The following is a 56,341-nucleotide window of genomic DNA, read 5'->3' as shown; positions in this document are numbered from 1 at the left end:
CTGACGCTGAGTCAACTAGCCTTGTCCGCGTGGTTCTTCTCTCGGGGAACCCGGGGCGGTCCGAGCCACCAGGGGGGAGGCTCGGACCGCCCCGATGCGCGCGGCCGGTCAGGCTCCGGAGGCCGCGGTGTCGAGGGCCCGGAGCACGTCGGCGACCAGGTCCTCGGTGTCCTCGGCCCCGGCGGAGAAGCGGATGAACCCCTCCGGCACGTCGTCGCCGCCCCAGCGGCCGCGCCGCTCCGCGGTGGAGCGGACTCCGCCGAAGCTGGTGGCGTCCTCGACCAGGTGCAGAGCGGCCATGAAGCGTTCCGCGTGCGCACGGTCCGGCAGGGTGAAGGAGACCACCGATCCGAAGCCGCTCATCTGCCGGACGGCGGTCTTGTGGGAGGGGTCGGCGGGGAGTCCCGGGTAGCGCACCCCGGTGACCTCGGGCCGGTCGGCCAGCGCCTCGGCCACCGCCAGGGCGTTGCCCCACTGGCGGCCGGTCCGCAACTGGAGGGTGGCCAGGGAGCGGTGGGCCAGCCAGGCCTCCATGGGCCCCGGGATCGCCCCGACGATCTTGCGCCAGCGGCGGACGGACGCGGCCAGGTCCGGGTCGCGGCAGACGACGTAGCCGAGCAGCAGGTCCCCGTGGCCGGTGAGCCCCTTGGTGCCGCTGGCGACGGAGAAGTCCGCGCCCAGTTCCAGGGGACGTTGTCCGAGCGGGGTGGCGAGGGTGTTGTCGACGGCGACGAGGGCTCCCGCCGCGTGCGCGGCCGCCACGAGGCGGCGGACGTCGCAGACGTCGAGGCCCGGGTTGGACGGGGTCTCGATCCACAGCAGCCGGGCCCCCTCGAGTGCGGCGAGCTGGGCGTCCCCGCCGGTCGGCGCGGTGCGCACGTGCACTCCGTACGCCTCGAGCTGCTCGCGGACCAACGGCAGTGCCTGGTAGCCGTCGGAGGGCAGCACGACGGTGTCGCCGGCGCGGGCCTGGGAGAGCAGGACGGCGGAGACGGCGGCCATGCCGGAGGCGAAGACGACGGTCTCCGCCCCCTCCGCACCGGGTGCTTCCAGTTCCCCGACGGCCCGTTCCAGCAGGGTCCAGGTGGGGTTGGTGTCGCGGCCGTAGGTGTACGGGCCCGAGACCTCGCCGGGGAGGTGGAAGTGGGCGGCGAAGACCGGACCGGGCAGCGGTGGTTCGTTCTTGGCGGGCTCGGGCAGCCCGGCGCGCACGGCCCGGGTGCCGTCGCCGTACCGGTCTGCCGTGGCCGGGGTCCCGGCAGGCCCGCCGGGGGTGTGCTCGTTCACGGGGTGTCCTCCTTCACGGCGGTGCGTACGGCCTCCAGCAGGCCGGTGCTCGCGGCCTCGACCAGGGCCAGGCACTCCTCGAATCCGTCGAACGGGCCGTAGTACGGATCGGGCACGTCCGCCCCGCCCGCTACGCCGGCCCGTGCGGCCGGGGCCACCGGGTCGTACGAGCGCAGCAGCCGGACCTTGGCGGCGGCCTCCGGGGTGGGCGCGAGCGCGCGCAGGTCCCGCAGGTGGCCGGCGTCCAGGGCGATGACGAGGTCGAGGCGGTCGAACCACGCGGCCCGGAACTGCCGGGCCCGGTGGTCCTGCTCGTACCCGGCGGCCTCCAGGACGGCCACGGTGCGCGGATCGGCGCCGTCGCCCTCGTGCCAGCCGCCGGTGCCGGCGCTGTCCACTTCGACCAGCGCGTCGAGCCCGGCCTCGACGACGCGGGCGCGGAAGACCGACTCGGCCATGGGGGAGCGGCATATGTTGCCGGTGCAGACGAAGCACACGCGGTACATGGGCGGTCCGCTCAGTTCTTGTCGGGCAGGGCCAGGTTCACGGCCCAGGAGACGATGGAGATGATCAGGCCGCCGAGGACCGCGGTCCAGAAGCCGTCCACATGGAAGCTGAGGTCGAACTTCCCGGCGAGCCAGGAGGTCAGCATCAGCATCAGGGCGTTCACGACGAGGGTGAACAGGCCCAGGGTGAGGACGAAGAGCGGGAACGAGAGCAGCTTCACCACGGGCTTGACGATGAGGTTGACCAGTCCGAAGACCAGTGCGACCAGGATCAGGGTCAGCGCGCGGCTTCCCGTGCTGCTGCCGTCGTCGAGCGTGATGCCGGAGACCAGCCAGACGGCGACGGCCAGGGCCGCCGCGTTGGCGAGCGTCTTGACTACGAAATTCGTCATGTGTCTGATCGTGGCAGAGAAGATCCGGGCCGGGCATCGGCAGATCAGCGGATCCCGGGGCACCGCCGGGGAAGAGCAAGGGGCACAGCGAAGATGAAGGCCTTCCGGCTGGACGAGCTCGAAGCGGAGCGCGCCGCCAACAACGGCGCCTACCTGCAGTTCCTGCGGGAGCGCAACATGTCGGTCGGGCTGTATGCCCTCGATGCCGGGGAGAGCGACCCGCAGCAGCCGCACCTCCAGGACGAGGTGTACTTCGTGGTGAGCGGGCGGGCCTCCATCACGGTCGGCGAGGAGACGACGGTGGTGGCCAACGGCAGCGTCGTCTACGTACCGGCGGGGGTGCCGCACAAGTTCCACCACATCACCGAGCCCTTGAAGGTGATGGTGGTCTTCTCCCCGCCGGAGGGCTGAGCACGGCCGGAGGGCTGAGCACGGCCGCAGCTCTGAGGGTCGGGCCCCTGATCCCCCTAGGGGGCGGGTCAGGGGGTTCCGGGGGCTCACGGACCCCTGCGCGGGGCCCGCGCCTCCTAGCATCGAGAGCGAGGAAAGAAACGGACCCGAGGACTCGCGAAGTCACCGACTCACGGGGCCACCGACGAGGAAGAGGTAGGAACATGGACGGGATCCGAGCGATGTTCGCGGGCATGCCCTGGTGGGTCAAGTGGGTCGCCGTTCCGCTGCTGGCGCTCTTCGTCTTCGGCGGAGTGATCACCTCCATCCTCGGCGCGCTGATCTCGTTCGCCTTCAAGGCGCTGCTCTTCGTCGGCCTCGTCGCCGGTCTGGTCTTCGTGGTCAAGAAGTTCACCGGCAGCGGCAGCGGAACGAAGGCCTCCTCCAGCGACTGGTAGGACTGGTCCGTCCCCTTTCCCCCAACGGGTAAGGGGATTGACCCAGCCGGGGGAACGGGACCGGCCAAACCGCCCGCACGGCGGGAACCGGCCGATAGGGTGACAATCCATGCCGTTCCCTGGGGGCGGCCCCCGCAGAGCGGGCCACCCCGAGGCCCGCCGCCAGGCCTGGGGGTGAGTTTTGCCTTCGGTTCACCATCCCGGTGTCCCGACCCTGATCGGTTCGGTTCAGCGGGCGTTGAGGCTCCTCGAAGCGGCGGGGTCCCATAGCGGGGGAGCCCCGGCGAAACAGCTGGCGCGCGAGGCCGGGCTCCCGCTCCCCACCGCGTACCACCTGCTGCGCACCCTGACGCACGAGGGCTATCTGCGGCGCGAGAGCGGGGTGTTCGTACTCGGCGACGCGGCCGGGCGGCTGGCGGGTGGCGGACTTCAGCAGAAACGTCGCAGCATGATCCTCGACTCGCTCGCGCACTTCCGCGACGCGGTCGGCGCCCCCGTCTACTTCGCGGTCTACCGCGAGGGTGAGATCGAGGTCGTGGGCGTCTCGGACACCCCGGCCAGCCCGGCCTGCCAGGAGTGGGCCGACTTCCGCGCGACGGGCCACGCCCACGCCATCGGCCAGTGCCTGCTGGGCCAGCTCGACGAGAAGACGCGCAAGGACTACTACGACCGGTACCCGGTCGAGAGCATCACGCCCTACACGGTGCGGGACGTGCACGCGCTGGAGCAGAGGATCGGCTCCCTGGAACGGATGCAGCCGGTTACGGAGCGTCAGGAATATGCGCTCGGCACGGTGTGCGCGGCTATTCCGATCACAGCCGGAGATGCTGCCGCAACCATGGCGATTTCCCTTCCTTTGCACGAAGAAGACCGTTTGCACCGCGTAGTTGATCGACTGCGGAGTGAAGTAGGCGCGCTGTTGAGCACTCTCTCGTTCTCTATCAGTATCTGAAAACTCACTCCTTGTGATCTGCTGGCGCTTCCACCACCCTTGTCAAGACGGCCCTCAGGGATCATTCCTGGCCACTTCCACTACAGCGGGGTAGGCAATGCGCGAGTCGGTACAGGCAGAGGTCATGATGAGCTTCCTCGTTTCCGAGGAGCTCGCGTTCCGTATCCCGGTGGAGCTCCGGTACGACGCCCGTGACCCCTACGCGGTGCGCCTGACCTTCCACCTCCCCGGCGACGCCCCGGTCACCTGGGCGTTCGGCCGGGAGCTGCTCCTCGACGGCATCAACAAGCCGAGCGGTGACGGCGACGTGCACATCGCGCCCACCGAGCCGGGCGAACTGTCCGACGTCCACATCCGCCTTCAGGTCGGCGGCGACCGGGCCCTGTTCCGGGCCGGAGCCGGGCCGCTGGTCGCGTTCCTCGACCGGACCGACCGGCTCGTTCCGCTCGGTCAGGAGCGCAGCCTCGGCGACTTCGAGGAGAGCCTCGACCAGGCACTCGGCAAGATCCTCTCCGAGTCGCAGCACGGCGAGCGCAAGGCGGGCTGAGGCCGCGGCCGGGAGGTTCCGGCCGCCGACCCGCCCCTCAGCGCTTGCGCCGGCGCCGGCCCCGTCCGCCGCGGGCCGGTGCCGGGCTCCCGGGCGCGCCGTCCGCGGATTCGGGCCGGTCGGCGGAGACCACCAGCGCCGCCAGCGCCGTGGTCACCGGTACCGAGGCCACGAGGCCGATGGAGCCCACGAGGGTCCGTACGATCTCCTCCGCCACCAGCTCGCTGTTGGCCACCGTCCCCATGCTGCTGTTCGCGATCGAGAACAGCAGCAGGAGTGGCAGCGCGGCGCCGGCGTATGCCAGGACGAGGGTGTTCACCACCGACGCGATGTGGTCGCGGCCGATCCGGATGGCCGCCCGGTAGAGGGCGCGGGGGCCCATGCCCGGGTCCGCCTGGTGGAGTTCCCAGACGGCGGAGGTCTGGGTGACGGTCACGTCGTCGAGCACGCCGAGGGATCCGATGATCACGCCTGCGAGCAGCAAACCGCTCATGTCGATGTTCGGGTAGAGCCCGTGGATCAGCCCGGTGTTGTCGTCCGTGTTGCCGCTCAGGAACGCCCAGTCGATGAACTGCGAGCCCAGCAGACCGATCAGCAGGAGCGAGACCAGCGTGCCGAGTACGGCGACCGAGGTCCTCGCCGTCAGCCCGTGGCACATGTAGAGGGCGATCAGCATGATCGCGCTGGCCCCGATGATGGCGACGAGCAGCGGGTTCGAGCCCTGCAGGATCGCCGGGAGGATGAAGAGCGTCAGCACCCCGAAGCTGACGACGAGCGCGATGAGGGCGAACATGCCGCGCATCCGTCCCACCACGACGACCGCGACGGCGAAGATGCCGGCCAGCAGTGCCAGCGGGAGCTTCCGGTTGAGGTCGATCACGGAGTACTGGAGGTCCCGGGGCGCGTCCGGCGCGTACGCCACCACCACCTCCTGGCCCTTCTCCAGCTGCCGCGGCGCACCCGGCTGGACGATCTCGAAGAAGGCCCGGCCCTGTTCCGGGCCGCTGGTCACCTCGATGGTGGCCTTCTTGCACTCGCCGGTTTGGGCCGCCTGCGCCTCGCGCCCCTCGGGGGTGGAGGTGTCGCCGGTGGGAGGGACCTGCGCGGCGTTCACGGATTTGCAGTCGACCTTCGCGAGAGCGACGACCTTGCCCTGCTGGGTCTGCCGGTCGAAGCCCACGCCGGTGCGCTCGTGCGCGGGGGCGCCGCCCGGCCAGAGCACGGCCATGCCGATGAAGACGGCGGCGGCGAAGGGGATCAGCACGGCGGCGATCACCTTGCGCAGGTGCTTGGAGACCGGGGCCGCGGGCCCGTGGCCGTGACTGTGGCCGTGTCCGTGGCCGTGTCCGTGGCCGTGCGAAGGCCCGTGGGAGGAGGCTGGGGCATGCCCGTGGGGCGCATGCTCGTGGCCGGTGTGGCCCAAGGGATCGGTGAGCTCGTGGGGAGGCTGCGGCGAGGACGTCACTGGCAGATCATCGCAAGAGATGAGGGGGCCCACTGTTCAGCACGCCACACACGACGCTAACGTGGGGGCTACTTTGCACAACGCGGGAGCTCGGAGCACCGGGCTGAGAGGGCGCTGATCACCGTACGCGCATGAGAATGCGTACGGGAGGAGGCTGCGTCGACCGCCGAACCTGTTACCGGGTAATGCCGGCGTAGGGAGATAGGTCTCATGACCATTCAGGACGCACGCACGCCTGCCGTCAGCCAGGACGCCGACGGCTCGACCGAGCGCAAGCCGGGCTGGCACAAGGGCTACGTCGCGGGCTCCCGCCCCGACATCCGGGTGCCGGTCCGTCAGGTCCACCTCACCAACGGCAAGGACGTGACGCTCTACGACACGTCCGGGCCGTACACCGACCCGCAGATCGAGACCGACGTGCGCCGGGGCCTCGCGCCCCTCCGCGAGAACTGGATCATCGGCCGCGGCGACACCGAGGAGTACGCGGGACGTCCCGTGCGCCCCGAGGACGACGGCATCAAGCACACCTCTCCGCGCGGGGGCCTCAAGAACCTCGACGCGGTCTTCCCGGGCCGCCCGCGGCAGCCCCGTCGCGGCCGTGGCGGCGCCGCCGTCACGCAGCTCGCGTACGCCCGCCGGGGCGAGATCACCCCGGAGATGGAGTACGTCGCGATCCGCGAGAACGTCTCCCCCGAGGTCGTCCGCGAGGAGATCGCCGCAGGCCGCGCGGTGCTTCCGGCCAACGTGAACCACCCGGAGATCGAGCCGATGATCATCGGCAAGAAGTTCCTGGTGAAGGTGAACGCCAACATCGGCAACTCCGCGGTCACCTCCTCGATCGAGGAGGAGGTGGAGAAGATGACCTGGGCGACCCGCTGGGGTGCCGACACGGTCATGGACCTCTCCACCGGCCGCAACATCCACACCACCCGCGAGTGGGTGCTGCGCAACTCCCCGGTCCCGATCGGCACCGTGCCGCTCTACCAGGCCCTGGAGAAGGTCGACGGCAGGGCCGAGGACCTGACCTGGGAGATCTACAAGGACACGGTCATCGAGCAGGCCGAGCAGGGCGTCGACTACATGACGGTCCACGCCGGCGTGCTGCTGCCGTACGTGCCGCTGACCGCCCGTCGCAAGACCGGCATCGTCTCCCGCGGCGGCTCGATCATGGCCGCCTGGTGCCTCGCGCACCACAAGGAGAACTTCCTCTACACGAACTTCGAGGAGCTCTGCGAGATCCTCGCGACGTACGACGTCACGTACTCGCTGGGCGACGGCCTGCGCCCCGGCTCCATCGCGGACGCCAACGACGCGGCGCAGTTCGCGGAGCTGAAGACGCTGGGCGAGCTCAACACCATCGCCAAGCGGCACAACGTCCAGACGATGATCGAGGGCCCGGGCCACGTCCCGATGCACAAGATCAAGGAGAACATCGACCTCCAGCAGGAGATCTGCGAGGAGGCGCCGTTCTACACGCTCGGCCCGCTGACCACGGACGTCGCGCCCGCGTACGACCACATCACCTCGGGCATCGGCGCCGCGATGATCGCCTGGTGGGGCACCGCGATGCTCTGCTACGTGACGCCCAAGGAGCACCTGGGTCTGCCCAACCGGGACGACGTGAAGACCGGCGTCATCACCTACAAGATCTCCGCCCACGCGGCGGACCTGGCCAAGGGCCACCCGGGCGCCCAGGAGTGGGACGACGCCCTGTCGGACGCACGGTTCGAGTTCCGCTGGGAGGACCAGTTCAACCTGGCCCTCGACCCGGACACGGCCCGTGAGTTCCACGACGAGACGCTCCCGGCCGAGCCGGCCAAGACCGCGCACTTCTGCTCCATGTGCGGTCCGAAGTTCTGCTCCATGAAGATCTCGCAGGACATCCGCCGTGAGCACGGCGGTGACCTGAAGGCCGACGAGATCGAGGCGGGCATGGCGGAGAAGTCCGCCGAGTTCGCGGCCTCGGGCAACAGGGTCTACCTGCCGCTGGCCGACTGACCGGTGCGGAGAGGGCCGGCCGACGGCATTCCGGGGGGAGCCGTCGGCCGGCCTTCTGCCTTCTGCGTTGCGGGAGGGCCCGTGCGCCCCGCGGATGTTTCACGTGAAACAGGCCGGGGTCTCACTCCGGGTCGTGCTCCGGGCCGCCGAAGTCGGGGCTGGTGAAGTCCGGCGAGGTGTAGCCGGGACGGGGCCCCTGGGAGGACGGGCCGGGGCTGGTGAAGTCCGGGCGTGTGTACCCCAGGCTGGGGATCCGCCCGGCCCCCGGCGTACGCGGCACCGGGTAGCCCGCTCCCGCGGTGGGGTCGGCCAGTGCGTCGCGCAGGAACGGCACGATGCCCCGCTCCAACAGCGCGTTGCGCCAGGCCTCCCGGGCGCGGGAGAGCTCGTCGGGTATCGGCACGGTCTCCGCCGCCGCGACCTCCGTGGAGCTGTTGCGCACGGCCGTCACGAGCAGCCCGATCACGGCGAACAGCAGGGCGGCCACGGTGAGCGCACCGAAGAGCCAGCCCGCCGTCAGCATCGTCTCGGCGAAGGCCGGGGCGGGGTCGAGCAATTTGAGGCAGTAGCCCACCAGCAGGAAGATCAGCATGGCGGTGCCCGCCAGTACCGGTGCGAGGACGCCGACCACGGCGCTCACTCCGGCCCCGCCGTCCTGGTCCTCGGCCCCGTCTTCGGCGGCCGCCCCGGAGGCCGACAGGGCCCCGTCGCGGAGCTCCTCCCGCACCTTCACGTAGTGGTCGTACTCGGCGGCCGCCGCGGCGGTCAGGAGCGTGGTGGCGGCCAGGGCCATGGTGCGCAGTTGTTCGGCGTTCAGCCGTTCGCCCAGGGTGGCGAGTTCGGGCCGTTCGTCCGCGGTGCGCAGCGCCTCGTCGAGGAGCCGGTCGAACTCGGGTCGGTCTTCGGTGAGCAGGTGCGGAGCGCTGGTCATGTGCATCCCCCGATGCTCCGTACATGCCGGTATGCCCGCGTAGATCCGGGGCTCCGGCACAAACGGAGGAGAGCCTGCTACGGATAGAGCGATGGTAGAGCGCCCCTGCCACGCCGTGACAGGGGCTTTGCTGAAATACCCCGCTCCGAGAACGCTCAGTCGCGCAGAGGTAGTTGAACGACGAGCAGCTTGCCCGCCATCGTCACGCCGCCGTCCATCGCGATCGCCAGCCCGTCCGCGTACACGTGCGGCCCGTCCACGGCCTCCGGGCCGTGGGAGTCGTCCCCGTCCTCGGTGCCGACCTCGCCGAGCAGGTACGGGATGGGGCTGTGGCCGTGGACGACGCGACCGCCGCCGTAGGTGCTCAGGAGCTCCCGTACGGCCTGGGGGCCGGTCTCCTCGTCGCGGAAGGCGAACCGCTTGGTGAACTTGCGGAAGAGGTCCCAGGTGATGTCGGCGTCGTTGCGGTTGAGCAGTTCGTGGATGGTGTCGTTGACGTCCTCGATGGAGTCGCCGTAGTCCAGGTACGCCGTGGTGTCGGAGTGCAGCAGCAGGTGGCCGTCCTGGAGCGTTGCCGCGTCGAGCCGGGACATCCACTGGAGGTGGACGTCCTCCAGGCGCTCCATGTCGGTGCGCTGGCCGCCGTTGAGCAGCCAGGCGGCCTGGAAGGTGGCGGTTCCGGCGCCGGAGGACACGGGGGTGTCGCCGAAGCGCTTGGCGCCGATCAGGAGCAGTTCGTGGTTGCCCATCAGGGCCTTGCAGTAGCCGCCGGCGGCGGCGGCTTCCGCGGAGAGGCGCATGACGAGGTCGATGACGCCGATGCCGTCGGGGCCGCGGTCGGTGAAGTCGCCGAGGAACCAGAGCCGGGCGTTGCCGGCGGACCAGCGGCACTCGGCGTCGATGAGGTGCTGGGCCTGGAGTTCCCGGATGAGCTCGTCCAGGTAACCGTGCACGTCGCCCACGACGTAGAGCGGGCCGGGGCCGGAACCCGGGTTCTCCTGGGGGACGTAGTGGACCTGCACGGTGTCCCCGGGGCCGCCGGCCGGGCCGCGGACGATGACGGGCAGGTCGCGCTGCGTGGGCGTGTAGCCGTCGTCGCCGCCGTCGTACTCGCCGTCGCCCGCGGTGCGCTGCTGCGGGACGGTCTCCGTGCCCGGGTGGCCGGGAAGGGCCGGGGCGGGCTGTTCGGGGGCGTACCCGGGCCGCGGGGGCACGTGTGCGCTCTCCTCGTAGTACACGGGGTACTCGCCGTACACGGGGGGCTCGCCGGGCAGTGCGGCGGGCGCGGCGTACGGCACGGGTTCGGAGACCGGCACCCGGAAGTCCCGCAGCGTGTCCGTCCGCATCGCGGGTCCCTGACCGGCCCCCTGAGTCATCGACCCCTCCACCACCGTCGCGCTGCCGTACACCTGCGGACCCTGCTCGCCTCCGGGGCGGAGGGTCCGTGATGTCGTGCGCCCATCATAGGAATGCGGCTCGCGCTCTGTGACGCACCAGGGGTGGTGAATCCTGGCCGGAACCTCTGCTTCCTGCCCCTTTGTGCCGATTTCGGTGTTGGGGAAATCCTGGGCGGGGCCGTCGGCCCCGCCCAAGTGGCGGCGCGGAGGTCAGTCCTGGGCCGGTGAGCGGGGCGGGCTGACGGTCGTCCGGGGGGTCCTGCGCTGCGAGGAGGTGCGGATGATCAGCTCGGTCGGCACGACCTGTTCCACGGGGCGGCCGGTGTCCACTCCCTCGATCGCGTCGATCAGCAGCTGTACCACCGCGGTGCCGATGCGGCGGGGCTTCAGGGAGAGCGTGGTGATGGGCGGTTCGGTGTTCGCGTAGACGGTGGACTCGCTGCAGCAGACGAGGAGCAGGTCCTCGGGGACCCGCAGCCCGTAGCGGCGGGCGGCGGCGAGCAGGTCGGTGCCGTTGGGGTCGAAGAGCCCGTACACGGCGTCCGGCCGGTCGGGGCGGGCGAGGAGCCGGTCGGCGGCGACGGCGCCCGCGCACGGGTCGTGGGCGGGGTAGGACTCGTAGACGGGGTCCTGGCCGACGCGCTCGCACCAGTTGAGGTAGGCGGTCGTGGAGAGCCGGGTGTAGGTGTCGGTGGTGGTGCCCGTCAGCAGTCCGATGCGGCGGGCCCCGGCGGCGGCGAGGTGGTCGAGGAGGCCCAGTACGGCGGCTTCGTGGTCGTTGTCCACCCAGGCGGTGACGGGCAGGGTGCCCGCCGGCCGGCCGTCGGAGACCACGGGCAGGCCCTGGCGGACCAGCTCGCTGACGACGGGGTCGTGGTCGGACGGGTCGATGACGACGGTGCCGTCGAGGGCCACGTTGGACCAGACGTCGTGTCGTGACGTGGCGGGCAGGATGACGAGGGCGTAGCCGCGGGCGAGTGCCGCGGAGGTGGCGGCCCGCGCCATCTCGGCGAAGTACGCGAACTCGGTGAAGGTGAAAGGTTCATCCCCGTACGTGGTCACGGTCAGGCCGATGAGCCCCGACTTGCCGGTACGGAGGGTGCGGGCCGCGGCGGAGGGGCGGTACCCCAGCCGGTCGGCGACCTCGCGGACGTGGCGGCGGGTGGCGTCCGGGAGCCTCCCCTTGCCATTGAGCGCGTCGGAGACGGTTGTGATGGACACGCCCGCCGCGGCGGCCACGTCCCTGATGCCGGCACGGCCCTGTCGGCCGCCGACCCGCCGGGTGGTCTCGGTCCGGCTCACCTGATGCTTCCCTGCTGCTGTCATGGCGAGCCGATAGTAGGGCTCGGAGGGGAGGGTGGTTCAGGTGCATATGCACGCGTTGACAGGCACGATTCTGCATGGTTCGCCACCCCCAATGACCTTGGAATTGAAGGTATTTCCCGCCTTGTGTCGAAAGTGGGGCTTGTAGACGGGTACGAGCATGCCAAAACGGAGCCGTGTCGGGCCGCCCTCAACTCACCTGCACGAGGGATGCGCGCCACGGCGCAGGCCACCGGCGCGCGCATATATGCGTGCGCTCCCCCCGTGTTCCTGGCGCCCGCCATTCTCGGATCGGCGGAATCCTCATAAGGTGAGCAGTATTGAGTCGACGGAGACGTCGACGGGACGGTCGAGGAGGACCTGCGGTGAGCGAGAAGAGCCCGAAGCTGCGCGCCGAGCTGGACGGCATTCCCACCTACAAGCCCGGCAAGCCCGCTGCCGCGGGCGGGGCCGTCGCGTTCAAGCTGTCCTCGAACGAGAACCCGTATCCGCCGCTGCCGGGCGTCCTGGAAACCGCGGTCGCGGCCGCGGGCCGGTTCAACCGCTACCCGGACATGGCGTGCACCGGACTGGTGAACGAGCTGGCGGAGCGTTTCGGCGTGCCGGTCGAGCACATCGCCACGGGCACCGGCTCGGTGGGCGTCGCCCAGTCGCTGATCCAGTCGACGGCCGGCCCGGGTGACGAGGTCATCTACGCCTGGCGGTCCTTCGAGGCGTACCCGATCATCACCCAGATCTCCGGCGCGACGTCGGTGCAGGTGCCGCTGACCGACGGGGACGTCCACGACCTCGACGCGATGGCCGCCGCGATCACCGACCGGACCCGCCTGATCTTCGTTTGCAACCCCAACAACCCCACCGGCACTGCCGTGCGCCGCGCGGAGCTGGAGCGGTTCCTGGACCGGGTGCCCTCGGACGTCCTGGTGGTTCTGGACGAGGCCTACCGCGAGTTCGTGCGCGACGCCGACGTGCCGGACGGCATCGAGCTCTACCGCAACCGTCCGAACGTGGCCGTGCTGCGCACGTTCTCCAAGGCGTACGGGCTGGCCGGCCTGCGCGTCGGCTTCGCGGTGGCGCATGAGCCGGTGGCCGCGGCGCTGCGCAAGACGGCGGTGCCCTTCGGCGTGAGCCAGCTCGCCCAGGACGCGGCGGTCGCCTCGCTGCGGGCGGAGGACGAGCTGATGGGCCGGGTCGGGACGCTGGTGTGCGAACGCAACCGGGTGCACGAGACGCTGCTCGCGCAGGGCTGGACGGTTCCGGACACCCAGGCCAACTTCGTCTGGATGCGGCTTGGGGAGCGGACCGCGGAGTTCGCGGAGGCCTGCGAGAAGGCCGGTGTGGTGGTCCGGCCCTTCGCGGGCGAGGGCCTGCGGGTCACGATCGGTGAGACCGAGGCGAACGACCTCTTCCTGCACACGGCGGAGGCGTTCTTCAAGGAGCTGTAGCCACGGGGAGCCGTGGTGGCGAAGGGCTGGGCGGGGCTGCTGTGGTCACGCAGCCGTCGTCAGACCAGCTCCACGCGGATGGGGTCGCCGTCGCGGACGGTGGCCAGGAGGCGGGGGTCGCCGTCGAACGAGCCGAGCACGTTGCAGGGGCTCGCCAGGCGGCTCTCGCCTCCGCGCGAGATGGGCGTGGGGCCGTAGGGCAGGGCGAGTGCGTCGCCCTCGGTCCAGAAGGCGACCGTGCCGGGCTCGACGACCTGCTGGGCGTCGTCCTCCAGGGCCACGGAGACCCCGGTGTCGAAGTAGACCTCCTCGCCCCAGGTGTTTGCGGAGGCGGAGATCGGGAGGGCCGCGGCCAGCGCCTTGCTGGTCGGGGTCTCGTCGAGGGTTGCGGTGAGCAGGCCCGCAGGCCAGGAGATTCGAATCTGCATGGGCCACATTCAACAATCTGTTGAAATCCTTGGCTAGTGGCCGATAAGAGGGACCCCGGCTGATTCAGGCCGTAGGCGGTAGGACATAATGCTTGTGAATGTGAACGCGTTCACAAGCGTGTCCTGCTTCCTCCCGGTATGGGAGGGAACCCGCCAGGCAGACTGCCCGCTGTGACCACGGCGACGACAAGGAGAAGACGACGTGGACCTAGCTTTGGCGCCTGAGACATTGGCGCGCTGGCAGTTCGGCATCACCACCGTCTACCACTTCCTCTTCGTGCCGCTCACCATCTCGCTCGCCGCGCTGACCGCCGGCCTGCAGACGGCGTGGGTCCGCACGGAGAAGGAGAAGTACCTCAGGGCCACGAAGTTCTGGGGCAAGCTTTTCTTGATCAATATCGCGATGGGTGTCGTCACCGGCATCGTCCAGGAGTTCCAGTTCGGCATGAACTGGTCCGACTACTCGCGATTCGTGGGTGACATCTTCGGCGCCCCGCTGGCGTTCGAGGCGCTGATCGCCTTCTTCTTCGAGTCGACCTTCATAGGCCTGTGGATCTTCGGCTGGGACAAGCTGCCCAAGAAGATCCACCTCGCCTGCATCTGGATGGTCTCCCTCGGCACCGTCCTGTCCGCGTACTTCATCCTGGCGGCCAACTCCTGGATGCAGCACCCGGTCGGCTACCGCATCAACGAGGAGCGGGGCCGAGCCGAGCTCACCGACTTCTGGAAGGTCCTCACCCAGGACACGGCCCTCACCCAGTTCTTCCACACCATCACGGCCGCGTTCCTCGTCGGCGGCGCGTTCATGGTCGGCATCGCCGCCTTCCACCTCGCGCGCAAGAAGCACGTCCCGGTGATGCGCAGCTCGCTGCGGCTGGGCCTGGTCGTCATGATCATCGCCGGTCTGGGCACCGCGATCAGCGGCGACCTGCTCGGCAAGGTGATGTTCAAGCAGCAGCCGATGAAGATGGCCGCCGCCGAGGCCCTCTGGGACGGCGAGGCGCCGGCCCCGTTCTCCGTCTTCGCCTACGGCGACGTCGAGAAGGGCCACAACAAGGTGGCCATCGAGATCCCGGGCCTGCTGTCGTTCCTCGCCAACGACGACTTCAGCTCCTTCGTCCCGGGCATCAACGACGTCAACAAGGCCGAGCAGGAGAAGTTCGGACCCGGCGACTACCGCCCCAACATCCCCGTCGCCTACTGGGGCTTCCGCTGGATGATCGGCTTCGGCATGGCCTCCCTCGGGATCGGCATGCTCGGGCTGTGGCTGACCCGCAAGCGGTTCCTGCTGCCGCCGGCGCTGCGCACCGCCGAGGACGAGGTCCCCCATCTCGTCCTCTTCAAGAAGGCGCTCAGCCCCCGGTTCACCCAGCTGTACTGGATCGTCGCCCTCTGGACCATGCTCTTCCCGCTGATCGCCAACTCCTGGGGCTGGATCTTCACCGAAATGGGCCGCCAGCCGTGGGTGGTCTACGGAGTGCTGCGCACCAGGGACGCGGTCTCGCCGAACGTCACGCAGGCCGAAGTGCTCACCTCAATGATCGGCTTCACGCTGCTCTACGCCGTGCTTGCGGTGATCGAGGTCCGGCTGATGGTGAAGTACGTCAAGGCGGGCCCGCCCGAGCTGACCGAGGCCGACCTCAACCCGCCCACCAGGATCGGCGGGGACGACAAGAACCCCGACCGGCCGATGGCCTTCTCGTACTGAGGCTGAGGGGACCACACCATGGAACTTCACGACGTCTGGTTCGTACTGATCGCCGTCCTGTGGACCGGCTACTTCTTCCTGGAGGGCTTCGACTTCGGAATCGGTGTCCTGACCAAGCTGCTCGCCCGGGACCGCACGGAGAAGCGGGTCCTGATCAACACGATCGGGCCCGTGTGGGACGGCAACGAGGTATGGCTGCTCACGGCGGGCGGTGCCACCTTCGCCGCCTTCCCGGAGTGGTACGCGACCCTGTTCTCCGGCTTCTACCTGCCGCTGCTGGTCATCCTGGGCTGCCTCATCGTCCGCGGCGTGGCGTTCGAGTACCGCCACAAGCGGTCCGAGGAGCGGTGGCAGACCAACTGGGAACACGCGATCTTCTGGACCTCGCTGATCCCGGCCTTCCTCTGGGGCGTGGCCTTCGCCAACATCGTCCGCGGGGTGAAGATCGACCAGGACATGGAGTACGTCGGGAGCGTCCTCGACCTGCTCAACGTCTACTCGGTCCTCGGCGGCCTGGTCACCCTCACGCTGTTCACCTTCCACGGTGCCGTCTTCGCCGCGCTGAAGACCGTCGGGGACATCCGGGACCGCGCGCGTGCGCTGGCCACCCGGCTGGGTGTGGTGACGGCCGTGCTGGCTCTGGCCTTCCTGATCTGGACGCAGGCCTCGCGCGGTGACGCGTGGAGCCTGGTGGCGATGGCCGTGGCCGTACTGGCACTGGTCGCGGCCCTCGGGTTCAACCTGGCGGGCCGGGAGGGCTGGGCGTTCGCCCTGTCCGGGATCACCATCGCGGCAGCCGTCGCGATGCTCTTCCTGACGCTGTTCCCGAACGTCATGCCGTCCTCGCTGGACGCGGCCTGGAGCCTCACGGTCACCAACGCCTCGTCCACCCCGTACACCCTGAAGATCATGACCTGGTGCGCGGCGGTGGCCACGCCCCTGGTCCTGCTCTACCAGGGCTGGACGTACTGGGTGTTCCGCAAGCGGATCGGCACGCAGCACATCGTCGACGCGCACTGAGCCGCACGCGTCACTCCTGCCCGACCCTGCCGAGGGGATGTTTCACGTGAAACCGATCGACCCGCGCCTGCTGCGGTACGCCCGTTCCACCCGCCTCTTCCTGGGGGCGGTGGTAGCCCTCGGGCTCGCCGGGGCGGGGCTGGTCGTCGGCCAGGCGATGCTCATCGCCGAGATCGTGGTCGGAGCCTTCGAGCGGGGACTCGACGGAGCCGCGCTCCGGACGCCACTGCTGCTGCTCGTGGCGGTGGCCCTGGGGCGCGGCCTCGTCGCCTGGCTCACGGAGCTGGCCGCGCACCGGGCGAGCGCGGCGGTGAAGTCCGAGCTCCGCGGCCGGCTGCTGGACCGGGCCGCCGACCTGGGGCCCGGCCGGATCAACGGGCAGCGCACCGGATCCCTGGTGGCGCTGGCCACCCGGGGCGTGGACGCGCTCGACGACTACTTCTCCCGCTATCTGCCCCAGCTGGGGCTCGCGGTGGTGGTCCCGGTCGCGGTCCTCGCCCGGATCGTCACCGAGGACTGGGTGTCGGCGGCCATCATCGTGGTCACCCTGCCGCTGATCCCGCTGTTCATGATCCTCATCGGTATGGCCACCCAGAGCCGGATGGACCGCCAGTGGCGGCTGCTCTCCAGGCTGTCGGGGCACTTCCTCGACGTGGTGGTGGGCCTTCCCACGCTGAAGGTGTTCGGGCGGGCCAAGGCCCAGGCCGAGTCCATCCGGAAGATCACCGACGACTACCGGCAGGCCACGATGCGCACCCTGCGCATCGCCTTCCTCTCCTCCTTCGCGCTGGAACTGCTGGCCACCCTCTCGGTGGCGCTCGTCGCGGTCACCATCGGCATGCGGCTCGTCCACGGAGAACTGGACCTGTACACCGGGCTGGTCATCCTGATCCTCGCGCCGGAGGCCTATCTGCCGCTCCGCCAGGTCGGGGCGCAGTACCACGCGGCCGCCGAGGGGCTGGCCGCCGCCGAAGAGATCTTCGAGGTCCTCGTGACCCCGGCCCCCGCACCGGGAGGCGGCGCCGACGTGCCGGCCACGGGTCTGCGGATCGTGCTCGACGGGGTCGAGGTGCGGTACGAGGGGCGGGGCGCGAGCTCTCCGGGATCCGTGTCGCTCGCCGTCGGACCGGGCGAGTGCGTCGCCCTCACCGGGCCGAGCGGTGCGGGCAAGTCCACGCTGCTGAACGTGCTGCTGGGGTTCGTCACCCCGACGGCCGGGCGGGTCCGGGTCGGTGACACGGACCTCGCGGACCTCTCCCTGGAACAGTGGCGGGAGCGCATCGCGTGGGTCCCGCAGCGGCCGCACCTGTTCGCCGGGACCATCGCCGAGAACGTCCGTCTGGCCCGGCCCGGGGCCGATGACGAAGCCGTGGAGGCGGCCCTGCGCGACGCCGGGGCGTGGGAGTTCGTCGCGGCCCTGCCGCGCGGGGCGGAGACCGCCCTCGGCGAGGGCGGGGCCGGGCTGTCCGCCGGGCAGCGGCAGCGCCTCGCCCTGGCCAGGGCGTTCCTCGCGGACCGGCCGGTGCTGCTGCTGGACGAGCCGACGGCGGCCCTGGACGGGGAGACCGAGGCGGCGGTCGTGGACGCCGTACGCCGCCTCGCGGTCGGGCGGACCGTGCTGCTCGTGGTGCACCGGCCGGCGCTGCTGGCGGTGGCCGACCGGGTGGTGGCGGTGGGCGAGGGAGCCCCTTCGGACGGGGCCTCCGGCGGTGCTGTGGCGGCTGCTCCCGCGGCCGCCGCCCGGCCGGCCCCGCACGGGCAGACCGTGACCTCCGATCCCGGTGAGTGGATCCTCGGGAACGCGCCGGAGCGCGTCGCGGCATGTCTCGGCGGCGGGAACGCGGGTCGTGCCGGGGCGGGCGCGTACCCGCTGCGGCGGGTACGGGCCGTGGCCGCGGCCTGGCGGGGCCGGTTCCGGCTCGGCCTGCTGCTCGGGTCGCTGGCCGTCGGGTGCAGCGTCGGGCTGATGGCCGTCTCCGGATGGCTGATCTCCAGGGCCTCCGAGCAGCCGCCGGTGCTGTACCTGATGGTGGCCGTCACCGCGACGCGGGCCTTCGGGATCGGGCGGGCCGTCTTCCGCTATGCCGAGCGGCTCGTGTCGCACGACGCCGTCCTGCGGATGCTCGCCGACCTGCGGGTCTCGGTGTACCGCCGGCTGGAGCGGATCGCCCCCGCCGGACTGCGCGAGCAGCGGCGCGGGGACCTGCTCTCGCGGCTGGTGGCCGATGCCGACGCGCTCCAGGACTACTGGCTGCGCTGGCTCCTTCCGGTGGGCACCGCGGTGCTCGTCGGCACCGGGTCGGTGGCGTTCACCGCCTGGATGCTGCCCGGGGCCGGGGCGGCACTCGCGGTGGGGCTGCTCGCGGCCGGGGTGGGGGTGCCGCTGGTCAGCGGTGCCTGTGCGCGGCGTGCCGAGCGGCGGCTGGCGCCCGCCCGGGGCGAACTCGCCACCCGGGTGGCCGATCTGCTGACGGGTACGGCCGAACTGACGGTGGCCGGTGCGCTGGCCGGCCGGAAGGAGCGGGCGCGGGAGAGCGACGGTGTGCTGACCCGGATCGCCTCGCGCGGGGCCGCGGCCACCGGTCTCGGCGGCGGGCTGTCCGCCCTGGTGTGCGGACTCACGGTGGTGTGGGCCGCGTTCGCGGGTGCGGAGGCCGTCGCCGACGGCCGGTTGTCCGGGGTGGCCATGGCGGTGGTGGTGCTGACCCCGCTCGCCGCCTTCGAGGCCGTCAACGGGCTTCCGCTGGCCGTCCAGTACCGGCAGCGGGTGCGCCGTAGCGCCGAGCGGGTGTACGAGGTCCTCGACGCCCCGGTGCCGGTCGCCGAGCCGGCCGAGCCCCGGGCCCTGCCGGCCTCGCCGTTCCCGCTGCGGCTGACGGGCCTCACCGCCCGCCACGCCGGGCAGGAGCGCGATGCGCTGCATGGGCTGGACCTGACCCTGGAGGCGGGACGGCGCATCGCGGTCGTCGGGCCGTCGGGTTCGGGCAAGACCACCCTGGCGCAGGTCCTGCTGCGCTTCCTGGACCCGGGCGAAGGCGCGTACACCCTGGGCGGGACGGACGTCCGCGCCCTCGACGGGGACGACGTGCGCCGGATCGTGGGCCTGTGCGCCCAGGATGCGCACCTCTTCGACAGCTCGGTGCGCGAGAACCTGCGCCTGGCCCGGACCGGGGCGAGCGAGGAGGAGCTGCGCGAGGCGCTCGCCGCGGCCCGGCTGCTGGAGTGGGCCGACGGGCTTCCGGACGGGCTGGACACCCTGGTCGGTGAGCACGGGGAGCGGATCTCCGGCGGGCAGCGCCAGCGGCTGGCCCTGGCGCGGGCGCTGCTGGCAGACTTCCCCGTCCTCGTCCTGGACGAGCCGGCCGAGCACCTGGACCTGGCGACCGCGGACGCCCTGACGGCGGATCTGCTGGCGGCCACCGAGGGCCGGACCACCGTGCTGATCACGCACCGGCTCGCCGGGCTCGAGGCGGTGGACGAGGTGCTCGTACTGGACGGGGGAACGGTCGTGCAGCGTGGCACCCATGCCGAGCTCGCGGCGGCCGAGGGGCCGCTGCGGACCCTCCTGCAGCGGGAGCGGGAGGCCGATCGGGCCCTCGTCGGCACCGGGGCTGACTTTCCCTCCTAAACGGTACTAACTAGGCTCAAGGGCATGTCGCTGCAGGAGTCGCAGGAATCGGCGGAGCCACCGGAATCCGGTGGGGGCGCACCGGATCCGCTGGAGGCCGCCACCCAGGCCACCCGGAGCCTGCACGGGCTGTCCACGGAGCTGACCGCGCGCGTCCCGCAACTGCTGGAGGCCATGCGCTCGGTCGGTACCGGCCTCGAACTGCACTCCACCCTCGACCGGATCTGCGAGACGGCCGCCGAGCTGGCGGACGCCCGCTACGCGGCGATCGGGGTCGTGGACACGGACGGTCCGGGGCTCTCGGACTTCGTCACGTTCGGAGTCAGCGCCCAGCTGGCGAGGAAGATCGGGCACCGCCCGGACGGGAAGCGCGGTCTGCTCGGGGCGCTCATCTCCCACCCGGACACCGTCCGGCTCCCCGATCTGACGAAGGACCCGCGATCGGCGGGCTTCCCCGCGCACCACCCGCCCATGAAGACCTTCCTGGGCGTCCCGATCCGGGTGCAGGGCGAGATCTTCGGAAACCTCTACCTCGCCGAGAAGAACGGCGGCGGCGAGTTCAACGACTACGACGTCCACATGGTCCGGGTGCTGGCCACCGAGGCGGGCATCGCCATCGGCAACGCCCGGCTGTACGAGGCCGCCACCCAGCGCGAGCGCTGGATCGACGGCTCGGTGGCCGTCACCACGGCCCTGCTGTCCGGCGGGGACGCGGACGACGCCCTGTCGGTGGTGGCGGAACAGGCCCGCCGCCTGGCCGACTCCGCCGCCGGGATCGTGATGCTTCCGGCGGAGGACGGCGGCATGGAGATCGTCGCGGTCTCCGCGGACAACCCGGGCACCTCGCTCGGCGTGGTCATTCCCGCCGAGAGCCCGGTGGTGGACAAGCTGCTGCGGGGCGAGCCGGTCTTCGTGGACGACGCCGCCGTCGACCCCCGCATGATCAGCAGGCTGACCAGCCAGTACGGACCCTGCATGATGCTGCCGCTGCACAGCGGCGGGCGGGTGCTGGGGGCGCTGGTCACCCCGCGGGCCCGCGGCAAGCGGCCCTTCACGGAGGCGGAGCGGACCCTGGCCACGCAGTTCGCCTCCCAGGCCGCCCTCGCGCTGATGATGGCCGAGGCCCAGCGCGACCGGGAGCGGCTCGCGGTGTTCGAGGACCGGGACCGGATCGCCCGGGACCTGCACGACCTGGTCATCCAGCGGCTGTTCGCCACCGGGATGATGCTGGAGGGCGCGCAGCGCAGGTCCATCGTGCCCGAGGTCCGCGACGGGGTGGGCAAGGCCGTGGACGAGCTGGACGTGACCATCCAGGAGATCCGCACGGCGATCTTCGCGCTCCAGCAGGGGCCGGCGGAGGCCCCGTCGGGGCTCCGCACCCGGGTGCTGCGGGAGATCAACATGGCGGCCGTGCCGCTGGGCTTCAAGCCCGCGCACCGCTTCGTCGGCGCGGTCGACACGGTCGTCGGCGAGCTGGCCGGCAAGAACCTGATCGCCGCCCTGCGCGAGGCCCTGTCGAACGCCTTCCGGCACGCTGACGCGTCCCGGATCGAGGTGCTGGTCGACTCCACCGCCAGCCTGCCCGACGGGCGGCCCGGAGTACGGCTGGAGGTCGCCGACGACGGGGTGGGCATGCCGGAGGGCGGCCGGCGCAGCGGTCTGCGGAACCTGCGCCGCAGGGCGGAGTCCCTCGGGGGCTCCAGCTGGTACGGGTCCGGCATCGGGGAGGACGGCGGCGGGACCACCCTGGTCTGGGAGGCCCCGCTGTGACCTCCCGCCGGGGACCGGCGGGAGGGTTCAGCCGCGCGCGGCGCGCTCGGCCAGGATCTGCTCGATGACCACGGCGACGCCGTCCTCGTTGTTGGCGACCGTGCGGCCGGACGCGGCCGCGATCACGTCCGGGTGGGCGTTGCCCATGGCGTACGAGGTGCCGGCCCAGCGCAGCATCTCGACGTCGTTGGGCATGTCCCCGAAGGCGACGACCTCCGCGGGGGAGATCCCGCGTTCGGCGCAGCACAGCTCCAGGGTGCTGGCCTTGGACACGCCCGGACCGCTGATCTCCAGCAGTGCGGTCGGGCTGGAGCGGGTGATGGAGGCGTAGGCACCGGCGGCGGACCGGGCCAGGGCGAGGAAGTCGTCCGGGGTCATTTCGGCGTGGTGCGCGAGCAGCTTCAGCACGGGTGCCGCGTGGTCGTCGTGTTCCTCGTGGAGCAGCTTCTCGGCGGTGGCGACCGTGGCGCCCGGGTCCTGGAAGAACGGCGGGTAGGCCGGCTCGTAGTTGATGCCGGTGGTCATCTCGACCGCGAAGGAGGTGCCGGGAGCCGCCTTGCGCAGGGTGTTCACGACGGTGAGGGCCGTGGCCCGGGGCAGCGCCCTGACCTGGACGAACTCCCGGCCGGCGTGGAGGTCGACGACGGCGGCGCCGTTCGCGCAGATCGCCAGTCCGTGGCCGTGGACGTGATCGCTGACCACGTCCATCCAGCGTGCCGGGCGGCCGGTGACGAAGAAGACCTCGATCCCGGCCTCCTCGGCAGCGGCGAGTGCGGCGACCGTGCGGAGCGAGACGGACTTGTCGTCGCGCAGCAGGGTGCCGTCGAGGTCGGTGGCGATGAGCCGGGGTGCGGGGGTCGGCCCGTCCGGGCGCTGAGAAGCCGAGGTCACCGCTCCATCTTCACCCATGGGTCCCCGCCGCCGGACCATGATCGTCCAGAGAATTTCCACGCCCGGTCGCGGAGCGCCCCTGCGGAGCCCGTCCGGTCCGGTGCATGTTTCACGTGAAACATGCACCGGACCGGACGAGCCGGGGCCTGATGGGCGAGGCGTGGTTGGTGTACGCGCCACGGACCGCCGTACGCTCGACGGCATGACTCTGCGCCTGAGCACTGTGATCCTGCCGGTACGCCCGTGGCACGAGGGAGGCCGTGACCAGTGGGAGCGGGCCGAGCGCCTCGGGTTCCACACCGCCTACACCTACGACCACCTGACCTGGCGGGGCTTCCGCGACCAGACCTGGTACGGCGCGGTGCCCACCCTGACCGCCGCGGCCTCCGTCACCGAGCGGATCCGCCTGGGCACCCTGGTCACCTCGCCGAACTTCCGCCACCCGGTGACCCTGGCCAAGGAGCTGATGTCGCTGGACGACATCTCGCGCGGACGCATCACCCTCGGCATCGGCGCGGGCGGCAACGGCTTCGACGCGACCGCCCTCGGGCAGGAGGAGTGGAGCCCGCGTGAGCGTGCGGACCGCTTCGCGGAGTTCGTGCCGCTGCTCGACCGCCTGCTCACCGAGCCGGCGGTCACCCACCACGGCACGTTCTACTCCGCCGAAGAGGCGCGCAACGTCCCCGGCTGCGTTCAGGGTCCCCGCCTCCCGTTCGCCGTCGCGGCGACCGGCCCGCGCGGGGTGAAGCTCGCGGCCAGCCACGGCCAGGCCTGGGTGACCGCGGGCGACCCGAAGCACGCCGAGGGCACGCCCGAGGAGTCACTGGCGGCCCTGCGCGTCCAGCACGGGCGCCTGGAGAAGGCCCTGGCGGAGATCGGCCGGGACTCCGGCTCCATCGAGAAGGTGCTGCTGACCGGCTTCACCCCGGAGCGCGGCACGATGCTGGAGTCCGTCGACGCGTTCGTCGACTTCGCGGGCCGCCACCGCGAACTGGGCTTCACGGAGCTGGTCATCCATGCGCCGATCCCGGACTCCGACTTCGCCGCCGACGAGGCCGTCTTCGAGCGGATCGCCACCGAGGGGCTCGCCCAGCTGGACGGCTGAAACCGACGGCCCGGCCGGGTCCCGTCGCACGACGGGACCCGGCCGGGCCGGCAGGACGCTCAGGACGTCAGGTTCGCGATGATCCGCTGCGCCTGCGGGACCATCCACTCCGGAGCCGTGCCCTCGGGCAGGGCCTCGATCTCTTCCAGCAGCGCCGAGATCCTGGCGGCGCCCGCCTCCGGGCGGCCGAGCTCGTCATCGGTCCACGCGGCGTTGTTCAGGCACTGGAAGCGGTCCTGGAGGGCCTCCGGCCCGAGCCCCGCGTACAGCTCGGCCGCACGCTCCCACAGGCGGATCTCCTCCAGCCGCAGGGCCTCGACGACGGCGGGACCCAGGGTTCCCCCGGCCGGGGACTCCTCGTCCCCTTCGTCTTCCCCTTCCTGGCCGGGACCCCGGGTGCTCACGAGCCGGTCGAGCACCTGAGCCAGCTGGTGCCAGGTCTGCGCCAGTTCGGAGAGCAGTTCCCGGTCCTCGGGGTCCCCGGCCGCCAAGGCCGCCTCCAGGACTCCGGCGGCCTCGTCCATCAGGACACGGGCGGCTCCCGCGGTCTCCTCGGTGACCTCCTCGCGCATCCCCAGCCAGGCCAGCGAGCGCAGGATGCGGACCTCGGAGACCACCGCGTCGCCGGTCAGCCGGCGCAGCTCCAGAGCGCGCCGGTACGCGGCCACGGCCTCGTCGGCCAGGCCGGCGTCGGAGAGGCTGTCGGCGGCGGCCTGGGCGAAGCCCGCCTGAGGCCGCGGGTCCTCCCAGTCCTTGACCAGGTCGGCGGCGAGCAGGAACTGCTCCGCGGCGGCCCGGGACTCGCGCAGGTCGCGCAGCAGGTTGCCCAGGAAGTCCCGTGCCGAGACGGCCTGTCCCTCGCCGTGCTCCAGCAGGTCCGGCAGGGCCGACTGCAGCACCTCCGCCGCGTCGGCGGTCCGGCCGTCCCGGGCATAGGCCTGGGCCAGCATCCGCCGGGCCTGGGCCCCGCCGTCGGCGGCCAGCCCCGCCTGGTCGAACCAGTGCGCCGCCGCGAGGGCGTGCTCGGCGGCCTCTGCTGCCGAGCCCCGTCCGCGCAGCAGGACGTCCGCGAGGGTGAGCCGTGCGATGCCCTGCTCCTCGGGGTCGGTCACCTCGGCGGAGTGCTCCAGGCCGGACCGCGCGGCAGCCTCGGCCTCCTCGGGCCGTCCCAGCGAGAGCAGGACACCGGCCCGCAGTACCAGGGGGTCCGCCGCGTGCCACGGCCGGCCCGCCTCGACCGCCCGATCAGCGGAGGAGGCCAGGAGTTCCAGGGCCCGTTCGGTGTCGCCCTGGGAGAGGGCCAGCCGGCCGAGCATCTCCTCGGCCTCGGAGGCCAGCTCCGGGAGCGCCTGCCCGTAGGAGGAGACGAAGGAGACGAGTCCGGCCACCAGCAGCCCGTGCTCCTCGCCGTGTTCGTGGCCGTGGCTGTGGGCATGGGTGTCGTCGTGCTCGTGGGCGTGCTCGCGCGCGGCCTCCGCCGAGCGCAGGTACGGCTCCAGGCGCAGCGCCGACAGTTCCGCGACCGCGATCCGGCGGACCCTCAGCGGCTCCGCCGGGTCCAGCGCCTCGGCCGCGCGCAGGCCCGCCGCCAGCAGGGCGCGGACCTCCGCCGGGGCGGCCCCGGACTGCGCGGCCGCGCTCGCCAGCCGCAGTTCGGCGAGGGCGGCGCGCTCGGCCCGTCCCAGTGCCCGGTAGCCGTCGCGGACGGCGGTCAGCAGCACCGCCGCGTCCGGTGCCCCGGCCCGCGCGGCCGTCAGGGCCCGGTGCTCGGCCACCTCGGCGCGCAGCAGCGGGTCCACGTCCGGCTCCGCGAGCGCGGAGACCCGTACGCCTACCTCCGCCCAGAGCCGGTCCGCGCCCGGGTGGCCCGTGTCGCGGGCGTCGCGGGCCTGCTCCACCAGAACGCTGAACTCGGCCGCGCTGACGGGCACGGGTGCGGGGGCCGGGGCCGGGGACGCCCCGGTCGGCTGCGGCAGGGCGGTGCTGCGCACGCCCAGGGGCAGCACCTCGGCCAGCGGGGCACGGGAGAGCCGCTGGGAGAGCCGCTCGGAGACCCGGGTGGTGCCGTTGCGGACGTCGAAGCGCCGGGCGATGTCCAGGGCTTCCGCGCTCAGGACGCCGTGCAGCTCCTCGACGGTGCGCGGGGAGCCCTCGTACGGCACGGTCGGGTCGGCGCCGTGGCCGAGTTCGGCCAGCCGCCGGAGCAGGACGATGACGCCGGCGTAGAAGTCCAGCTGGGTCTTGACGTCCACGAGCGGGCGGAGCTGGGCCGCGTGTTCGGCGAGGATCTCCACCCCGCGCGCCTCGTTGCCGGTGAGCGCGCAGAACTCGATGTGCTGGCCGATCGCGCGCAGCAGGCTCTCCTTGCCCCGGGCCATCCGGTAGCCGCGCAGGTGGTGCGAGCGGGCCTCGTCGGTGCGGCCGAGGCGCAGCAGGGGCAGCAGCGACCGGGCGAGCACCCGGTGCGGTTCCTCCATGCAGGTCTGCTCGCCCGTCAGCACGGGTTCCCAGACCTCGATGGCCTTGGCGTCCTCGCCCTTGGTGGCCCAGAAGACACCCTGGGAGTTGGTCTCGCAGGCGTGGCAGTCGCTCATCGCGTCGCGGTCGGCCGCGCGCCACTGGGCCATGGCCCGCTCGGCCCGCTCGTCGTCGCCGATGGCGTCGGCCAGGAAGTACTCGGACTGGCGTACCGCCCGCTCGCTGTAGCCGGCGATCCGGTAGCGCTTCTCCATGTCGTCGAGGTAGCCGGTGACGGAGGAGATGGGCACGTCGGGGGAGCTGATGATCTGGCCCGAGACCCACTTGAAGCGCCAGAAGAGGGAGTGGGCGTCGCCCGAGTCGAAGGCGGACGGGTCCCGGTCGTACTCCTGGAGCAGGCGGGCGAAGGGCACCACCATGCGGCTCCGCTCGGCGCTGTACTCGTAGGCGTCGATCTGGTTGACCAGCGCCGTCCGGAACACCCCGGTGTCGCCGCAGACCTCGGCGGCCGCGGTCAGTGCCTCGGCCTGGGCGTTGCGGGCGGCGCCGTGGGGCAGGCTGCGGTTCTCGTACAGGGCGCGCCGGATCTCGTCGGCCGTCAGGGTGCTCACTTCTCGTCCTCCTCGGACGGGGCGGTCGGGGTTGCGGCGGGGTGGGTCGCCCATTCCAGGAGACCGAGGAAGGCCCGGTTGAGCAGGGCCGAATCGGCCGGGCGGAGCGGCCGCTGGGACATCAGCAGCGCCTGGCCGTAGAGCGATTCGACGGCGGTGCCGGCGAGCGTCGGGTCGGGAAGGCCCGCGATCCGGCGGATCAGCGGGTTGTTGTGGTTGAGGACGAGGCGGGCGCGGGGGCCGGAGCCGCGCAGCGAGCCGAGGATGCCGCTCCACAGGGAGTCGGCGGATTCGAGCGCGGCGGACCGGTCCCGCTCCTGGCGGGCCTGGCGGTCGTCGAGGTACAGCGCGGGGACGGCCACGGGCTGGAAGGCGCGCAGCACCACGTCGCAGCTCTGGGCCTCCAGCCGGGTGCGGGCGGTGGAGAGGAACGAGGCCAGGGAGAGTTCGACGGCGGTGGGGACCGGGTCGAGGCGGTCGGTGACCGCTCCCGCGTCCAGTTCGCTGACCTTCAGGTCGGGGCGTACGGAGGGCAGCAGGGCCAGCAGGTCGGCGTCGTAGGTGTAGCCGGCGTTGACGACCCCGAGACCGTGGGCCGCCGCGATCGGGGCGATCTGCCGGAACTCCTCGACGGTGCGCGTGAAGTGGATCTCGGAGTGCGCGGCCGTGAACTCCTCCAGGTTCATCGAGCCGTCGCTGGTCTCGAACGGCAGCCACGGCAGCATCAGTCCGAGCAGTTCGGTGTCGTGCCGGGCGAGGGACTTCACGCCGAGGTGGTGGACGCTCAGGAAGGCCGCCAGGCGGTCCGGTTCGCTCGCGGCGAGCTCGGCCAGCCAGGACCGGATGCGGGCGCCGAGGGCCTCGCGCACGGCGGCGAGCGTCTCGTCGTCGTAGAGGTTCTCGCGGGAGGCGGTGGGCCGCAGGGTGTCGGTGTCGAGCACGGCGCGGACGAAGAAGGCCCAGTCGGGGAGCAGGTTGTCGGCCTGGTCGGTGAGCAGCATGCCCTTGAGGTGGACGCGGTGTCCGGCCCGGTGGGCGGGGCTGGTCGGTTCGGGCAGGACGTACGCGACTCCGCGCACCCCGGCCACCGGCAGGTCGAGGTCGATGCTGTCGAGCGGGGTGAAGCCGAAGAGCTGCACGCAGTGTCCGGCGAGGGCGACGCGCCGTGCGGCCGGGGTGGGGTGGGCGCGGTCCCACACGGCGGGCCGGTCGGTGACGGGGCGGGGAGCGCCGCCGAGGCCGTCATCGAAGGTGATCGGGTACGGCAGCAGCGAGCCGTAGTCGCGGGCGAGGCGTTCGACCCGGGCGGGCTCGGTCCACTCCTCGGCGCCGGGACGGGCTTCGAGGTGGACGGTGGTGCCGGGTTCGGGGCGGGCGTCGTGGGGCAGTTCGCGCACGGTGTACGAGCCGTCGTCGGTGGCCAGCCACTCGACGGGCGCGGCCTGGGGGTCGCGGGCGGACCGGGTGACGACGCGGATCTGGCGGGCGACGACGAAGCAGGCGAGCAGGCCGATGCCGAACTGGCCCAGGAACTGCCGGCGGGTGGTCTCCAGGCCCTCCAGCTCGGCGGCGGAGGCGCCTTCACCGCGGCGCTTGGAGCTGCGGCCGATGGTGGCGAGGAGGGAGTGGGCCTCGGCGGCGGTCAGGCCGATGCCGGAGTCCTCGATGGTGATGCGGCCGGCCGCCGCGGACAGGCGGATGCGGACTTCCGCGCCGGGCTCGTGCGCATGACGGGCGGTCACGGCGTCCACGGCGTTCTGGAGGAGTTCGCGGACGTAGACGCGGGGGCTGGAATAGAGGTGGTGGGAGAGCAGGTCGACCAGGCCGCGCAGATCGACCTGGAAGTTGTTGACGGCGGCCTCGGCCGGGGAATCGGAGGGGAATTCGGACGGGGACGGAGACACGGATGTCATCAGGCATCAGCTCGCTTGCTCGCGTGGTCGGTCGGCGATCGCGAGGTACCCCCCTCACTGATCCCGGAACGAGAACAGAGTAGGTGGACGATCCGACAATCACTCCGTGAATTCCGCGTCGGCCGGTGCTCCCCGGCCGGTCAGCGGAAGCGGAGGAATTCCGGCGGTACCGCGTCCGCCAGCCACACCCCGTTGGCGCTGACGCGGAACACGTGTCCGGCCGCGTGCATCGCCCCGGCGTCCACGGCGAGGACCACCGGCTTGCCCCGGCGGGCGCCCACCCGGGTCGCCGTCTCGCGGTCGGGCGACAGGTGTACGTGGTGGCGGGCCATGGGGCGCAGTCCCTCGGCGCGGATCGCGTCGAGGGCGGCGGCCACGGTGCCGTGGTAGAGGTACGCGGGCGGTTCGGCCGCCGGCAGGCCCAGGTCCACCGCGACGGTGTGCCCCTGGCTGGCGCGGATACGGGCGCCGTCGACGGCGAACCGCTGCTTGTCATTGGCGGCGACCACGTGGTCGAGTTCGGCCCGGCTGAAAGGGAATCCGTGTTCCGCGGCGGCCCGCAGGAGATCGTCGATCTCCACCCAGCCCTGGGCGTCGAGCACCAGTCCGATCCGTTCCGGCTGGTGCCGCAGGTGTTTCGAGACGTATTTGGACACCTTCACGGTGCGTCGGTCATCCATGTCCCCAGCTTGACGGCTCGCGGGGGCCCGCGGCAGCGATTTTCCACCCCTCGGACGAGCGGGAGGTCCCTCTATCGCTTTTCCAAGATACGGAATACATTTTCCGCATCACGACGTATCCAGAGGGAGAAACTATGACAAATAAGGCTTCACTGCTTCGGCGTGCGGCTGCCGAGCTCATCGGCACCGCAGGCCTGCTCGTGGTGGTGATCGGCTCGGGCATCCAGGCCGCGAACCTCAGCCGCGACACCGGTGTCGCCCTCGTCGCCAACTCGTTCGCCTCCGCGATCGGCCTCGGCCTGATCATCACCCTGTTCGGCCCCCTCTCCGGAGCCCACCTCAACCCGGTCGTCACCCTCACCGCCTGGTGGGCCCGGCGCACCGGCGGCGAGGGACTCGACGCACGTGAGGCCTTCGCGTACGCCGCCGCCCAGACCGCCGGCGCCATCGGCGGCGCCGTACTGGCGGAGACGATGTTCGGCCGCACCCCTGGGACCTTCTCCACCCAGGTCCGCGACGGGGGCCACCTGCTGATCGGCGAGATCATCGCCACCGCCGGACTGGTCCTGGTCATCCAGGGCCTCGGCCGCATAGGCCGGCCCCGGCTGATCCCGGCCGCGGTCGCCGCGTACATCGCCGCCGCGATCTGGTTCACCTCGTCGGGCTCCTTCGCCAACCCGGCCGGCACCATCGGACGGGCCTTCAGCGACTCCTTCACCGGTATCGCCCCGCAGTCGCTGCCCGGCTTCGTCGCGGCGCAGCTGCTCGGAGGCATCCTCGGGCTCGCGCTGGCCGCGCTCCTCTACGGCCGCGAGCGCCGTGCGGGCGACACCGGAGAGCCGCGCCCCGGGCACTCGGAGAAGGGGACCGAAGTGGCCGGTATCCCCCGCACGGACTCGGCGTTCGAGGCCATCGTCTAGACGGTCACCCCTGTTGCCCACAGGAGAAAGGGAGTTGTCCACAGATGTTTCGGCGGGTTTCGGAGACATCTGGGTGATTCGCCCCCGGGTCTCCCTGTGGACTACCGATCGAGCATTACCGGCCGCCCCGGCTGGCCAGATCGTTCATCGTCCGGGCCTGGAGCTCCCGCTCCGTCGCGGCCCGGACGAACTCCGCGACGTGCTCCGGCCCCACCAGTTCCTGCACCGCCCGCACCGTCCCGGCGGGCAGGGCCACCGGGGCGGGACCCGTCGGCTGCGCCGCACCGGTCGCACCCAGATGGCGCTGGAGGTGCCGGGTCGCGAACAGCCTCATCGCCCGGGCGAGCTCGGCGTCGACCGTCTGCTGCGCCAGGGGCCGCAGTCTGCGCACCATCGTCGCCGCCTCGGCCGCGTCCGCGTCGGTCGGCGGTACCTGCCCGAGGTAGCGGGCGAAGACGTGCTCGGTGGTGAACTCCAGGAAGCGCGAGGCGATGTGCTCCACCTGCCCGCGCAGTTCCCGCAGGTGCCCCGTGATCGCCCCGAGGGGAACCCCCGCCGCGTACAGCTCGGCCGCGACGGCCAGCTCCTGGGGCGAGGGCACGAGGAACTCGTCCGGGCGGCCGGGGATCCGCTCCAGCACCCCCAGCTCACAGGCCTCGTCCACCGCGTCGTCGTCGGGCAGGCCGCCGAACCGCGCGTTGAGGTCCTCCCGGCTGATCCGGTCGGCCTCCTCGTCGGTCCAGGGCCCGTGCACCTCGGCGACCAGACCGAGCACGCCGCCCAGCCCCCGCCCCGCGTCCCAGGCCTCCAGCAGCTCCTTGATTGAGGCCAGGGTGTAGCCGCGGTCCAGCAGGTCGGCGATCTGGCGCAGCCGTGCCAGGTGCGTGTCCCGGTAGACGTTGGACCGGCCCCGCCGCTCCGGCTTCGGCAGCAGGCCGCGGTCCTGGTACGCCCGGATCGTGCGCACCGTCGCCCCGCTGTGATGGGCCAGATCCTCGATCCGGTACTCGGCTACCGCCTGATCGGACAATCCCGGCTCCCTACGACATGGCGGCTCGGCCGACCGCGCCCGCCGCGGTCCGGGCGGCAGGACACGCCGCCAGGTACTCGACCGCCTTGAGCAGCGAGCCCTCCTGCGAGGGATGGTACGACCGCGGGCAGGAGCGGGGTATGGCCGTGCCGCGCATGCCGTCGCACGGCATCACAGCCGGGGCTCCAGCCGGGCGATCCGGCGCAGCGCGTTCGGCGCGAAGCGGGACATCCACAGGGCGGCCTTGGACTCGGGCGTCACCGGGACCACGGCCCGGTTCTTCACCACGGCCAGCAGGATCGCGTCCGCGACCTTCTCCGGGGGGAAGTTGCGCAGTCCGTACAGCCGCGAGGAGCGCTCCTGGCGGCGCTTCTCCTCGGCCGCGTCCACCCCGGCGAACCGGGAGGTGGCCGTGATGTTGGTGTTGACGATGCCCGGGCAGATCGCCGAGACCCCGATCGACCTGGACGCCAGCTCCGCGCGCAGGCACTCGCTCAGCATCAGGACCGCGGCCTTGGAGGTGCTGTACGCGGGCAGCGTCCGCGAGGGCAGGTAGGCGGCCGCGGAGGCGGTGTTGACGATGTGGCCGCCCTGCCCGCGCTCGGCCATCTGCTTCCCGAAGATCCGGCAGCCGTGGACGACCCCCCACAGGTTGACGTCCAGGACCTTCTTCCAGTCCTCGGAACCGGTCTCCAGGAACGGGCCCGACAGGCCGATCCCCGCGTTGTTGACCAGTACGTCGACGATCCCGTACTCGGCGGCGACCTTCGCCGCGAGCTTCTCCATCGCCTGCTCGTCACTGACGTCGACGCATTCGCCCCAGGCTTCCTGGGCGCCGACGAGCCGTGCCATCTCGGCCGTGCGCGCCGCGCCCTCGCCGTCCCGGTCCACCGCCACGACCCGCGCCCCGGCCTCGGCGAACGCGAAGGCGGTGGCCCGTCCGATCCCGCTGGCGGCACCGGTGACCAAGACCAGCTGCCCCCCGAACCGGTCCGCGTACTTCCCCGGGGCCCGCTGCTCCGGCGCCCGCGCGGCCGGCTCCTCGCGAGCCGTGACGAAGTCCGCGATCCACGCCGCCACCTGGTCCGGCCGGGTCCGCGGGATCCAGTGCTTGGCGGGCAGGGTCCGCCGCACCAGCCCCGGCGCCCAGCGCTCCACGTCGTCGTAGAGCCGCTCGGAGAGGAAGGCGTCCCCGGTCGGGACGATCAGCTGCACCGGCACGTGCGCGTACGCGTCGGAGCGGGGGCGGCTCATCCGGGCCCGCACGTTGTCCCGGTAGAGCCAGGCGCCGTGGGCCGCGTCGGAGGACAGCGAGGCCGTCGGATAACTGCCCGCCGGGATCCCCTCGCTGCGCTCGATGAGCTTCGGCCAGTGCTTGCCGAGCGGCCCGCGCCAGGCCAGCTCCGGCAGCACCGGGGTGTGCAGCATGCCCACGTACCAGGACCGGACGCCCTGGCCCAGTAGCTGGGCGGTCCGGCGCGGGGAGGGCCTCCTCATCCGCTGCTTGATCCAGTGCCCGAAGTGGTCGAGGGAAGGCCCCGACATCGAGGTGAAGGAGGCGATCCGCCCCTCGGTACGGGCGACCGTCGCGAACTCCCAGCCCTGCACGGAGCCCCAGTCGTGGCCGACCAGGTGGACCGGACGGTCCGGACTGACCGCGTCCGCCACGGCGAGGAAGTCGTCGGTCAGCTTCTCCAGGGTGAAGCCCCCGCGCAGCGGCACCGGAGCCGAGGAGCGCCCGTGGCCGCGCACGTCGTAGAGCACCACGTGGAAGCGGTCCGCGAGCCGCTCGGCGACCTCCGACCAGACCTCCTTGCTGTCCGGGTACCCGTGCACCAGCAGCACCGTCGGCCGGGCCGCGTCACCGAGCTCGACGACGCACAGCTCGATCCCGCCCGTGCTCACCCGGCGCTCGCGCGCACCCTCCAGAGCCGTGCCCCTCATCCCGCTCATGCCGCCTTCTCCTCAGCCCAGCGCCGCACGTGCGGCAGGTCGTCGTCCAGCCAGAACGCGCTCTCCTCGGGGTCCCGGGAGTCGGTGACAACCAGGATCTCCTCGAACTTCGCACCGGTGCCCCGGAAGCCCAGGTGCGGCTCCACCGCCCACAGACCGGGCTGCGGCGGGTGGTCGGAGAAGTGGTACGGACTCCACAGCGGAGACCAGCCCTCCCGGTGCCCGTGCAGGGCGTCGGACGCCAGCCCCCGGAGGGACTGGATGCCGAAGCCGAACGCGGTCGGGGACCAGCGGTGCTCCTTGACCCGGTCTATCTTGTGCGCGATGACCCCGAAGGGGTAGGCCCGGTGACGGTTGGCGTACCCCTGCCGCGTCATCAGCCGCTCGACGTTCTCGTAGATCTCCCGCAAGGGCCGGCGCTCGCGCACCTGCTCCAGGATCAGCTCCCGGTGCGGCCGCAGGTCCGACATCAGCCGGTCCTGCACCGGGTTGAGGCCGAGGCTGCCGGAGTAGCCGATGTCGGCCGCGTATCCCCGGTACACCGGTGCCATGTCGAGGATGAACGGCATCCCCGGCTCCAGCCGCCGCGAGGTGGGGAAGAACTGGAGGGGGATCTTGAAGTTCGCGAAGGCGGTACGGTCCCCGAACCAGGCGAAGGGCAGGTGGAACCAGTCCTGCACCCCGCGCTCACGCAGCCAGTCGCGCTGCATCCGCGCCGCCTCGCGCTCGGTCACTCCCGGACGCAGCTGCGCCGCCACGGTCTCCGCGCACTCGTACGCGAGCCGCTGGACCTCCCTGAAGCCGCGCAGCCCGGCGGAGAGCTGCCCGGAGTCGTGCGCGGTGCGCTGCTTGGTGTCCCCAGTCATGCCGGCCGTCCGTCCCTGTCGCCCAACGCTCCCGAAACCTGCCACTGATGAATGTGACAATGGGCGGAGGTGGCGTCAAGGCCCCTGCACGGACCTGTGGACAAACTTCGGCCGCATCAGCCTTCCGTCAGGGTCCGTAGTCCTCAAGGCGGATACCGGATCCCGCTCCAGGTCTGACGATCGGCGGCCCCCGCGGCACTAACGTCGGAGCCGTGACTGTCATCGCGACCGAAAGCCTGAGCAAGCGGTACCCCCGAGTGACCGCCCTCGACCGGCTCTCCCTGGACATCGGGCCCGGCGTGACCGGCCTCGTGGGCGCCAACGGAGCCGGCAAGTCCACGCTGATCAAGATCCTGCTCGGACTGTCCCCCGCCACCGAGGGCCGTGCCGCCGTGCTCGGACTGGACGTCGCCACGCACGGCAGCGCCATCCGCGAACGGGTCGGCTACATGCCCGAACACGACGCCCTGCCGCCGGACGTCTCCGCCACCGAGTTCGTCGTCCACATGGCGCGCATGTCCGGCCTCCCGCCGACCGCCGCCCGCGAGCGCACCGCCGACACCCTGCGCCACGTCGGACTGTACGAGGAGCGCTACCGCCCCATCGGCGGCTACTCCACCGGCATGAAGCAGCGGGTCAAGCTCGCCCAGGCGCTGGTCCACGACCCGCAGCTGGTCCTCCTCGACGAGCCGACCAACGGCCTCGACCCGGTCGGCCGCGACGAGATGCTCGGCCTGATCCGCCGCGTCTACACCGACTTCGGCATCTCGGTCCTGGTCACCTCGCACCTCCTCGGCGAGCTGGAGCGGACCTGCGACCACGTGGTCGTCGTCGACGGCGGCAAGCTGCTGCGCTCCAGCTCCACCAGCGACTTCACCCAGACCACGGCCACCCTCGCGGTCGAGGTCACCGACTCCGACGCGTACCCGGACGGCACCGCCGCCCTGCGCAAGGCGCTCACCGCCGCGGGCATCACCCTGCACGCGGGCGAGGAGCAGGGCCTGCCCGGCGCCGGCCACATCCTCCTCGTCGAGGCCACGGGCGAGGAGACGTACGACACCGTCCGTGACACCGTCGCCGACCTCGGTCTCGGCCTGGTCCGCATGGAGCAGCGTCGCCACCACATCGCCGAGGTCTTCCGCGACAGCGACCGGTCCTCGTCCCCCGCCCACCCGAAGGGAGCCGGCCCCGATGGCGCCTGAGACCTCGACCCAGATCCACAACATCGGCTACCGGTCCTACGACGGGCCCCGGCTCGGCCGCGGCTACGCCCGTACCTCGCTGTTCTCGCAGTCCCTGCGGGGCGCGTACGGGCTCGGCCGCTCCGCCAAGTCCAAGGTGCTGCCGATGATCCTCTTCGCGGTGATGTGCATCCCCGCGCTGATCATCGTCGCGGTGGCCATCGCCGTCCCCGGCTCCAGCGACCTGCCGATCAAGTACACGACGTACGCCCTGACCACGCAGGTGATCATCGGCCTCTACCTCGCCTCGCAGGCGCCCCAGTCGGTCTCGCGCGACCTGCGCTTCAAGACGGTGCCGCTGTACTTCTCGCGGCCCATCGAGCGGGTCGACTACGTGCTGGCGAAGTACGCCGCCATGGCCTCGGCCCTCTTCATCCTCACCGCCACGCCGCTGCTGATCATGTGGATCGGCTCGCTGCTGGCCAAGTTCGACTTCGGTCACCAGACCAAGGGATTCGGGCAGGGGCTCGTGTCGGTACTGCTGCTGTCGCTCCTCTTCGCCGGCCTCGGCCTCGTCATGGCCGCGCTCACCCCGCGCCGCGGCTTCGGCGTGGCCGCCGTCATCGCCCTGCTGCTCATCCCCTACGGAGCCGTCTCGACCGTCCAGGCCGTCGCGTACTCCACCGGGAACACCGGGGCCATCGAGTGGATGGGCCTCTTCTCCCCGATCTCCCTGATCGACGGGGTGCAGACCGCCTTCCTCGGCGCGACCTCCGCCTTCCCCGGCGGCGAGGGCCCCTCCGCCGCCACCGGAGTGGTGTACCTGCTCGTCGTACTCGGCCTCATCGTCGGCTCCTACGCCGCCCTGATGGCCCGCTACCGGAAGGCCGGGCTGTGACCATCATCGACATCGACCACACCTCCCGCTGGTTCGGGAACGTCGTCGCCGTCAACGACGTGACCATGCGCATCGGTCCCGGCGTCACCGGACTCCTCGGCCCCAACGGCGCGGGCAAGTCCACCCTCATCAACATGATGGGCGGCTTCCTCGCCCCCTCCACGGGCACCGTCACCCTCGACGGAGCGCCGATCTGGCGCAACGAGCAGGTCTACCGGCAGATCGGCGTCGTGCCCGAGCGCGAGGCGATGTACGACTTCCTCACCGGCCGGGAGTTCGTCGTGGCCAACGCCGAACTCCACGGGCTCGACGACGCGGCGGCCCAGCGGGCGCTCGCCACGGTCGAGATGGAGTACGCCCAGGACCGCAAGATCGCCACGTACTCCAAGGGCATGCGCCAGCGCGTGAAGATGGCCTCCGCCCTCGTCCACGAGCCGTCCGTGCTCCTCCTCGACGAGCCGTTCAACGGCATGGACCCGCGTCAGCGCATGCAGCTCATGGACCTGCTGCGGCGGATGGGCGACGAGGGCCGCACCGTCCTGTTCTCCTCCCACATCCTGGAGGAGGTCGAACAGCTCGCCTCCCACATCGAGGTGGTCGTCGCCGGCCGGCACGCCGCATCGGGCGACTTCCGCAAGATCCGCCGCCTGATGACGGACCGCCCGCACCGCTACCTCGTCCGCTCCTCCGACGACCGGGCGCTCGCCGCGGCCCTGATCGCCGACCCGTCCACGGCCGGCATCGAGGTCGACCTCCAGGAAGGCGCGCTGCGCATCCAGGCCGTCGACTTCGGGCGGTTCACCGAGCTGCTGCCGCGCGTCGCCCGCGACCACGGCATCCGCCTGCTGACGGTCTCCCCCTCCGACGAGTCCCTCGAGTCGGTCTTCTCCTACCTCGTCGCGGCCTGAAGGAGCTGGCACCCATGTACAACCCCACCGTCGCCCGGCTCACCTACCGGGCCCTGCTCGGCCGGCGCCGCGCCCTGATCCTCTTCGCGCTCCCCGCGCTGCTGATCGTCATCGCCCTCGCCGTCCGCTTCTTCACCGGTGTGGACGACAAGGTGGCGGCCGACCTCCTCGGCGGCTTCGCCCTCGCGACGATGGTCCCGCTGATCGGGGTCATCGCCGGCACCGGCGCCATCGGCCCCGAGATCGACGACGGCTCGATCGTCTACCTGCTCTCCAAGCCGGTGAAGCGGCCGACGATCATCATGACCAAGCTGATCGTCGCGATCGCGGTCACGATGGCCTTCTCCGCCATCCCCACCCTGATCGCGGGCTTCATCCTCAACGGCAACGGCCAGCAGATCGCCGTCGCCTACACCGTGGCCGCCCTCGTCGCCTCGATCGCCTACAGCGCCCTGTTCCTGCTGCTGGGCACCGTCAGCCGGCACGCGGTCGTCTTCGGCCTGGTCTACGCCCTCATCTGGGAGTCCCTCTTCGGCAGCCTGGTCTCCGGAGCCAAGACGCTCAGCGTCCAGCAGTGGGCCCTGGCACTGGCCGAGAAGGTCGCGGGACAGGGGTACGTCGACGCCAGCGTCGGCCTGCCCACCGCGGTGGTCCTGCTCCTCGCGGTCACCGTCGGCGCCACCGTGTACGCGGGCCAGAAGCTGCGCCGCCTCACCCTCGCCGGCGAGGAGTAGGACTCCGGCGGCAGCGTCCACGACCGTGCCCCGCCCGGCCCACCGGCCAGGCGGGGCACAGTTTTGCGGGGCATCATCGGTGCATGATCCAGCATCCCGAGCCTGAGCCGTCCAGGCCCTTGCGGTCCTGGATACGCTCCTCGCCCGGCACGCACATATGGCTGCTGATCGTCGCCGTCACCAGCCTCGTCGTCGCGATCGCCCCGGACCGGCTCGACCACGTGCTGCTCCACCGCAACAGCAGCAACATCCACCAGCTGGTCAAGTACCCCGTCCGGGCCCTGCTCAGCAGCGCCTTCTGGATCGAGAACCCGGCCTCGCTCGCCCTCTACGCCGTGCTCTTCGAGTTCTTCCACGCCCCCGTGGAACGCTGGCTCGGCACCCTGCGCTGGCTCCTGATCGTCGCGACCGCGCACGTGGTCGCCACCCTGCTCAGCCAGAAGGTGCTCCTGATGGCCATCCAGGACCACCGGGCGCCGCACAGCATGACCCACGTGGTCGACATCGGCGTCAGCTACGGGCTCGCGGCCTCCATCGGCGTGCTGACCTACCGGCTCCCGCACCCCTGGAGATGGTTCTACCTCCTCGGCGTGGTCGCCTTCTTCGGACTGCCCCTGCTCACCGACGGCTCCTTCACCGACCTCGGGCACGCCATCTCACTCGCCGTCGGGCTTCTCGCCTGGCCGCTGACCCTGCACCGAGATCCGCACGGACACGGGCCGACGGCCGATGTTTCACGTGAAACACGAGCCTGACCCGTTGTTTCACGTGAAACACGGGCCGGGCCCTCCAGCAGCCCCTACTCGGGGCCGACCACTCCGTGTTCCCAGGCCCACGCGGCGATCCCCACCCGGTTCCGGGCCCCCAGTTTGGCCTGCACGTTCGCGATGTGCGTCTTCGCGGTACCGGCGCTGATGAACAGCTCCGCCCCGATCTCGGCGTTCGTACGCCCCCGCGCCACCAACCGTACGATCTCCCGCTCGCGCGCCGTCAGCACCTGTCCGGCCGGCACGGGAGCCGCCGTGGTCCCGGGACCCGACAGCCGGCTCAGCAGCCGGACGGTGATCTGAGGGCTGATCAGGGTGTCGCCGGCCATCGCCGCCCGCACCCCTTCGATCAGCAGCGTCGGGCCCGACCGCTTCAGCAGGAAGCCGCAGGCCCCGTTGCGCAGCGCGGCGTGGACGTAGTCGTCCTGGTCGAAGGTGGTCACCACCACGACCCGGGTCTGCGGGGACAGCAGCCGGGTCACCTCCAGCCCGTCCAGGCGCGGCATGCGGATGTCGGCGAGCACCACGTCGGGGCGCAGCCGCCGGGCCAGCTCCACGGCGCGCTCCCCGTCGGCGGCCTCCCCCACCACGGTCATGTCCGGCTGGGAGTCGAGGATCAGCCGGAAGCCGCTGCGGATGTCCTCTTGGTCATCGGCTATCAGGATGCTCGTGGTCACGCTGCCATGATCACCCCTGAAGGGCGCCGGCCGACGGGAAGACCGCAGAAACCCGCCATCCGCCGCTCCCGTCGGGCCCCGCCGCGAAGGTGCCGTCCGCCGCTTCCACCCGCTCCCGCAGGCCCGCGAGCCCCGTCCCGCCGCGCCGACGGCCGAGGAGGCCCCGCGGCCCGCGCGGCGGCGCGGTGTTCGCCACGCTCAGCTCGATCCCCGCAGCGGCCCGGCTGACGCCGACCCGTACCGAGGCCGCTCCGGGCGCGTGGCGGCGTACGTTCGTCAGCGCCTCCACCGCGACCCGGTACGCCGTGGTGTCCGCCTCGCGCGAGAGGGCGGCCAGGGCCTGTTGCTCGGCCTCCAGGACCCCGCCTTCGAACCGGGCCACCAGGTCCGGCAGTTCCGCGAGCCCGGGTGCCGCTGTGGCGGAGCCGCCGCCCGCCGCGCGCAGCGCGTGCACCGTCCGGTCCATCGAGGCCAGCGCGCTCAGGCCGGCCGCCTCGATGCGCTCCAGGGCGAGCACCGCCTGACGGGGGTCGTTCCCGGCGACGAACCGGGCCGCCTGGGCCTGCACCACGATGGCGCTCACGTCGTGCGCGACGAAGTCGTGCAGATCGCGGGCCAGTTCGAGCTGCTGGCCGCGCCGGGCGTCCCGTACGGCACGCCGGGTCCGGCCCTCCTGCCGGCGCAGGTGGCCGCCGAGGGCCAGCGCCGCGAGGGCGGGCGCCGACCAGAACGCGGCGGCCCCGCTGCACTCCAGCCACGACGCCCCGTCCGCCCACAGCAGCGGTACCGGCCAGAGCGAGACCGCCGCGACGCCCAGGGCGCCGGCCACGGACCCGGGCCGCACGGCCGACCACCGGGCCACGAGCGCCAGCAGGGGCAGCAGCAGAGCCACCCCCGCCAGGGTCCACGCCCCGGGCGCCCGGGCGAAGGATCCGCCGAGGGACAGCACGGAGACACCGGCCAGTGCCGGGGCGTACAGGGCGCGCGGATCGACGGTCATGCCGCAGACCCTACGAACCGGGGGCGCGGTCTTCCATCTGCCGTTCGGCAGAGGCGGGTTCGCGTTGGGACGGCGCTGAACCTGCTGTTCGGCCGATGGTTCCGAGAACCCTGCCGGACGAGGCTTGGAGCACCACCAGCCGCCTCCGCAAAAGGACGTGAACCATGACCCTCACCGCCCCTGTCCCGGCAGCCTCCGCCGTCTCCGTGGTGCCCGGCGTCTCCCTCCCGGTCCGCCGGGCCGCGAAGGCCGCGGCGCTGACCCTGCTCCCGAGCGGGCTGTGGCGCGTACTGATCGCGGTCGGGATCCCCGTCGGCTGGAAGGCCGGCGACGCGCTGCACGCCGACAACTTCCCCGGCATCGGATCGCTCTACCTCATCGCGCTCAGCACCTTCGCCGAATGCCTGGGCCTGCTCACCCTGGGCCTCGTGCAGCGGTGGGGCGAGGAGGTCCCGCGCTGGATCCCCCGGCTGGGCGGCCGCCGCATCCCGCCGCCGGCCGCAGTGGTTCCCGCGGCGCTCGGCGCCGTGGCCGTCACCGTGATCACGGTGCTCTCCGCGTTCGGGTGGAACGCCAACTTCACCCAGAGCCCCACCGCGCCCAGCGGGGCCGCGTACTGGTTCATGACCCTGTGCTACGCGCCCCTGCTGCTGTGGGGGCCGCTCCTGGCCCTCGTGACGGCGGCCTACTGGCGGCGCCGCAGGCTCCACGGCTGACCGGCGGAAATTCGCTGGTACGGCCCGTGCGGCCGGGGCACAGTGAGTGGTGCGGGGAGCAACAAAAGGTCCGGGACGGCCACTTCGAGCGCGCCTCGCGGCGCGGGCCGTCCCGGACCTCTCGTACGTCCGGTCCCGATGGACTGCTACAGGGCGCCGAGCAGGCGCTCCAGGACCACCGCGATGCCGTCCTCCTGGTTGGAGGTCGTCACCTCGTCGGCCACCGCCTTCAGCTCCGGGTGGGCGTTGGCCATGGCGACGCCGTGCGCGGCCCAGCCGAACATGGGGATGTCGTTGGGCATGTCGCCGAAGGCGATCGTGTCCGCGGCCTTGACCTTCAGCCTGCGCGCGGCGAGGGACAGGCCGGTGGCCTTGCTCAGGCCCAGCGGAAGGATCTCCACTATGCCCGGGCCCGCCATGACGATGTCGACCAGGTTGCCCACGAGCTGCCGGCCCACCTTGACGAGCTCGTCGTCGCCCAGCCTCGGGTGCTGGATGTAGAGCTTGTTCAGCGGGGCCGTCCAGACCTCGGCCGTGTCCTCCAGGTAGAGCGCCGGCAGGCCCTCCTGCACCTGGTAGCCGGGGCCGAAGAGCACCTCGCCCTCGACCCCGTCACGGCTGGCGGCCAGCGCCAGCGGGCCCACCTCGGCCTCGAGCTTCGACAGCGCCAGACCGGCGAGCTGCCGGTCCAGCGTCACCGAGGTCAGCAGCCGGTGCGCTCCCGCGTCGTAGACCTGGGCGCCCTGCCCGCACACCGCGATCCCGCGGTAGCCGAGGTCGTCCAGCACGTGCCGGGTCCAGGGCACGGCCCGGCCGGTGACGACGATGTGCACCGCGCCCGCCGCGGTGGCCGCGACGAGCGCCTCACGGGTGCGCTCCGAGACGGTGTCGTCGTCACGCAGCAGCGTGCCGTCGAGGTCCGTCGCGACGAGCTTGTACGGGAAGGGAGCGGGGCTCACTTGGCGATCGGCTCCAGGACCTCGCGGCCGCCCAGGTAGGGGCGGAGCACCGGGGGGACCCGCACGGAGCCGTCGGCCTGCTGGTGGTTCTCCAGGATGGCGACGATGGTGCGCGGGACGGCGCACAGGGTGCCGTTCAGCGTGGAGAGCGGAGCGGTCTTCTTGCCGTCGCGGTAGCGGATCGCCAGGCGGCGGGCCTGGAAGCCGTCACAGTTCGAGGCGGAGGTCAGCTCGCGGTACTTGCCCTGGGTGGGGATCCAGGCCTCGCAGTCGAACTTGCGGGAGGCGGAGGCGCCCAGGTCGCCGGTCGCGACGTCGATGACCTGGAACGGCAGCTCCAGGCTGGTGAGCCACTGCTTCTCCCACTCCAGGAGGCGCTTGTGCTCGGCCTCGGCGTCCTCCGGCGCGACGTACGAGAACATCTCGACCTTGTCGAACTGGTGGACGCGGAAGATGCCGCGGGTGTCCTTGCCGTACGTGCCGGCCTCGCGGCGGAAGCACGGGGAGAAGCCGGCGTACCGCAGGGGCAGCTTCTCGGCGTCGATGATCTCGTCCATGTGGTACGCGGCGAGCGGGACCTCGGAGGTGCCGACCAGGTAGTAGTCGTCCTTCTCCAGGTGGTAGACGTTCTCCGCGGCCTGGCCGAGGAAGCCGGTGCCCTCCATGGCGCGCGGGCGGACCAGCGCGGGGGTCAGCATCGGGATGAAACCGGCCTCGGTGGCCTGCGCGATCGCCGCGTTCACCAGGGCGAGCTCCAGCAGGGCGCCGACGCCGGTGAGGTAGTAGAACCGCGAACCCGACACCTTGGCGCCGCGCTCCATGTCGATGGCGCCCAGCGACTCGCCGAGCTCCAGGTGGTCCTTGGGCTCGAAGCCCTCGGCGCCGAAGTCGCGGATCGTGCCGTGCGTCTCCAGGACGGTGAAGTCCTCCTCGCCGCCGACGGGGACGTCCTCGTGGACGATGTTGCCGAGCTTGAGCAGGAGCTGCTTGGCGGCTTCGTCCGCCTCGTTCTGCTCGGCTTCGGCGGCCTTGACGTCCTGCTTGAGCTGCTCGGCCTTGGTCAGCAGCTCGGCCCGCTCCTCCGGGGAGGCCTTGGGGATGAGCTTGCCGAGCGACTTCTGCTCGTTGCGCAGTTCGTCGAAGCGCATGCCGGAGGACCTGCGGCGCTCGTCGGCGGAGAGCAGTGCGTCGACGAGTTCGACGTCCTCCCCACGGGCGCGCTGCGAGGCGCGGACACGGTCAGGGTCTTCACGGAGCAGCCGGAGGTCAATCACCCCTCCAGGCTACCGGGCTGGGCTTCCCGGGCTCACACCGATATCACGCTGCGTGTCGCTATGTCCCAATTGGTGCGAATGGAAATGGCCCGCCCCGGGCTTGTCCGGCGGTCGTTCGATGGCTGGATCCAGCCCCTCAGGGGTGGTGGATAAAATCGTCCCCTTTCTCCGAAAAGGGGCACAACGGCGATCGGCGTGCAGGGTCTGAGCAGGGCCGGAGGGCGGGAGGGGGCAGGCCCTTGTCCACAGGAATTCCTTCCGGAGGCCTCTTATCCACAGGCTGTGCGCCGGATCTGTGGACATCGAATTAGATCAATAGGCATCCGGGACCGGTCCGGGCCGATCAGGGTTCAAACCGCCCTCACACACTCATTCGGGTGGGAATGGCTCGCCCCAAAGAGTTGATCGGTGATGCGGGGGTGACGCCGTTCACCTGGCGCTCCCCAGCGCGAAACCTGGGCCACCCGGCCGATATGTCGACCTTGTCGTACCGCTCTGTCGACTTGTCCCCAGGTCGGCATCTCGCCCTGTGGATAACTCTGTGGACAGTGGACGAAGGACTACGCCCGGCCGTCGAGGCAGCGCGTCAGCCAGTCGGCGGCCTCGGTGAAGTCGCCGTCGGAGGTTCCCGGCCGCGCGGTCCGCACCTCACTCAGTGCGACGCCCGCACGCGGATAGGAGCCGAGGAAGCGCACCTGGGGGCAGGTCCGCTTCAGGCCCATCAGCGCCTCGCTGACCCGGCGGTCGGAGATGTGCCCCTCGGCGTCGACGGCGAAGCAGTAGTTGCCGATGCCCTCGCCGGTCGGTCGGGACTGGATCAGCATCAGGTTCACCCCGCGGACGGCGAACTCCTGGAGGAGCTCCAGCAGCGCACCGGGGTGGTCGTCGCCGAGCCACAGGACGACGGAGGTCTTGTCGGCGCCGGTGGGCGCGGCCGGCCGGGCCGGCCGGCCGACGAGCACGAAGCGGGTCTCGGCGTTCTGGGCGTCGTGGATCTCGGTGACCAGAGCCTCCAGCCCGTAGGTGGCGGCGGCGAACTCGCCCGCGAACGCCGCGTCGAAGCGGCCCTCCTGCACCAGCCGGGCACCGTCGGCGTTGGAGGCCGCCGACTCCCACACCGCGTCGGGCAGGTGCGTCCGCAGCCAGTTGCGCACCTGCGGCTGGGCGACGGGATGACCGGTGACCGTCTTGATGTCGGACAGCTTCGTCCCGGGCCGCACCAGCAGCGCGAACGCGATCGGCAGCAGCACCTCGCGGTAGATCATCAGCGGCTCGCCGGAGGCCAGCTCGTCGAGCGTGGCCGTGACACCGCCCTCCACCGAGTTCTCGATCGGCACCAGCGCCGCCGCGGCCTCGCCGTTGCGCACGGCGTCCAGGGCGGCCGGGACCGACACCATCGGGACGAGCTCCCGGGTGGCTGCTTCCGGCAGAGTGCGCAGGGCGGCTTCGGTGAAAGTGCCCTCGGGACCGAGATACGTGAAGCGGGTGGCCGACATGCGGTCAGCCTAATGCCGGGCCACCCGCCGGTGCGGCGCTGTTCACCCTTCGAGCAGGCGCTGCCCCACGTACTCCCCGGCACCCGGCCCGGGCGGGACCGCGTACAACCCGCTCGACTCGTGCCGGATGAACTCCGACAGGGCGTCGCCGCGGTCGAGCTTGCGCTGGACCGGGACGAACCCGCGCAGCGGGTCGGCCTGCCAGCAGATGAACAGCAGGCCGGCATCGGGGGCGCCGTCGGAGCCGATGCCGTCGTGGAACGAGAAGGGCCGACGGAGCATGGCGGCGCCGCCGTTCTGCGCCGGGGCGGAGATCCGCGCGTGGGCGTTGGACGGGATCACCGGCTTGCCGTCGGGGCCGAGCTTGTCCAGCGCCATCGCGGTCTTCTCGTCGCCGCCGGTCAGCGGCGCACCGGAGGCCTTGGTCCGCCCGATGACCTGCTCCTGCTGGGCGAGGGACTGCTTGTCCCAGTCGTCGAGCAGCATCCGGATCCGGCGGACGACGGCGTAGGAGCCCCCGGCCATCCAGGAGTGCTCGGCGGGTCCGGGACCGGCGTCCGGCACGAAGATCCGCTTGTCGAAGTCGGGGTCCTTGGGCTTGGGGTTCCCGGTGCCGTCGACCTGGCCCATCAGGTTCCGGGCGGTCATGGGCGAGGCGGTGGCGCCGGGGGAACGGTTGAAGCCGTTCATCTGCCACCGCACGCGGGCGGCCTCCCCGGCGTCCTTCTGGACGGCGCGCAGGGCGTGGAAGGCGACGAGCGCGTCGTCGGCGCCGATCTGGACCCACAGGTCGCCGTTGCTGCGCTGGGCGTCGAGCCGGTCCGAGGAGAAGTCGGGCAGCGGATCGAGGGCCACCGGGCGCCGGGCGGTGAGGCCGGTCCGGTCGAAGAAGGAGTGGCCGAAGCCGAAGGTGAGGGTGAGGGAGGAGGGTCCCGCGTCCAGGGCGATCCCGCTGTCGGCAGTGGGCGCGGTCTCACCGGCCATGAGCCGCCGGGCGGTGTCGGACCAGCGGCGCAGCAGTGCGGCGGCCTCCTTGCGCCCGGCGCCCGGGGCCAGGTCGAAGGCGAGGACGTGGCCCTTGGCCTGGAGCGGGTCGGTGATGCCGGCCTGGTGTCCTCCCTGGAAGGCCACCTTCGTGGCGCCGAGGGAGGCGAGGGACCCGGCGGCTCCGGGGGAGCCGGCCGGGGAGCCGGAGACCGCTGACTGCACGAGTGCGCCGCCCGTGGCGCCGAGGGCGAGCCCCGCGGCGCCCGCGGCGCCGACGGTGCCCAGCAGTCGGCGCCGGGAGATCTCGATGTCGGGGTTGCTGCCGGTGCTGTCGGTCACGCTGTTCAGCCGATCTTCACGTTCTTCTGGACGGTCGTCTGGTCGATGTCGGAGGTGCGCACGGTCACGTCGATGCGCCATTCGCCCGCGAGCGGCAGCTGGACCCCGGACGCGGTCCAGTGTCCGGCGGCGGCCCGGTCCGGGGCGAGCGGCAGCGGGCCGATCTCCTTGGCCGGCAGGGTGAAGGAGATCTTGACCTCGGGGAGGTCGAGGGGCTTGCCGTCGGGCCCGTCCGCCCACAGGTGGAGGGTGTTGGCGCCGACCCGGCCGGGGTCGAGCTCCAGCCGCACGTTGCCCTTGCCGTTCTGGCCGCCGGTGTCGAAGGGCAGGGTGATCTTGACCGGTCGGTTGGGCACCGCGGTGGCGGACCCTCCGCCCCGGCCGGCCTCCTGCTCCACCGCACGTCCGGGCTCGGTGCTGGTCAGGACGGTGGTGACGGCCAGCAGCACGACGGCGACGCCGGCCTCGGCGAGCACGGAGCGGCGCAGGCCGGCCCGGCCCGGATCGGCATCGCGGACACGGGTCTCGGCGGCCTTCTCACGGGCCGCGCGCTGCCGGGCGAGCTGGGCCGCCCGCTTCGGGTCGGCGGCGGCACCGGCTTCGGCGTCCCCGTCGGCCACGGCCGATGTTTCACGTGAAACATCGGCTCCCGCGAGCACCTTCGCCGGCTCCGCGGCCCGGACCTCCCCGAGCCGGGCGGTCCACCTCCGTGAGAGGTAGGCGATGGCGATGAGGACGGCGACGAGCGCGACCTTGATGAGCAGCAGCCTGCCGTAGCTGGTGCCGGTGAGGGCGGACCAGCTGCCGACCTGGCGCCAGGACTGGTAGACGCCGGTGACGGCGAGGACCATGACGCTGATGAAGGCGACCCGGGAGAAGCGCCGGACGGCTTCCCGCTCGATGTCCGGCACCTTGCGCAGGGCGACCAGCAGCGCGGTGAGCCCGCCGAGCCAGGCGGCCATGGCCAGCAGGTGCAGGATGTCGGCCGGCATCGCGATCGCCGGCTGGATGCCGGTGGAAGCGTGCTCCGACAGCGCCCAGGTGGCGGCGATGCCGCCGGCCACGACCGTGCCGCCGATGCCGAGACCGAAGGCGAGGTCGCTCGTCTCCTTCTTGTCCTCGGCCCGGTCCCCGGTGCCGTCGGCCTCCGCCGCGTCCACCGCGGACTTCTGACGGCGGGCGTAGGCGCCGAAGAGCACGGCGATGAACAGTGCGGCCGCACCGAGCAGGAGCAGCCGGGAGAGGAAGGAGGCGCCGGTCTTGGTGTCCAGGACGGCCTTGAGCCCGTCGAGGTCGAACGCGTCGGCGAACTTCCCCGACCCCGTGTACGGGGTGCGCAGCGCCAGCATCGCCAGGGTGGCCGCGGTGAGGGTGACCCAGCCGCCCACCACCAGCTTCTGCAGCGGGCGCTCCGCGGAGCCCCGGCGCCAGCACAGCAGGATGAATGCGGCGCCGCCGACGAGGACGGTGAACCCGGCGTAGGCGGCGTAGCGGGCGATGCCGTACGCGATGCCGACCGGGCCGCCGCCCACCTTCTGGTCGGGAAGGGCCACGCTGGTCGCCGAGGGGGTGCCGATGGAGAAGGTGAAGGCCCCGGAGATCGGGTGGCTGTCGGCGGAGACGGCCTGCCAGGCGACGGTGTACGTGCCGTTGGGCAGGCCCGGGTGCAGGGCGGTGCCGTAGCGGATGATCGATCCGCTGCACATGTCCCTCAGCTCGCCGGTGTCGACGCGCTTGCCCTGGGGGTCCATGACGCGGATGGAGTCGTCGCCCATGGCGACCTGCTCCGAGAAGGAGAGGGTGACCTGGGCGGGCGCCGTGGCGACCACCGCCCCGTCCTGGGGGTCGCTCGCCGTGAGTGCCGCGTGTGCCGTGGCCGGGGCGGCCGCGGTGAACAGGGTCGCCAGCAGGGCTGCGAGAACCAGCGCGAGGCGCGGCAGGAGTGCCGCGGCGCGGACGCGGGCCGAAGGAGGAGCGGGGGCGGTGGCCGTCATGGCGTGTCAGTTCCTCGGTCCGTCAGTGGGCGGTGGAGTTCTGCGCGTTGTACGTCCGTTCCTTGACGTCCAGCTCGACCTTGACCGGGTCGGCCTTCTCGAAGCGCAGCTCGATCGTGATCTTGTCGCCGACCTTGGGCGTGCTCTTGAGCCCCATGAACATGATGTGGTTGCCGCCGCGCTCGAGCTTGAGCTCACCGTTGGCGGGCACGTCCATCGACTGGACCTGCTGCATCTTCTGGTCCTTGGTCTCGTGGATCTGCAGATCGTCCGAGAGCGGGCTGGTGGCGGAGAGCAGCTTGTCGGCGGTCTTCGAGTCGTTCTTGATGACCATGAAAGCGCCGGCCATCTTGTCGTTGACCGGCTGGGGCATGAAGGCCCCGCTGACCGTCATCTCCGGCTTGGCCGCATCCTCGGAGGAGCAGCCGGATATGGCGAGCGCTGCCGTCAGGGAGAGGGCGGCGGCGATGGTGCGGGTGGTGCGGGCGTTCACGGGTTCTCTCCCTTGATGATCTTCGGCAGGTCCTTGGTGTAGTCGTCGACGGTCGTGCCCTCGCCGTAGAGGACGTAGCCCTCGTCGGTCTTGGGCGAGAACGCGATGACCTGGGCCCCGTGCATGGAGACGACGGTGCCGTCGGCCTCCTTCTTGGGGGCCTCGATACCGATGCCGAGAGATCGGGCGGCGGCCTGGATGGTGGCGAAGTCCCCGGTCAGTCCGGTGAAGGACGGGTCCTGGGCCCTGAGCCACGCGCCGAGGGAGTCGGGGGTGTCCCGCTCCGGGTCCGTGGTGACGAAGACGACCTGGAGCTTGTCCTGGTCCGCCTTGGGGAGTGCCTTCTTGGCGACGGCGATGTTGCTCATCGTCAGGGGGCACACGTCGGGGCAGTTGGTGTAGCCGAAGTAGATGAGCGTCGGCCGGCCCTTGGTCTGCTCGCGCAGGTTCCACGGCTTGCCGGTGGTGTCCGTGAGGACGAGCTCCGGCTTGTCGAAGGGGCGGTCGAGCACGGTCGCGGATCCGGCCTTCTTCTGGCCCGTGATCTGCGTGACCGAACCGGTGTTCTTGGCCGTCTCTCCGCCACAGGCGGTGAGGGCGAGCGCGGTCGCCACCGCGAGGGCGGCGACCGTCACACGTGTGGTGCGCATGAGGAAATGTCCCTGGGATCGGGGATGGTGCGGATGTCGTGCGTACGACGGTGGAGCGTCGGGCCGGGGCCCGGCGCGTCAGTTGCCGGCGGCGCGGCGGCGCGAGGTGATGCCGAAGGCGACGCCGGCGAGGCCGACGACGATGCCCACGATGCCGAGGGTGCGGGCGGTGGTGTCGGAGGCGCTCTTGGCGGCCTCGTCGTGCCCGCCCTTCTCCTCGCCCTTGTCGTTCTTGTCGCCGCTCTTGGCCCCGTCGGCGGCCGGCTTGGCGGCGGCGCCGTGGTCGTCCCCGCCCTTGGCGGCGGTCAGCTTCAGCACGGGCGCCGGGGTCTGCGGCTCCGGGGCGCCGTCCTTGGGCTCCTCGATCCAGCGGACGACCTCGTTGTTGTCGTACGTCTGGATCGCCTTGAAGACCATCTTGTCGGCGTTCTCGGGGAGCTTGCCGACGGAGACCGGGAACTGCTGGAACTTGCCGGGCTCGATCTTTCCGCCGGTCCAGGTCACCTTGGTGACGACCTCGTTGATCTGCTTGCCGTGCACGGTCAGCGGCTTGTCGAGCTTGGTCTTCTCGACGGTGGACGTCCAGCCGGGGAGCTCCTGCGGCATGACGGACGTGAGCGGCTGGTCGGCCGGGAAGTTGACCTCGATCTGGGTGGTCGAGGCGTTGTCGCGCTCGTTCGGGACCTTGAAGTTGATCGTCGCGTAGCCGCCCTTGGCGGCCTCGTCGGCCGGCTGCACGCTGACGTGCGCGAAGGCGGTGCCGGACAGGGCGAGGACGGAGCCGGCGGCGAGGGCGGCGGCGAGGGCGGCGGCGAGGGAGACGCGAGAGGTCTTCATGACAGGAACACTCCACGGAAGCAGGGGTGGCGTCGGCTCCGCACGCGGGCGCGCGCGGAGGTCGCGGCACCGGTGTTCCCACCGGGTGTTCCGGGGAGTGGGGTGCCGCGTCAGGCTGCGAGGACGAACGGCGCCGTCGGCGGCCCGCGCCGGACCACGGTGTGCTGCAGTGCGTCCCGGCCCGTCGAGGCGGCGGGCGCGGCAGCGCTCCGGCGGGCCCGGGGACCGCGCGCGGGTGCGCCGGGGAGCCCGGCCGTGAGGGCGCGTACGAAGGCCAGCGCGGCGCGCAGCGGACGTACGGGGTCGGCTTCGGCGGTGAGCCGGGACAGCTCGACGAGCCGGAACAGCGCGGCGTCGCCCCGGGCCAGCAGCCAGCCGGCGGCGAGCGCGGCCAGCAGGTGGCCGATCAGCATGGCCGGGGTGAACAGGCCGGTCGCCGGTGCCGCGGCGCCCCCCGCCAGGTGGGCGTGGGCCATGTGGCCCTGAGCGGCGGCCTGGGCGGCCACGGCGGCCGGGTCCAGTCCGGCGGCCTCCAGGATCTGCCGGGCGTCGGACGCGCTCAGCGGCACGGAGTTGCCCCCGCAGACCAGCCGGGCGGCGAGCGCCGCCAGCGAGGCGTCCGCGCCGTCGGCCGGTGCCTGGGCGGCCGCGGCACCGTGCTGGCCGAGGCCGAACAGCGTGTGCAGCCCGAGCTGTCCGACGGCCAGTCCGGCGGCGATGCCGGGCAGCGGCCGACGGCGTCCCGCGAGGGGGGCCGCGACCGCGAAGACGGCGACGAAGGCCAGGGCCAGGGCCCACCACGGCACGGTCGAGCAGGAGGCCACGGCGTGGCCGGCTGCGGACAGCACGACGCAGACCGCGGTGAACACCGCGGCCCGGGTCATCCGGAGACCTGCTCCGGCGCGTGTCGTGTGGGTGGCAGTCATGGCCGGGACATCATCGCACTGCGCTTAGGCCCTGCCTACGGCAGGTGCTGGAGGGACCCTTGGGTTCCGGTCGCCGGCCGGCGACCGGTCCGCACCGGGCCGGCCCGTCGTCGGCCCGCGACCGGCCCGCCGTCGGCCCGCGACCGGCCCCGCCGTCGGCTCCGTACGCCGTACCGGCCGGGCCCCGGCCAGCGGCGGAGCACCCGGTCCGGCCGGGATCCGCCGACGGCCCCGTGCCCCCGCATACACCGCCGCCCCGGAAACGCACATCGGCCGAATGAGGGCCGTGCCGGCCGCCGGGGGCTTACGGCCCGGTGCGGGCGGCAATAGGTACCCGTATGAGCATCTGGTGGTCTCTCCACTTGAGGCGCGAAGCCGCGAGCGTGCCGCTCGCCCGGCGGCTGCTGCTGGGGACGATGGAGACCGCGGGGGTGGACCCGGACATCTGCCACGACCTGTCGGTCGCGCTGAGCGAGGCGTGCGCGAACGCGGTCGAGCACGGCGGCCGCGTCGGCCGGCCCGGCGCGGAGTCCGGCGAAGGCCCCGGCGGGAGCCCCGCCCGCGGCACCCCGGACGGCACCGAGGAGTACCGCGTCACGGCCTATCTGGACGGTGACCGCTGCCGCATCGAGGTGTCCGACTCGGGTCCCGGATTCCCGCCCTCGACGGTGGCCCGCCCCAGATCCGCCGGCTCCTGCCTCGCCGAGAGCGGCCGGGGCCTGCACCTGATCGAGCAGCTCTCCGACCACGTCCGCTTCCGCAACCGGCCGGGCCGCGGTGCCGTGGTGAGCTTCGACAAGATGCTGAAGTGGCGTGACGACGCGCTGCTGAAGGTGTCGTAGGACGACGGTGGGCGGGAACCGCATGCGGTTCCCGCCCACCCGTACGCCCGAGCGCCGGCGTCAGCCCTTCAGCCGCGCCATCCACGCCTCTACCTCGACCGAGGTGCGGGGCAGCCCGGCCGACAGGTTCCGGTTGCCGTCCTCGGTGACGAGGATGTCGTCCTCGATCCGGACGCCGATGCCGCGGTACTCCTCCGGCACGGTCAGGTCGTCGGCCTGGAAGTACAGACCGGGCTCGACCGTCAGGCACATGCCGGGCTCCAGCGTGCCGTCGACGTACGCCTCGGTGCGCGCGGCGGCGCAGTCGTGGACGTCCATGCCGAGCATGTGGCCGGTGCCGTGCAGGGTCCAGCGGCGCTGGAGGCCGAGCTCCAGGACGCGCTCGACCGGGCCCTCCAGCAGCCCCCACTCGACGAGCTTCTCCGCCAGGACGTGCTGCGAGGCGTCGTGGAAGTCGCGGAACTTCGCACCGGGCTTGACGGCGGCGATGCCGGCTTCCTGGGACTCGTACACCGCGTCGTAGATCTTGCGCTGGATGTCGGTGTACGTGCCGTTGATCGGCAGCGTGCGCGTGACGTCGGCGGTGTAGAGGGAGTCGGTCTCCACGCCGGCGTCGAGCAGCAGCAGGTCGCCGGAGCGGACCGCGCCGTCGTTGCGGACCCAGTGCAGGGTGCAGGCGTGGGAGCCGGCCGCGGCGATGGTGCCGTAGCCGACGTCGTTGCCCTCGACGCGGGCGCGCAGGAAGAAGGTGCCCTCGATGTAGCGCTCGGAGGTGGCCTCGGCCCTGTCGAGGACCTTCACCACGTCCTCGAAGCCGCGGACGGTGGAGTCGACGGCCTTCTGCAGCTCGCCGATCTCGAAGGCGTCCTTCACCGCGCGGGCCTCGGAGAGGTAGACGCGCAGCTCCTCGTCGCGCTCCTTGGTCACCTTGTCGGTGAGGGCGGACTCGATGACGGAGTCGTGGGCGCGGACGACGCGCACCGGGCCGGTGGCCTCGGTGAGGGCCTCGGGGAGCTCGCGCACGTCCTTCGCGGGGATGCCCAGGAGCTGCTCGGCCTCGGCGAGGGAGTGCCGGCGGCCGACCCAGAGCTCGCCCTGGCCGGACAGCCAGAACTCGCCGTTCTCGCGGTCGGAGCGGGGCAGCAGGTAGACGGTGGCCTGGTGGCCGGTCTCCCCGGTGGGCTCCAGGACCAGGACGCCGTTCTCCGTCTGGTCGCCGGTGAGGTACGCGTACTCGGTGGAGGCGCGGAAGGGGTACTCGGTGTCGTTCGAGCGGGTCTTCAGGCGGCCCGCCGGGACGACCAGGCGCTCGCCGGGGAAGCGCGCGGACAGCGCGGCGCGGCGGTCGGCGGTGTGGCCGGCCTGGGCGACGGGCTCCAGGCCGTGCAGCTCGGTGTCGGCCCAGCCGGTGCGCATGCTCTCCGCGAGTTCGTCGCTGACGCCCGGGTACAGCCCGTTCTTGCGCTGCTTGTGCTTCTTCTGGGGCTGCTCTTCTTCCGGGGTCTCCGGGGTGAGCTCGTCAGCCACGTCTTCTCCTCAGCTGCTACGACATGCAAGGACCGGGTGCGGACCCCGTCCATCGTATGTGCGAGCGGAAGGCTCCCGGTTCGACTTGTGACATACAAGTCAAACCGGGCACGGGCTTCCGTGCTGCCCCGGGAGGGCGGGCCTCAGTCGAACCGGGCGGCGAGCAGGACGACGTCCTCCGCCTCCCCGGCCGCGCCGGGGCCCGGATCCGCCAGCACCGTCTTCAGGATGTGGTCGCAGATCGCCGCCGGATCCTCCCGCGCGCTCCGGGGGACCCCCGCGGCGGCCGCGTGCAGCCGGGCGTAGGCCCGGTCCATGGGGTCACCGGTACGGCGCAGCAGCCCGTCGGTGTAGAGAAGCACCGTTTCTCCGCGCGCGGGCTCGATCTCCACGCTCGGTGCCTCCCAGCACGCCAGCATCCCGAGCGGGGCGGAGAGCGAGGTCTCCACGTACTCGGTCCGGCGCTCGCCGATCAGCAGCGGCGGGGTGTGCCCCGCGCCGGCCAGGACGATCTTGCGGGCGGCGGGCTCGCAGTACGCGAAGAGGGCGGTCGCCGAGCGCGCGGGCTCGGTCAGGCGCAGCAGCAGCTCCAGGTCGGACAGGACCGCGACGGGGTCCTCCCCCTCCATCACGGCGTACGCGCGCAGCGAGGCACGCAGCCGCCCCATCGCGGCGACGGCGCTCGGGCCGGAGCCGGTGACCGATCCGACGGCCAGGCCCATGGCGCCCTCGGGCAGGGGCAGCGCGTCGTACCAGTCGCCGCCGCCGCGCGGCCCCGTGCGGTGCCGGGCGGCGAGCTGGACCCCGGGGATCCGGGGCAGCCGGCTGGGCAGCAGTTCCTCGGAGATGGTGGCCAGCCGGTCGCGCGAGCGCGTGACCTCGACCATCCGGGCCAGGTGCTCGGCGGCGTGCCGGACGTACAGCCCGGCCAGGTCGCGCTGGCGGTCGCTCGGCTCGGCCTGCTCGTCGTACAGCCAGACGGCGGCGCCGAGCCGGCCGGTGGCGGCGGCCACTGGGAGCGCGTAGCTCGCGGCGTAGCCGAGCCGGGCCGCGACCTCCCGGTGGCGGGGGTCGACGGGGGTTTCGTGTCCGCTCGGGCCGGCGGCCGGTGCCGTGCCCGGCTCGGGCAGGAACTCGGAGCCGCCGTGGGCGTCGGGGAGTCCGTCGAGGATGCGTCCGTACGAGGTGGCGCTGCGCGGCACCGTCTCGATGTGCCCGAGGTCCGCGCGGCCGAGGCCCAGGCCGATGGTGGTGGCGGGGCCCAGGCCGTCGGAGGGCTCCAGGACCACCAGTCCGCGGCGCGCACCGACGAGGGCGGCTCCGGCGCGCAGGAACTCCCGCAGGGAGGAGTCGAGGTCGCCGGCCCGCGCGAGGCGTTCGGTGAGCTCGTGGAGGGTGGTGAGGTCGGAGACCATCCCCGCGAGCCGGTCCTGGATGACGCTGCTCGCCGCGGGCGGCGCGCCCTGGGCGGGGGTGGTCCGGGCGGAGCCGGCGGAAGTCCCCGGCGCGGCCGCGGCCGTGGACGTCACGGAGGTGGAGCCGGGTGCGGGCGCCGCAGTGTGCGCTGACGCGGTAACCGCTGGATCGATTCCAGCCACTTTCGGCAGATGCGGGGCGCTCATGGCGTCCGCCTTTCCACCTGGTGCGATTCGCCATATAGCATCGCAAACCCCCAGATCGTGCTGCGCCGCCATCAATGGATCCACATCTACACGCACACGAGGATCGATGTCCAGCATTGCCCAGGCGGGAATACTGGTGTCCGTGGGACGGCAACTCACTGTCCAGCCGGGGCTAAAACTTGGCCGGAAAAAGCGCCATGCAGACGGTTTTTGCGATCGACTGGGCGGACGCTCCAGGGGCTCCGGGTACGTACTCGATGGTGCCCGGGGTCAGTTGACGCCCTCCCGCGCACCGCCGGGGAACCACCCGGCGCGGGGAGCCGTCCTTAGCGGCGGCAGCCGGTTTCGAGACCGGCGCGGGTCGCCCGGACCGCTCGCTCCGGGTCCCCGCCGGACGTTTGACGGACCCGTAAGAAAACTGCACGAACCGTGTGAACCTGCTTCTGGCGGACAGTGACGCGAAACGTGTACGTGTGGTGAGACACCGGTTACATGGTGTGATGTGGCCCTTCGGCGTTCAACGGAAAGGAACGAGCGCTCATGCGCGAGATCCTCGGAAGGCGTCTCCAGCGGCTCCGCGATCGCTTGAAACTCCCACGGGCAGCCTCCCGCCCGGCCGCGCCGGGCCCGGACGGCGCCGCGGCCGCCTCCCTCCTCGACGGGGCGCTCACCTGCGCCACCGCCTGGAACTGGCCCGTACTCCCGGGCGTCGGCCGGGCCGGCGCCGACGGCGCCCGGTGCGCCTGCCCCGACCCCGACTGCGTGGTGCCCGGCGCGCACCCCTTCGACCCGGGGCTGCTCGCCGCCACCACCGACGTCCGGATGGTGGCCTGGTGGTGGGCCCGGCGCCCCGGCGCCCCGGTGCTGCTGGCCACCGGAGGGAAGGCGCCGTGCGCGGTGAGCCTGCCGGCCGCCGCGGCCGCGCGTGCCGTCGTACGGCTGGAAGCGCAGGGCCTGCGGCTCGGGCCGGTCGTCGCCACCCCCACCCGGTGGTCCCTGATGGTGGCCCCGTACTCGCTCGAGCGACTCGGTGAACTCCTCTACGCCAAGGACCACGTGCCCTCCTCGCTGCGCTTCCACGGCGAGGGCGGCTACCTGCTGCTGCCCCCGTCCACGGCCAGCGGCGGCGGGCAGGTCCGCTGGGAGCGCGAGCCTGACGCCGGGCCCGGCCCCGGCGGCCTGTGGCTGCCGGACGTCGAGGCGGTCGTGGACGCCCTCGTCGAGGCGAGCAGCAGCACGCCGGGCGGCGGCAGCCGGCTCGCCTACTGAAAGCCGGGCGGCGGAGGGCCGCCGCATCACTCGTACGGGTGCCAGCACGACGGGTTTCCAAGGGAATTGGGCGCGGGGATCTCCGTGCCCCATTCCCGCGTCGCTATCTTCGGCGAATGAATCTCCGCCTGATCGGTATCGGCGCCGGTGTGC

Annotated in this window: 49 protein-coding genes and 1 riboswitch (1 of these 50 only partly in view); of the genes, 21 read left to right on the top strand and 28 right to left on the bottom strand. The window is 72.0% G+C overall.

Going from position 1 to position 56,341, the window contains the following annotated elements; all coding sequences use genetic code 11:
• Positions 1–108: 108 nt before the first annotated feature.
• From ACIPW5_RS17885 to ACIPW5_RS17875, 3 genes are read right to left on the bottom strand one after another with little or no spacing between them, the layout of a single operon-like run.
• A complete protein-coding gene (locus tag ACIPW5_RS17885) occupies positions 109–1,287 on the bottom strand; it encodes a cystathionine gamma-lyase (protein WP_401245657.1) in 1,179 nt (392 codons plus the stop codon).
• Positions 1,284–1,793: a low molecular weight protein-tyrosine-phosphatase gene (locus ACIPW5_RS17880; protein WP_401245655.1), complete on the bottom strand. Its 510-nt coding sequence runs from the start codon at positions 1,791–1,793 to the stop codon at positions 1,284–1,286. Before ACIPW5_RS17880 ends, ACIPW5_RS17885 begins: the two co-directional genes overlap by 4 nt.
• 11 nt (positions 1,794–1,804) lie before the next feature.
• The gene (locus tag ACIPW5_RS17875; RefSeq protein ID WP_401245653.1) at positions 1,805–2,185 is read right to left on the bottom strand and encodes a phage holin family protein; all 381 of its coding nucleotides are present in this window, start codon (positions 2,183–2,185) and stop codon (positions 1,805–1,807) included.
• 93 nt (positions 2,186–2,278) lie between these two features.
• Between ACIPW5_RS17875 and ACIPW5_RS17870 the strand changes: the two genes are divergently transcribed.
• From ACIPW5_RS17870 to ACIPW5_RS17855, 4 genes are all read left to right on the top strand, one after another.
• Positions 2,279–2,596, top strand: a complete 318-nt coding sequence (locus ACIPW5_RS17870; RefSeq protein WP_401245651.1) for a cupin domain-containing protein — start codon at positions 2,279–2,281, stop codon at positions 2,594–2,596.
• A gap of 212 nt (positions 2,597–2,808) precedes the next feature.
• Entirely contained in the window at positions 2,809–3,033 is a 225-nt protein-coding gene (locus ACIPW5_RS17865) for a DUF5326 family protein (protein WP_401245815.1), read from the top strand.
• Between the two features lie 181 nt (positions 3,034–3,214).
• Entirely contained in the window at positions 3,215–3,985 is a 771-nt protein-coding gene (locus ACIPW5_RS17860) for an IclR family transcriptional regulator (RefSeq protein WP_401245649.1), read from the top strand.
• A gap of 97 nt (positions 3,986–4,082) precedes the next feature.
• Complete coding sequence (locus tag ACIPW5_RS17855; protein ID WP_401245647.1) at positions 4,083–4,532, top strand: SsgA family sporulation/cell division regulator; 450 nt, start codon at positions 4,083–4,085, stop codon at positions 4,530–4,532.
• A 37-nt stretch (positions 4,533–4,569) separates the two neighbouring features.
• Here ACIPW5_RS17855 and ACIPW5_RS17850 read toward each other — a convergent pair whose 3' ends face one another.
• Positions 4,570–6,030, bottom strand: a complete 1,461-nt coding sequence (locus ACIPW5_RS17850) for a YibE/F family protein (RefSeq protein WP_401245645.1) — start codon at positions 6,028–6,030, stop codon at positions 4,570–4,572.
• 39 nt (positions 6,031–6,069) lie between these two features.
• Positions 6,070–6,214: riboswitch (TPP riboswitch) on the top strand.
• Here ACIPW5_RS17850 and thiC point away from each other — a divergent pair.
• Entirely contained in the window at positions 6,208–7,995 is a 1,788-nt protein-coding gene (gene thiC / locus ACIPW5_RS17845) for a phosphomethylpyrimidine synthase ThiC (RefSeq protein ID WP_401245643.1), read from the top strand. Its footprint overlaps the riboswitch before it by 7 nt.
• A gap of 121 nt (positions 7,996–8,116) precedes the next feature.
• Here thiC and ACIPW5_RS17840 read toward each other — a convergent pair whose 3' ends face one another.
• The 3 genes from ACIPW5_RS17840 to ACIPW5_RS17830 all read right to left on the bottom strand — a co-directional run bounded on the left by ACIPW5_RS17840 (position 8,117) and on the right by ACIPW5_RS17830 (position 11,649).
• Positions 8,117–8,932: a hypothetical protein gene (locus tag ACIPW5_RS17840; protein WP_401245641.1), complete on the bottom strand. Its 816-nt coding sequence runs from the start codon at positions 8,930–8,932 to the stop codon at positions 8,117–8,119.
• Positions 8,933–9,081: 149 nt separating this feature from the next.
• The gene (locus tag ACIPW5_RS17835) at positions 9,082–10,302 is read right to left on the bottom strand and encodes a metallophosphoesterase (protein WP_401245639.1); all 1,221 of its coding nucleotides are present in this window, start codon (positions 10,300–10,302) and stop codon (positions 9,082–9,084) included.
• A gap of 231 nt (positions 10,303–10,533) precedes the next feature.
• Positions 10,534–11,649, bottom strand: a complete 1,116-nt coding sequence (locus ACIPW5_RS17830; RefSeq protein ID WP_007265278.1) for a LacI family DNA-binding transcriptional regulator — start codon at positions 11,647–11,649, stop codon at positions 10,534–10,536.
• Between the two features lie 362 nt (positions 11,650–12,011).
• On the opposite strand from ACIPW5_RS17830, the gene hisC reads away from it, so the two are divergent.
• Positions 12,012–13,091, top strand: a complete 1,080-nt coding sequence (gene hisC / locus ACIPW5_RS17825) for a histidinol-phosphate transaminase (protein ID WP_401245637.1) — start codon at positions 12,012–12,014, stop codon at positions 13,089–13,091.
• A 59-nt stretch (positions 13,092–13,150) separates the two neighbouring features.
• On the opposite strand, the gene ACIPW5_RS17820 is transcribed toward hisC, so the two are convergent.
• Positions 13,151–13,519 carry a cyclophilin-like fold protein gene (locus ACIPW5_RS17820; RefSeq protein ID WP_042801275.1) on the bottom strand — a complete coding sequence of 123 codons (369 nt, stop codon included), beginning with the start codon at positions 13,517–13,519 and terminating at the stop codon, positions 13,151–13,153.
• Positions 13,520–13,721: 202 nt separating this feature from the next.
• On the opposite strand from ACIPW5_RS17820, the gene ACIPW5_RS17815 reads away from it, so the two are divergent.
• The 4 genes from ACIPW5_RS17815 to ACIPW5_RS17800 are packed head-to-tail and all read left to right on the top strand — an operon-like array spanning position 13,722 to position 21,645.
• The gene (locus ACIPW5_RS17815) at positions 13,722–15,227 is read left to right on the top strand and encodes a cytochrome ubiquinol oxidase subunit I (RefSeq protein ID WP_401245635.1); all 1,506 of its coding nucleotides are present in this window, start codon (positions 13,722–13,724) and stop codon (positions 15,225–15,227) included.
• A gap of 18 nt (positions 15,228–15,245) precedes the next feature.
• Positions 15,246–16,247 (top strand): cytochrome d ubiquinol oxidase subunit II, encoded by a 1,002-nt coding sequence (cydB, locus tag ACIPW5_RS17810; RefSeq protein WP_401245633.1) that lies wholly within the window; start codon positions 15,246–15,248, stop codon positions 16,245–16,247.
• Between the two features lie 46 nt (positions 16,248–16,293).
• Positions 16,294–19,875, top strand: a complete 3,582-nt coding sequence (cydD, locus tag ACIPW5_RS17805; protein WP_401245631.1) for a thiol reductant ABC exporter subunit CydD — start codon at positions 16,294–16,296, stop codon at positions 19,873–19,875.
• A gap of 24 nt (positions 19,876–19,899) precedes the next feature.
• Positions 19,900–21,645, top strand: a complete 1,746-nt coding sequence (locus tag ACIPW5_RS17800; protein WP_401245629.1) for a GAF domain-containing sensor histidine kinase — start codon at positions 19,900–19,902, stop codon at positions 21,643–21,645.
• A 27-nt stretch (positions 21,646–21,672) separates the two neighbouring features.
• Here ACIPW5_RS17800 and ACIPW5_RS17795 read toward each other — a convergent pair whose 3' ends face one another.
• Positions 21,673–22,554, bottom strand: coding sequence for a Cof-type HAD-IIB family hydrolase (locus tag ACIPW5_RS17795; RefSeq protein ID WP_401245627.1), 882 nt, complete (start codon positions 22,552–22,554; stop codon positions 21,673–21,675).
• A gap of 184 nt (positions 22,555–22,738) precedes the next feature.
• Here ACIPW5_RS17795 and ACIPW5_RS17790 point away from each other — a divergent pair, with 184 nt between their 5' ends.
• Complete coding sequence (locus ACIPW5_RS17790) at positions 22,739–23,641, top strand: LLM class flavin-dependent oxidoreductase (protein ID WP_401245626.1); 903 nt, start codon at positions 22,739–22,741, stop codon at positions 23,639–23,641.
• A 59-nt stretch (positions 23,642–23,700) separates the two neighbouring features.
• Here ACIPW5_RS17790 and ACIPW5_RS17785 read toward each other — a convergent pair whose 3' ends face one another.
• The 3 genes from ACIPW5_RS17785 to ACIPW5_RS17775 all read right to left on the bottom strand — a co-directional run bounded on the left by ACIPW5_RS17785 (position 23,701) and on the right by ACIPW5_RS17775 (position 29,323).
• A complete protein-coding gene (locus tag ACIPW5_RS17785; RefSeq protein ID WP_401245624.1) occupies positions 23,701–26,730 on the bottom strand; it encodes a tetratricopeptide repeat protein in 3,030 nt (1,009 codons plus the stop codon).
• Positions 26,727–28,643 (bottom strand): HSP90 family protein, encoded by a 1,917-nt coding sequence (locus ACIPW5_RS17780; protein ID WP_401245622.1) that lies wholly within the window; start codon positions 28,641–28,643, stop codon positions 26,727–26,729. Before ACIPW5_RS17780 ends, ACIPW5_RS17785 begins: the two co-directional genes overlap by 4 nt.
• A gap of 140 nt (positions 28,644–28,783) precedes the next feature.
• The gene (locus tag ACIPW5_RS17775; protein WP_401245620.1) at positions 28,784–29,323 is read right to left on the bottom strand and encodes an RNA 2'-phosphotransferase; all 540 of its coding nucleotides are present in this window, start codon (positions 29,321–29,323) and stop codon (positions 28,784–28,786) included.
• 134 nt (positions 29,324–29,457) lie between these two features.
• Here ACIPW5_RS17775 and ACIPW5_RS17770 point away from each other — a divergent pair, with 134 nt between their 5' ends.
• Entirely contained in the window at positions 29,458–30,243 is a 786-nt protein-coding gene (locus ACIPW5_RS17770; protein ID WP_401245618.1) for an aquaporin, read from the top strand.
• Between the two features lie 115 nt (positions 30,244–30,358).
• On the opposite strand, the gene ACIPW5_RS17765 is transcribed toward ACIPW5_RS17770, so the two are convergent.
• The 3 genes from ACIPW5_RS17765 to ACIPW5_RS17755 form a co-directional block, all read right to left on the bottom strand.
• Entirely contained in the window at positions 30,359–31,273 is a 915-nt protein-coding gene (locus ACIPW5_RS17765; protein ID WP_401245616.1) for a MerR family transcriptional regulator, read from the bottom strand.
• A gap of 171 nt (positions 31,274–31,444) precedes the next feature.
• The gene (locus ACIPW5_RS17760; protein ID WP_401245813.1) at positions 31,445–33,217 is read right to left on the bottom strand and encodes an SDR family oxidoreductase; all 1,773 of its coding nucleotides are present in this window, start codon (positions 33,215–33,217) and stop codon (positions 31,445–31,447) included.
• Positions 33,218–33,222: 5 nt separating this feature from the next.
• Positions 33,223–34,092, bottom strand: a complete 870-nt coding sequence (locus tag ACIPW5_RS17755; RefSeq protein ID WP_401245614.1) for a M24 family metallopeptidase — start codon at positions 34,090–34,092, stop codon at positions 33,223–33,225.
• A 212-nt stretch (positions 34,093–34,304) separates the two neighbouring features.
• On the opposite strand from ACIPW5_RS17755, the gene ACIPW5_RS17750 reads away from it, so the two are divergent.
• The 5 genes from ACIPW5_RS17750 (at position 34,305) to ACIPW5_RS17730 (ending at position 38,568) form a co-directional block, all read left to right on the top strand.
• Positions 34,305–35,294, top strand: coding sequence for an ABC transporter ATP-binding protein (locus tag ACIPW5_RS17750; protein ID WP_401245612.1), 990 nt, complete (start codon positions 34,305–34,307; stop codon positions 35,292–35,294).
• Positions 35,284–36,171: an ABC transporter permease subunit gene (locus tag ACIPW5_RS17745; RefSeq protein ID WP_401245610.1), complete on the top strand. Its 888-nt coding sequence runs from the start codon at positions 35,284–35,286 to the stop codon at positions 36,169–36,171. The genes ACIPW5_RS17750 and ACIPW5_RS17745 overlap by 11 nt, the downstream gene beginning before the upstream one ends.
• On the top strand, positions 36,168–37,079 hold the full coding sequence (locus ACIPW5_RS17740) for an ABC transporter ATP-binding protein (protein ID WP_401245609.1): 912 nt from the start codon (positions 36,168–36,170) through the stop codon (positions 37,077–37,079). The genes ACIPW5_RS17745 and ACIPW5_RS17740 overlap by 4 nt, the downstream gene beginning before the upstream one ends.
• Positions 37,080–37,093: 14 nt before the next feature.
• Complete coding sequence (locus ACIPW5_RS17735) at positions 37,094–37,813, top strand: ABC transporter permease (RefSeq protein WP_401245607.1); 720 nt, start codon at positions 37,094–37,096, stop codon at positions 37,811–37,813.
• An 83-nt stretch (positions 37,814–37,896) separates the two neighbouring features.
• Positions 37,897–38,568, top strand: a complete 672-nt coding sequence (locus ACIPW5_RS17730) for a rhomboid-like protein (RefSeq protein WP_401245605.1) — start codon at positions 37,897–37,899, stop codon at positions 38,566–38,568.
• Between the two features lie 44 nt (positions 38,569–38,612).
• Here ACIPW5_RS17730 and ACIPW5_RS17725 read toward each other — a convergent pair whose 3' ends face one another.
• Together ACIPW5_RS17725 and ACIPW5_RS17720 are read right to left on the bottom strand one after the other, a co-directional pair.
• A complete protein-coding gene (locus ACIPW5_RS17725; RefSeq protein WP_401245603.1) occupies positions 38,613–39,257 on the bottom strand; it encodes a response regulator in 645 nt (214 codons plus the stop codon).
• Positions 39,258–39,267: 10 nt separating this feature from the next.
• Positions 39,268–40,257, bottom strand: a complete 990-nt coding sequence (locus ACIPW5_RS17720) for a sensor histidine kinase (RefSeq protein ID WP_401245601.1) — start codon at positions 40,255–40,257, stop codon at positions 39,268–39,270.
• A gap of 164 nt (positions 40,258–40,421) precedes the next feature.
• Between ACIPW5_RS17720 and ACIPW5_RS17715 the strand changes: the two genes are divergently transcribed.
• Positions 40,422–40,973, top strand: a complete 552-nt coding sequence (locus ACIPW5_RS17715) for a hypothetical protein (protein WP_401245599.1) — start codon at positions 40,422–40,424, stop codon at positions 40,971–40,973.
• Between the two features lie 146 nt (positions 40,974–41,119).
• Here the strand turns inward: ACIPW5_RS17715 and ACIPW5_RS17710 are convergent, their stop codons facing one another.
• The 9 genes from ACIPW5_RS17710 to ACIPW5_RS17670 form a co-directional block, all read right to left on the bottom strand.
• Entirely contained in the window at positions 41,120–41,932 is an 813-nt protein-coding gene (locus tag ACIPW5_RS17710; RefSeq protein WP_401245597.1) for an HAD family hydrolase, read from the bottom strand.
• A complete protein-coding gene (gene serS, locus ACIPW5_RS17705) occupies positions 41,929–43,206 on the bottom strand; it encodes a serine--tRNA ligase (RefSeq protein WP_401245595.1) in 1,278 nt (425 codons plus the stop codon). The genes ACIPW5_RS17710 and serS overlap by 4 nt, the downstream gene beginning before the upstream one ends.
• 560 nt (positions 43,207–43,766) lie before the next feature.
• Complete coding sequence (gene pheA, locus ACIPW5_RS17700) at positions 43,767–44,702, bottom strand: prephenate dehydratase (RefSeq protein WP_401245593.1); 936 nt, start codon at positions 44,700–44,702, stop codon at positions 43,767–43,769.
• A 42-nt stretch (positions 44,703–44,744) separates the two neighbouring features.
• Positions 44,745–46,028: an iron uptake transporter deferrochelatase/peroxidase subunit gene (gene efeB, locus ACIPW5_RS17695; RefSeq protein ID WP_401245591.1), complete on the bottom strand. Its 1,284-nt coding sequence runs from the start codon at positions 46,026–46,028 to the stop codon at positions 44,745–44,747.
• Positions 46,029–46,033: 5 nt separating this feature from the next.
• Positions 46,034–48,022, bottom strand: coding sequence for a copper resistance protein CopC (locus ACIPW5_RS17690; protein WP_401245589.1), 1,989 nt, complete (start codon positions 48,020–48,022; stop codon positions 46,034–46,036).
• 22 nt (positions 48,023–48,044) lie between these two features.
• Positions 48,045–48,515 (bottom strand): copper chaperone PCu(A)C, encoded by a 471-nt coding sequence (locus ACIPW5_RS17685; protein ID WP_401245587.1) that lies wholly within the window; start codon positions 48,513–48,515, stop codon positions 48,045–48,047.
• The gene (locus ACIPW5_RS17680; protein WP_401245585.1) at positions 48,512–49,165 is read right to left on the bottom strand and encodes an SCO family protein; all 654 of its coding nucleotides are present in this window, start codon (positions 49,163–49,165) and stop codon (positions 48,512–48,514) included. Before ACIPW5_RS17680 ends, ACIPW5_RS17685 begins: the two co-directional genes overlap by 4 nt.
• A 78-nt stretch (positions 49,166–49,243) precedes the next feature.
• The gene (locus ACIPW5_RS17675) at positions 49,244–50,002 is read right to left on the bottom strand and encodes a YcnI family protein (protein ID WP_401245583.1); all 759 of its coding nucleotides are present in this window, start codon (positions 50,000–50,002) and stop codon (positions 49,244–49,246) included.
• Positions 50,003–50,112: 110 nt separating this feature from the next.
• Complete coding sequence (locus tag ACIPW5_RS17670) at positions 50,113–50,928, bottom strand: hypothetical protein (RefSeq protein WP_401245581.1); 816 nt, start codon at positions 50,926–50,928, stop codon at positions 50,113–50,115.
• Between the two features lie 338 nt (positions 50,929–51,266).
• Between ACIPW5_RS17670 and ACIPW5_RS17665 the strand changes: the two genes are divergently transcribed.
• A complete protein-coding gene (locus ACIPW5_RS17665) occupies positions 51,267–51,770 on the top strand; it encodes an ATP-binding protein (RefSeq protein ID WP_401245580.1) in 504 nt (167 codons plus the stop codon).
• Between the two features lie 60 nt (positions 51,771–51,830).
• Here the strand turns inward: ACIPW5_RS17665 and ACIPW5_RS17660 are convergent, their stop codons facing one another.
• Positions 51,831–53,297 carry an aminopeptidase P family protein gene (locus tag ACIPW5_RS17660; protein WP_401245578.1) on the bottom strand — a complete coding sequence of 489 codons (1,467 nt, stop codon included), beginning with the start codon at positions 53,295–53,297 and terminating at the stop codon, positions 51,831–51,833.
• A 143-nt stretch (positions 53,298–53,440) separates the two neighbouring features.
• Positions 53,441–55,036 (bottom strand): PP2C family protein-serine/threonine phosphatase, encoded by a 1,596-nt coding sequence (locus ACIPW5_RS17655; protein WP_401245576.1) that lies wholly within the window; start codon positions 55,034–55,036, stop codon positions 53,441–53,443.
• A 423-nt stretch (positions 55,037–55,459) separates the two neighbouring features.
• On the opposite strand from ACIPW5_RS17655, the gene ACIPW5_RS17650 reads away from it, so the two are divergent.
• Together ACIPW5_RS17650 and ACIPW5_RS17645 are read left to right on the top strand one after the other, a co-directional pair.
• Positions 55,460–56,188 carry a bifunctional DNA primase/polymerase gene (locus ACIPW5_RS17650; protein WP_401245574.1) on the top strand — a complete coding sequence of 243 codons (729 nt, stop codon included), beginning with the start codon at positions 55,460–55,462 and terminating at the stop codon, positions 56,186–56,188.
• Positions 56,189–56,304: 116 nt separating this feature from the next.
• Positions 56,305–56,341 carry the start of a hypothetical protein gene (locus ACIPW5_RS17645; protein WP_401245573.1) on the top strand. The gene runs 524 nt beyond the window's last position, so 37 of the gene's 561 nt are visible here — the first part of the coding sequence; it begins with the start codon at positions 56,305–56,307; its stop codon lies beyond the right edge, outside the window.

Source organism: Streptomyces sp. NPDC090077, assembly GCF_044747545.1.
Classification (GTDB): Bacteria; Actinomycetota; Actinomycetes; order Streptomycetales; family Streptomycetaceae; genus Streptomyces.
The sequence above is the reverse complement of the archived record's forward strand: the minus strand, read 5'-3'. Positions and strand labels throughout refer to the sequence as shown.

Excerpts from the sequence above, each read along its gene's own strand:
- ACIPW5_RS17755 (WP_401245614.1), bottom strand. The coding sequence starts at position 34,092 with ATGACTGGGGACACCAAGCAGCGCACCGCGCACGACTCCGGGCAGCTC.
- ACIPW5_RS17830 (WP_007265278.1), bottom strand. The coding sequence starts at position 11,649 with ATGACAGCAGCAGGGAAGCATCAGGTGAGCCGGACCGAGACCACCCGG.
- ACIPW5_RS17670 (WP_401245581.1), bottom strand. The coding sequence starts at position 50,928 with ATGACTGCCACCCACACGACACGCGCCGGAGCAGGTCTCCGGATGACC.
- ACIPW5_RS17770 (WP_401245618.1), top strand. The coding sequence starts at position 29,458 with ATGACAAATAAGGCTTCACTGCTTCGGCGTGCGGCTGCCGAGCTCATC.
- thiC (WP_401245643.1), top strand. The coding sequence starts at position 6,208 with ATGACCATTCAGGACGCACGCACGCCTGCCGTCAGCCAGGACGCCGAC.
- ACIPW5_RS17760 (WP_401245813.1), bottom strand. The coding sequence starts at position 33,217 with ATGAGGGGCACGGCTCTGGAGGGTGCGCGCGAGCGCCGGGTGAGCACG.
- ACIPW5_RS17795 (WP_401245627.1), bottom strand. The coding sequence starts at position 22,554 with ATGGGTGAAGATGGAGCGGTGACCTCGGCTTCTCAGCGCCCGGACGGG.
- ACIPW5_RS17675 (WP_401245583.1), bottom strand. The coding sequence starts at position 50,002 with ATGAAGACCTCTCGCGTCTCCCTCGCCGCCGCCCTCGCCGCCGCCCTC.
- ACIPW5_RS17855 (WP_401245647.1), top strand. The coding sequence starts at position 4,083 with ATGCGCGAGTCGGTACAGGCAGAGGTCATGATGAGCTTCCTCGTTTCC.
- ACIPW5_RS17680 (WP_401245585.1), bottom strand. The coding sequence starts at position 49,165 with ATGCGCACCACACGTGTGACGGTCGCCGCCCTCGCGGTGGCGACCGCG.
- ACIPW5_RS17715 (WP_401245599.1), top strand. The coding sequence starts at position 40,422 with ATGACCCTCACCGCCCCTGTCCCGGCAGCCTCCGCCGTCTCCGTGGTG.
- cydB (WP_401245633.1), top strand. The coding sequence starts at position 15,246 with ATGGAACTTCACGACGTCTGGTTCGTACTGATCGCCGTCCTGTGGACC.
- ACIPW5_RS17720 (WP_401245601.1), bottom strand. The coding sequence starts at position 40,257 with ATGACCGTCGATCCGCGCGCCCTGTACGCCCCGGCACTGGCCGGTGTC.
- ACIPW5_RS17745 (WP_401245610.1), top strand. The coding sequence starts at position 35,284 with ATGGCGCCTGAGACCTCGACCCAGATCCACAACATCGGCTACCGGTCC.
- ACIPW5_RS17875 (WP_401245653.1), bottom strand. The coding sequence starts at position 2,185 with ATGACGAATTTCGTAGTCAAGACGCTCGCCAACGCGGCGGCCCTGGCC.
- ACIPW5_RS17870 (WP_401245651.1), top strand. The coding sequence starts at position 2,279 with ATGAAGGCCTTCCGGCTGGACGAGCTCGAAGCGGAGCGCGCCGCCAAC.
- pheA (WP_401245593.1), bottom strand. The coding sequence starts at position 44,702 with ATGTCGGCCACCCGCTTCACGTATCTCGGTCCCGAGGGCACTTTCACC.
- ACIPW5_RS17735 (WP_401245607.1), top strand. The coding sequence starts at position 37,094 with ATGTACAACCCCACCGTCGCCCGGCTCACCTACCGGGCCCTGCTCGGC.
- ACIPW5_RS17880 (WP_401245655.1), bottom strand. The coding sequence starts at position 1,793 with ATGTACCGCGTGTGCTTCGTCTGCACCGGCAACATATGCCGCTCCCCC.
- ACIPW5_RS17655 (WP_401245576.1), bottom strand. The coding sequence starts at position 55,036 with ATGCTGGACATCGATCCTCGTGTGCGTGTAGATGTGGATCCATTGATG.
- ACIPW5_RS17780 (WP_401245622.1), bottom strand. The coding sequence starts at position 28,643 with ATGACATCCGTGTCTCCGTCCCCGTCCGAATTCCCCTCCGATTCCCCG.
- ACIPW5_RS17650 (WP_401245574.1), top strand. The coding sequence starts at position 55,460 with ATGCGCGAGATCCTCGGAAGGCGTCTCCAGCGGCTCCGCGATCGCTTG.
- ACIPW5_RS17800 (WP_401245629.1), top strand. The coding sequence starts at position 19,900 with ATGTCGCTGCAGGAGTCGCAGGAATCGGCGGAGCCACCGGAATCCGGT.
- ACIPW5_RS17690 (WP_401245589.1), bottom strand. The coding sequence starts at position 48,022 with ATGACGGCCACCGCCCCCGCTCCTCCTTCGGCCCGCGTCCGCGCCGCG.
- ACIPW5_RS17790 (WP_401245626.1), top strand. The coding sequence starts at position 22,739 with ATGACTCTGCGCCTGAGCACTGTGATCCTGCCGGTACGCCCGTGGCAC.
- ACIPW5_RS17820 (WP_042801275.1), bottom strand. The coding sequence starts at position 13,519 with ATGCAGATTCGAATCTCCTGGCCTGCGGGCCTGCTCACCGCAACCCTC.
- ACIPW5_RS17775 (WP_401245620.1), bottom strand. The coding sequence starts at position 29,323 with ATGGATGACCGACGCACCGTGAAGGTGTCCAAATACGTCTCGAAACAC.
- ACIPW5_RS17840 (WP_401245641.1), bottom strand. The coding sequence starts at position 8,932 with ATGCACATGACCAGCGCTCCGCACCTGCTCACCGAAGACCGACCCGAG.
- ACIPW5_RS17665 (WP_401245580.1), top strand. The coding sequence starts at position 51,267 with ATGAGCATCTGGTGGTCTCTCCACTTGAGGCGCGAAGCCGCGAGCGTG.
- ACIPW5_RS17730 (WP_401245605.1), top strand. The coding sequence starts at position 37,897 with ATGATCCAGCATCCCGAGCCTGAGCCGTCCAGGCCCTTGCGGTCCTGG.
- ACIPW5_RS17835 (WP_401245639.1), bottom strand. The coding sequence starts at position 10,302 with ATGACTCAGGGGGCCGGTCAGGGACCCGCGATGCGGACGGACACGCTG.